This is a genomic window from Olivibacter ginsenosidimutans, assembly GCF_039542865.1.
GTDB classification, from domain to species: Bacteria; Bacteroidota; Bacteroidia; order Sphingobacteriales; family Sphingobacteriaceae; genus Olivibacter; species Olivibacter ginsenosidimutans.
Genome location: NZ_BAABIQ010000029.1, coordinates 1 through 41,967, shown reverse-complemented (window position 1 = coordinate 41,967; position 41,967 = coordinate 1). Strand labels below are relative to the sequence as shown.

General features: G+C 41.2%; 29 protein-coding genes. 6 read left to right on the top strand and 23 right to left on the bottom strand.

What is annotated here, in order from left to right; translation table 11 throughout:
* The first annotated feature begins 382 nt into the window (after positions 1-382).
* On the top strand, positions 383-1,540 hold the full coding sequence (locus ABD930_RS09725) for a hypothetical protein (RefSeq protein WP_345231517.1): 1,158 nt from the start codon (positions 383-385) through the stop codon (positions 1,538-1,540).
* 6 nt (positions 1,541-1,546) lie between these two features.
* Here ABD930_RS09725 and ABD930_RS09720 read toward each other — a convergent pair whose 3' ends face one another.
* Together ABD930_RS09720 and ABD930_RS09715 are read right to left on the bottom strand one after the other, a co-directional pair.
* Positions 1,547-1,744 (bottom strand): YwbE family protein, encoded by a 198-nt coding sequence (locus ABD930_RS09720; protein WP_345231516.1) that lies wholly within the window; start codon positions 1,742-1,744, stop codon positions 1,547-1,549.
* Between the two features lie 81 nt (positions 1,745-1,825).
* A complete protein-coding gene (locus tag ABD930_RS09715; protein WP_345231515.1) occupies positions 1,826-2,203 on the bottom strand; it encodes a response regulator transcription factor in 378 nt (125 codons plus the stop codon).
* A gap of 342 nt (positions 2,204-2,545) precedes the next feature.
* Here ABD930_RS09715 and ABD930_RS09710 point away from each other — a divergent pair, with 342 nt between their 5' ends.
* Together ABD930_RS09710 and ABD930_RS09705 are read left to right on the top strand one after the other, a co-directional pair.
* Positions 2,546-4,108: a sensor histidine kinase gene (locus tag ABD930_RS09710; RefSeq protein ID WP_345231514.1), complete on the top strand. Its 1,563-nt coding sequence runs from the start codon at positions 2,546-2,548 to the stop codon at positions 4,106-4,108.
* The gene (locus tag ABD930_RS09705; RefSeq protein ID WP_345231513.1) at positions 4,083-4,439 is read left to right on the top strand and encodes a response regulator; all 357 of its coding nucleotides are present in this window, start codon (positions 4,083-4,085) and stop codon (positions 4,437-4,439) included. The genes ABD930_RS09710 and ABD930_RS09705 overlap by 26 nt, the downstream gene beginning before the upstream one ends.
* Positions 4,440-4,496: 57 nt before the next feature.
* On the opposite strand, the gene ABD930_RS09700 is transcribed toward ABD930_RS09705, so the two are convergent.
* The 9 genes from ABD930_RS09700 to ABD930_RS09660 form a co-directional block, all read right to left on the bottom strand.
* Complete coding sequence (locus tag ABD930_RS09700; protein ID WP_345231518.1) at positions 4,497-5,480, bottom strand: glycosyltransferase family 2 protein; 984 nt, start codon at positions 5,478-5,480, stop codon at positions 4,497-4,499.
* Positions 5,481-5,490: 10 nt separating this feature from the next.
* Entirely contained in the window at positions 5,491-6,438 is a 948-nt protein-coding gene (locus ABD930_RS09695; protein ID WP_345231512.1) for a glycosyltransferase family 2 protein, read from the bottom strand.
* Positions 6,439-6,475: 37 nt separating this feature from the next.
* Positions 6,476-7,060: a DUF4199 domain-containing protein gene (locus ABD930_RS09690; protein ID WP_345231511.1), complete on the bottom strand. Its 585-nt coding sequence runs from the start codon at positions 7,058-7,060 to the stop codon at positions 6,476-6,478.
* Positions 7,057-7,731 (bottom strand): hypothetical protein, encoded by a 675-nt coding sequence (locus ABD930_RS09685; protein WP_345231510.1) that lies wholly within the window; start codon positions 7,729-7,731, stop codon positions 7,057-7,059. The genes ABD930_RS09690 and ABD930_RS09685 overlap by 4 nt, the downstream gene beginning before the upstream one ends.
* A gap of 10 nt (positions 7,732-7,741) precedes the next feature.
* On the bottom strand, positions 7,742-9,007 hold the full coding sequence (locus ABD930_RS09680) for a dihydroorotase (RefSeq protein ID WP_345231509.1): 1,266 nt from the start codon (positions 9,005-9,007) through the stop codon (positions 7,742-7,744).
* Between the two features lie 322 nt (positions 9,008-9,329).
* Positions 9,330-10,631, bottom strand: coding sequence for a glucose-1-phosphate adenylyltransferase (locus ABD930_RS09675; protein WP_345231508.1), 1,302 nt, complete (start codon positions 10,629-10,631; stop codon positions 9,330-9,332).
* Between the two features lie 5 nt (positions 10,632-10,636).
* A complete protein-coding gene (locus ABD930_RS09670) occupies positions 10,637-12,061 on the bottom strand; it encodes a glycogen synthase (RefSeq protein ID WP_345231507.1) in 1,425 nt (474 codons plus the stop codon).
* 332 nt (positions 12,062-12,393) lie between these two features.
* Positions 12,394-14,331 (bottom strand): 1,4-alpha-glucan branching protein GlgB, encoded by a 1,938-nt coding sequence (glgB, locus tag ABD930_RS09665; protein ID WP_345231506.1) that lies wholly within the window; start codon positions 14,329-14,331, stop codon positions 12,394-12,396.
* A gap of 90 nt (positions 14,332-14,421) precedes the next feature.
* Positions 14,422-16,869 carry a glycoside hydrolase family 31 protein gene (locus ABD930_RS09660; RefSeq protein WP_345231505.1) on the bottom strand — a complete coding sequence of 816 codons (2,448 nt, stop codon included), beginning with the start codon at positions 16,867-16,869 and terminating at the stop codon, positions 14,422-14,424.
* A gap of 161 nt (positions 16,870-17,030) precedes the next feature.
* Here ABD930_RS09660 and ABD930_RS09655 point away from each other — a divergent pair, with 161 nt between their 5' ends.
* A complete protein-coding gene (locus ABD930_RS09655) occupies positions 17,031-17,684 on the top strand; it encodes an ABC transporter ATP-binding protein (RefSeq protein WP_345231504.1) in 654 nt (217 codons plus the stop codon).
* The gene (locus tag ABD930_RS09650; protein WP_345231503.1) at positions 17,671-18,807 is read left to right on the top strand and encodes a hypothetical protein; all 1,137 of its coding nucleotides are present in this window, start codon (positions 17,671-17,673) and stop codon (positions 18,805-18,807) included. Before ABD930_RS09655 ends, ABD930_RS09650 begins: the two co-directional genes overlap by 14 nt.
* 122 nt (positions 18,808-18,929) lie before the next feature.
* Here ABD930_RS09650 and ABD930_RS09645 read toward each other — a convergent pair whose 3' ends face one another.
* From ABD930_RS09645 to ABD930_RS09600, 10 genes are all read right to left on the bottom strand, one after another.
* Positions 18,930-19,460 carry a DUF1735 domain-containing protein gene (locus tag ABD930_RS09645; protein WP_345231502.1) on the bottom strand — a complete coding sequence of 177 codons (531 nt, stop codon included), beginning with the start codon at positions 19,458-19,460 and terminating at the stop codon, positions 18,930-18,932.
* 18 nt (positions 19,461-19,478) lie between these two features.
* On the bottom strand, positions 19,479-21,275 hold the full coding sequence (locus ABD930_RS09640; RefSeq protein WP_345231501.1) for a RagB/SusD family nutrient uptake outer membrane protein: 1,797 nt from the start codon (positions 21,273-21,275) through the stop codon (positions 19,479-19,481).
* Positions 21,276-21,290: 15 nt separating this feature from the next.
* Positions 21,291-24,422 (bottom strand): SusC/RagA family TonB-linked outer membrane protein, encoded by a 3,132-nt coding sequence (locus ABD930_RS09635; RefSeq protein WP_345231500.1) that lies wholly within the window; start codon positions 24,420-24,422, stop codon positions 21,291-21,293.
* 179 nt (positions 24,423-24,601) lie between these two features.
* Positions 24,602-26,287, bottom strand: coding sequence for a hypothetical protein (locus ABD930_RS09630; RefSeq protein ID WP_345231499.1), 1,686 nt, complete (start codon positions 26,285-26,287; stop codon positions 24,602-24,604).
* 77 nt (positions 26,288-26,364) lie between these two features.
* Entirely contained in the window at positions 26,365-28,077 is a 1,713-nt protein-coding gene (locus ABD930_RS09625) for a RagB/SusD family nutrient uptake outer membrane protein (RefSeq protein WP_345231498.1), read from the bottom strand.
* A 6-nt stretch (positions 28,078-28,083) separates the two neighbouring features.
* Positions 28,084-31,455 (bottom strand): TonB-dependent receptor, encoded by a 3,372-nt coding sequence (locus ABD930_RS09620; RefSeq protein ID WP_345231497.1) that lies wholly within the window; start codon positions 31,453-31,455, stop codon positions 28,084-28,086.
* Between the two features lie 241 nt (positions 31,456-31,696).
* Complete coding sequence (locus tag ABD930_RS09615) at positions 31,697-32,878, bottom strand: FecR family protein (RefSeq protein WP_345231496.1); 1,182 nt, start codon at positions 32,876-32,878, stop codon at positions 31,697-31,699.
* Positions 32,879-33,029: 151 nt separating this feature from the next.
* Positions 33,030-33,608: an RNA polymerase sigma factor gene (locus ABD930_RS09610; protein WP_345231495.1), complete on the bottom strand. Its 579-nt coding sequence runs from the start codon at positions 33,606-33,608 to the stop codon at positions 33,030-33,032.
* A 153-nt stretch (positions 33,609-33,761) separates the two neighbouring features.
* Complete coding sequence (locus ABD930_RS09605) at positions 33,762-36,260, bottom strand: alpha-L-rhamnosidase-related protein (RefSeq protein ID WP_345231494.1); 2,499 nt, start codon at positions 36,258-36,260, stop codon at positions 33,762-33,764.
* A gap of 174 nt (positions 36,261-36,434) precedes the next feature.
* A complete protein-coding gene (locus ABD930_RS09600) occupies positions 36,435-37,442 on the bottom strand; it encodes a DUF6624 domain-containing protein (RefSeq protein WP_345231493.1) in 1,008 nt (335 codons plus the stop codon).
* Between the two features lie 299 nt (positions 37,443-37,741).
* Between ABD930_RS09600 and ABD930_RS09595 the strand changes: the two genes are divergently transcribed.
* The gene (locus ABD930_RS09595; protein ID WP_345231492.1) at positions 37,742-39,256 is read left to right on the top strand and encodes a TlpA family protein disulfide reductase; all 1,515 of its coding nucleotides are present in this window, start codon (positions 37,742-37,744) and stop codon (positions 39,254-39,256) included.
* 7 nt (positions 39,257-39,263) lie between these two features.
* On the opposite strand, the gene ABD930_RS09590 is transcribed toward ABD930_RS09595, so the two are convergent.
* Both ABD930_RS09590 and ABD930_RS09585 read right to left on the bottom strand, forming a co-directional pair.
* Positions 39,264-40,607: a DUF3863 domain-containing protein gene (locus tag ABD930_RS09590; protein WP_345231491.1), complete on the bottom strand. Its 1,344-nt coding sequence runs from the start codon at positions 40,605-40,607 to the stop codon at positions 39,264-39,266.
* A gap of 243 nt (positions 40,608-40,850) precedes the next feature.
* Positions 40,851-41,774 (bottom strand): AraC family transcriptional regulator, encoded by a 924-nt coding sequence (locus tag ABD930_RS09585; RefSeq protein WP_345231490.1) that lies wholly within the window; start codon positions 41,772-41,774, stop codon positions 40,851-40,853.
* Positions 41,775-41,967: the final 193 nt, after the last annotated feature.

Sequence of the window (41,967 nt, the reverse complement as noted above, 5' to 3'; positions counted from 1 at the left end):
ATTCTGCTCTGGGCTATAAGACACCCAAACAGATTGAAGAGATGCTGCTAGAAAAAGATAGATTGGCAGCATAAAAAAGTCTCCTACTTTAAGTTGCAATTCCACATTTTCTCCTCTCCATTTACCATATGCTTATAAACGATACTTTCAAATAACACACAAGCATCTTGGCAACTATAGCGCTGCAGCTATTGGTAATACGTGTTTCCAAAAAAAGGTTTGTCTTATTTCATCAACTAAGTTGGTGCAAGGATAAAAAAGAAAATTTAAAGAAACGAAATTTTTACACCAAATGGCCTCTAGCTTACACGAAATTATAAAAAGGGGCTGTTACACTAGGAGATATTCCTTACTTTTGACCCTTATCTTTATGGATTTAATTATGAAAAAATTATTTTTATTACCAATCTTTTCTATACTACTGTTAACGTTGAATGCCCAATCTCAAAATAGGAATAGGCCCACTAACTGGCCCGATTCTATTTATTCTGGAAAACAAGGTGGATTTCATGTACAAGGTGTTGCTGTAGATCAAAAAAACGGATATGTTTATTTTTCGTTTACGGATAAGCTGATCAAAATGGATCTTTCGGGGAAATTGATCGGAAGCGTAACCGGCTTTGTAGGGCATCTGGGCGACTTAGATTTTAATACCGATGATGGTAAAATATATGGTTCACTGGAATATAAAAATGATGCCATAGGCAACGGTATCAAAAAAGCATTAGGGATGCAGGATACCCATGAAACAGGTTTTTACATTGCTATATTCGATGGTTCCCGAATTACGCGTCCCGACATGAATGCGGAGACAGAAGACTTGTTACGTACCGTTTATTTACCCGAAGTCGTAAGCGATTACGAAGCAGAGGTGCAGGTAGGTGATACTGTAAGGCCACATCGATTTGCGTGTTCCGGAATAGATGGCGTTGCTTTTGCTCCTGCGATAGGAAGTTCAGCTATGCATAAAAAATATTTATATGTAGCCTATGGTATATATGGCGATACCGACAGGAATGACAATGACTATCAAATTTTATTAACCTATGACATTAGCCATTGGAATAACTATGCAAAGCCTTTATCCCAAGACCAGCTGCATCATTCAGGACCTAAAAAACCTTTAGAAAAGTATTTTATAAAAACGGGCAGTACGAATTATGGTATTCAAAACTTGGCCTATGACCCTAATTCCGGAAATTTGTTTGCCGCCGTATATCGTGGTACTAAAGCATCATTTCCCAATTATGACTTATTTGTCATTGATGGACATCAAAAACCCATTGAAAGCCAAATAACGTTAGGTAACGATAAAATAAAAGCCAAAACCCTATCTTTATTGCAAGCTGGACCCCAAGATACGAAAACCGGCATAAGGGGATGGCATTTTCCATGGGGTGCTACAGGACTGTGCCCTTTAGGGGATGGATTGTTTTACATTTCGCATAATGAAAAGACCAAAGATGGGCAACAGCAAAGTACCCTATATTTATATAAATGGGTAGGGAGTACGGAGCAGGCCTTTATTCGGGATAAATAGTATGGATTACTCTTCAGCAATTTCCGCGACCCTTCCAATCTGCCCATCGGTTAAGCGTACCTTAATTCCACGGGAATGAAAGCTGGCTGAAGTCAAAATATCTTTTACATAACCATAGGTAATATGGCCGGAACGTTGATCTTTTTTTAAAATAATACCTACCTCTAATCCGGGATGGATATCTTTTCGATACTGTCCATTCATCTAACGTAAAAATTCAAAAGTAAAAAGTAAAAAAGTTATACGGTTTAAGTACCTATATAGTTTACAACTCGCAACTGATAACTAACAACTCACATCTTCATTACTATAAAGGTAAAGTTGATTCACCAAAGAAAGGAAAGAACCCAATTCAAAGGGTTTTTTAAGATAGGCTTCTGCGCCACAGCGTTCTTTGATTTTTGCCAAATCATCAGCTGCAGAAACCAAGGCAACCGGAATGTGTTTCGTACTTGGATCTTGCTTCAATTCTAAACACAGATCGCTTCCCCACATCCACATCAGTCTTTCGTCTAAAAGTACTAAGCCATAATGATCTGTTTTCAAAATATTGTGCATGTTTTTACCGGTGTCTATTTTAACATGGTAACCTTCTGATTGGAGAACATCTGCTATCATTGTAGCAAAATCGGCATCGTCATCAATACAAAGAATATTTTTCATTATTAGTTGTTTCTCGTTTTACCTAGCTCATTTATGTATGTATAACGGTACTATTTTTATATACGTATCTCTTCTTAACAAATGTACGACCATTTTTGCTTAAGGATGACAAATGCATCATCGTCCACTTTTTAAATAACTGATTTCTAAGGAAAAATTTATCCCACTTTTTTTTATTTTCTTAAACTCCTTTTATTTTTTGTTGTTTGTTAACCTAATGTTACATTTTGGTTTGAAGTTTGTATAGATATAAATAGATAAAAATGGCTGGTGAATGACCATTTTATTAGACAAGGTACTCACCTTTTCTCGCAGGACATAGATAGACAATAAAACGGTTATATGAGGCAAATTGACGACAATAAGTTTTCTTTCTCGACGCGTACTCATAATGACGAGTTAACGGCACTACTCACAGCATTAAATGCAACTAAAGCTGGCGTAGTCATCACCGATTGTTTACAACCTGATTATCCTATTGTGTATTGCAATAAAGCTTTTGAAACATTATCCGGCTATTCACGTAATGAAGTTATCGGTCATAACTGCCGTTTTTTACAAGGCAACGACGATAACCAAGACCAACGCACTCGTATTAGGGAGGCGCTATCGGCTGGAAGGAATTGCACACTGGAAATACGCAATTACAAAAAAGATGGCACCTTATTTTGGAACGAACTGCATCTAAGTCCAATAAAAGATAAAAAAGGAAAAGTAGTTCATTATGTAGGCGTACAAAATGATGTTACCCGGCAGAAACTGGCCGACCAGCAATTACGTATTGAAAAACTTAAAGTGGAGAAGCAGTTGGCTGAGCAACAAAGCTCACTGACGGAGGATGAGAATTTTCTCACCAAGTTAATGGAAACGCTCAACGATAGTGTATTGATCTTAGCCGAAAACTTGACGGTTACCAAAGTTAATACAGCATTTTTGAACACCTTTCATATTGCAGAAGATGAAATTTTACACCGTAACTTCTTTGAGGTCGACAACGGACGTTGGGACGTTATGGGGCTTCGGAGTTTAATGGATCATCTGACAACCAAAAAGAAAAATATACAGAACTACCTTATAGAAGATGTTCCTACGCGTATTGGCAATAAAATACTTCGTTTTAGCGCAAATTTCTACAAACATCAAGGCAGGTACAGCTTAATATTAACCATTAACGATATTACAGAGCTTCGCGAAGTAGAGCGACGAAAAGATGATTTTTTAAGCGTAGCCAGTCATGAGCTAAAAACACCATTAACTACTATTACGGCTAGCCTGCAATTGGTACAACGCATGTTGCATCCTGAAACAGACATCCGTTTAAAGGAGACCTTAAATAAAACAAAAACCTATGTAGATAGGCTGGAAAATCTCATAACAGACTTATTAGATGCATCGCGAATAAAAACAGGAGAAATTGAGTTGACCAGACAAGCCTTTGATCTAGACGCGATGATTAAACATGTTGCAGATACGTTAAAGAAAACCTATCCGGAATACACCTTGAGCATTAATGGCTTTGCTAGTAACTATTACCTTGGCGATCAGCTTCGTCTAGAACAGGTACTTTTACATCTGCTCAAAAATGCAATCAAATTTTCACCTAAAGGGAGTACAATTCATATTTACCTTTCTAGATTAAGCGATTTTATTAAAGTAGCGATTACTGATTATGGATTGGGGGTCGATTTTCAGTATCAAAAGAAAATATTCGAAACTTTTTATCGCGTAGATGACATACAAAAGCAGTATCCGGGAATAGGAATCGGTTTATATGTAAGTAACCAGATTATTAAGAAGCACGGAGGGACACTTTGGGTGGAAAGCAGTATCGGAGAAGGCGCAACCTTTAGTTTCACTCTACCACTAAAACGCAACAACCATGATAAAGAAAATTATGATATGTGATGATGATGAAGGTATTTTGGATATTACCGGTCTATTGCTGGAGAGTTACGGCTATCAAGTGTTGTTGGAACCAAATAGTACTTTATTGCTGCCAAGGATAGCACTTGAAAAGCCAGATTTGCTGTTAATTGATATTTGGATGCCTCAAATGATGGGAGACGAAATTGTACGCATCTTGCGAAGAAATCAAGAAACCTCCCACCTACCTGTCATTATGTTCTCAGCCAGTAGGGAAAGTAAACGCATCGCTTCCGAAGCGGGCGCAAACGATTATATTGCAAAACCTTTTAGTATTGAAGACTTAAACGATAAGATTATGGCTTTGGGATAGTTAGCAGTTGTTGGTGATTCGTTGTTGGTTGCTGCAACTGCCACTGCAACTGCTACTTTAATTTCGCTTTATACTCTTTATCCCGTCCTGCATGAAACCTAAACCATAAGCAATAAGTTGTATAAATGCAGCGACAAGACCCAGTAAAGCTACCTTTATGGATCGGGTTTGCAGCCAGCCATGAAAAAACAGCAACAGCATGTAGGTTCCCAACAAGAGGTTACATCCACCGGTGATAAACGGCATGAACTTCAAACCGAATAAACCCAAGAGATTAAGCAACACGGTCAAACCAACGAATAAAGTAAACGCTGCAGGGAAAAAGTGGACAAGCTTCAATTCGGACGGAAAATGTTTATAAATATTAATTCTAGCCCGTCCAAAAAAATGCAATTGTTTATAGAACTGTATGAAATCGGTTCTCCGTTTATGGTATACCAATGCTTCCGGAATCAAGCCGATTTTGAAACCGGCATGGTGAATGCGGATGCTATATTCGATATCTTCACCTAGACGAGTTAGTTTATACCCACCCACCGTTTCCCAAGCTTTTCTGGAAACACCCATATTAAAACTGCGGGGATGAAATTGGCCCATATGTTTTTTATTTCCCCTGATCCCCCCCGTCGTAAAGGGTGATGTCATGGCATAACTGATGGCCTTCTGTACAGGGGTAAAAGACGCATGTGCCGCATCTGGACCGCCATACGCATCTAACCAATGCGTGCTGAGGGATGCATTTACCGTATGCAAGTAATTTGCCGGAATTAAACAATCAGAATCGAAAACAATAAAATAATCACCTTTAGCGCGTTCAAAACCGAAATTTCGACTAAACCCTTGCCCTTCATTGGGTTTAAAAAAATAATGCAGATCCAATCGGTCGCGGTAACGATCAACGATCGCTTTCGCATCATTAATTGAACCATCTTCAATAATCAACACCTCAAAAGGCGAATAATCTTGTTGAACGAGGGTAAATAAGAGTTCATCGATCTCCTGTGGTCGGTTATACAGCGGAATGATGATCGAAAAAAACAAAGGAGGCATGTTAAATCACCTTTTCGATTTGATAGTTATTTTTATCGTGTGCACTTCGGGATACCAGCTCGGCAATAAAACCAGTTAAAAACAGCTGCGTACCTACGATGATCGCTACTAAGGCGATATAGAACAAGGGCTGATCGGTTACGTTGCGGTAGTGTGTGCCTTTGGCAATGCTGACAAGCTTGTCGGCGATCAACCAGATGGTCAAAACGAAACCGGTAAAAAAACTCAACACGCCCATAGTACCAAAGAAATGCATCGGCCGTTTACTGAATTTACCTACAAAGAAGATGGATAGCAAATCTAAAAAGCCATTGACAAAGCGACTGAAACCGAATTTGGTATGCCCGTATTTCCTTGGATAATGTTTAACCACTTGCTCTCCGATCTTAGTGAAACCGGCCCATTTGGCCAGTACGGGGATATAGCGATGCATCTCGCCATAAACTTCAATCGTCTTGACCACCTCTTTTCGGTACGCTTTTAATCCACAATTAAAATCGTGCAAAGGTATATGAGACATCTTACGGGTTACCGCATTGAACAATTTGGTGGGTAGTGTTTTACTGAGTGGATCGTGGCGTTTCTGCTTATACCCAGAGATCAGATCAAGTTTTTCTTCCTTTATTCGTCTATAGAGCTCAGGAATCTCATCCGGACTGTCTTGCAAATCGGCGTCCATGGTAATCACGACGTCACCTGAGGATGCGGCAAAGCCCACATTTAATGCTGCAGATTTGCCATAATTTCGACGAAATTTGATCGCATATATCTCTGGGTAACTTGCCTTTAGTGTTTCCAGCAGCTCCCAAGAGCCGTCTGTGCTTCCATCATCTACCATAACCACTTCATAACTCAGGCGATGTTCTTGTGCTACCCGCCTAATCCATGCTAGGAGTTCGGGTAACGATTCAACTTCATTATATAAAGGTACAATAATAGAGATATCCATTTCTCGTTTAACGATTAGATAAAGCTTTCATCCCACACTAAACCGTCGGATCACTGTCGATTACATTAAAAATAGGTTTTTCCTTTTTGAAAAGAGCCCCAAAAATTAAGGCGATAACAAAAACAACGAGGACGGAAATGAGTAACCCACGAAATGTATCAACAATACCGGCATCGCCTGCTTTTTCGATCTCCTGATCAATCTTTTCTACCTGAGCATCAATCTGTTCAGCATCTACTCCGGCATTTTCCAAGTAGGTAATGGTATTGTTTTCAATATTTCGCATATAGTGCTCGCGCATATCTGGAGCTACATATTTTTCATAGACAAAGCCAGCAATGGAAGACAGCACTACGGCGACTAAAAACATAGCAAAAATACCGCTGACGGCCTGCCGGAAAGTCCAGAATCCACCAATGCGCTTGCGTAAATTAAACGTAAATATGACGGAAATGATTAGCGGAATCAAGAAACCGGTAATCATCGGACCAATGATTACCATCCAAAAAGAGGAACTGGAGGCATAGTAATACATCGGTAGGATTGTCAATACAATCATTAAAATGCCTAAAGAGACTCCTAGCTTAGCCCCTTCTCTAAGTAATTTTTTATCTTCCATCATTTATCTTCATTATAAGTAACAAGCATCGCATAAATCGCTGCATCAAAGGCCTTATTTTGGCTAGCCTCTATATATGCCTCAAATTGTGCTGAAGAAGGCTGCATCTCGGAAAAAAAACTCATTGTCGGATAAAAAAGCTCGGTCAATTCCTGGTTTTGATCCAATTTTCCGGCTACCTGTTGAATTTCCCGATAACCGCTATCAATCAACAGCTGATTGGCTAGCATGGGTTCATAGATACGATATTCATCCTGAAATTCATCATCATCCACCAATAAGAATTCTTTGAGGAAATCTTCCAAGCTGGGAGAAATCTTTTCGTCGATACATTCCCGAAGGTAAAGCAACAGGTTAAGTAGTTCGGTACCCCGATCAATGGTTTGCTCTTCAATGGATTCCCATTCTTCGGATTCGAGGTAATCTTCTTCCAAACGTTCTACATCCGCGGCGAAGAAATTCATCAATAAAAGATCAAACAGCACCTCCCGCAAATCTTCATATACTGGATAGTTATCAAGCACCTCATCCAGTTGATCAACTTTCTGCAAGAAACCTTCTTCGCTATTAAAAACGGATTTCAGCTGCGCTGAAAAACTATCATCGGTTTTTTTCAGTGCTTTTTCATAGGCTGCTAATGCAGCAGCTAATGCCTTTTCAATACGTATATCCATAGGATTTGAATTAGCCTTTATACTGTTTGTGCTTATTGATTACCAGTGTTACCTTTCCCGTTAATTCGCTTTGGTAAAAAGGGCTATTGCCCGATTTTGATTTATTTGTTTGTGCATCAAAAATCCACTTTTCCTCCGGATTAAACAACACTAAATTTGCCATTTCGCCTACATCTAGCCGAGGAAGCGGAATATTTAAGATTTTTCTTGGGTTGATTGCCAATTTTTCTATCAGGGTAACCAAAGGTAAACCGGCCCTTAGCACTAGCGGTAAAACGGTTTGCAGGGCAATGATTCCGTTTTTAGCGATTTCAAATTCGACACGTTTATATTCTACTTCTTGAGGTGTGTGCTGTGACACAATAGCGTCTATAGTACCATCCAAAAGTCCCGTTTTCAACGCTTCAATATCGGCTTGGGTTCTTAAGGGAGGATTAACCTTATAATGACTATCAAAGCTCTTAACCAGATCATCCGTCAAAACCAAATGATGTGCGCTCACATCACAGGTTACACGTATTCCTTTTTGTTTCGCTTCGCGAATTAAGGCTACACTTCCGGATGTACTAATCGTACTGAAATGGATTGGTGCACCATGGTACACGGCCAAAGCCAAGTCTCGTGCAATCATGATTTCCTCAGCAAGATTAGGATTTCCTTTTATTCCTAAATAGGTACTTACCTCGCCTTCATTCATCGGTGCCTGATTAGAAATAGAATAGTCCTCAGCAAAGGCCATCACCAAACCATCAAAACCTTTACAATAAAGTAGCGCCCGACTCATTAATCCCGCTTGTTGAATACTTTTATTGCCATTAGAAAAAGCAGCAGCCCCGGCTAACTTCATATCATAAAGCTCTGCAAGGTCATTTCCGCTACGATCTTTACTAATAGCGCCTATGGGGTAAATCGATACCAGCTCTTCTTTCGCCCCATTGATAAGGGTGCTCACCTCACTCCTGCTGTGCAAAGGTGGTTGTGTGTTAGGTTGTATGGCTACACCGGTAAAGCCACCGGCCATTGCCGCAGCACAGCCACTGCGAATGGTTTCTTTGGTTTCTAGACCTGGTTCACCAAAATTAGCATTTAGATCGAAGAAACCAGGTGCCAAAAATTGATTGCTTCCATCGATAACCGCTACCCCATCATCAGAAATACTATCGTGTTCACCGTAAGCCTTAATAACGCCATCTTCAAGAAGGATGTCGAATGTTTGGCCATTTTTTTCATGACCTGGATACACTAATGTTGCTGATTTTATCAATATTTTATCCATACAAATGGTAGGCGTTTGAAATGGGTGGAATGACTGGTAAATTGAAAATTTGAAAAAATTGAGCTGCAATAACCGGAAAGGTTATGCTTATTTGGGTGTATTGAAGTACGAATACCTGAACTTCCATTAAAAAACAAAAGTACAAAAATAGTCGTTAATGACAACGACTATTTTTGGATTGGTATGTTTACGTTATAGGCTATAAGCAGTAAGCTATAGGCTATAAGCAGTAAGTTATACGTTATACGTTGTAACCGCTATATAAGACTTAAAACTTAGTACTTAGAACTTATAACTCTTCCGCTTTGTGCTTTCCGTTTTTTTAATTTTTACTTGTTACAGGCTCTTCTTCCTTACCAATGACCGTACCATCCGGAATAATTGCTCCCTTTTTAACGACAATAATGCCGTCTTTAATGGTGTGCGTTTCAAAATCACCATCGGGCAAGTGTACCCCTCCGCGAATTTGTACACGATTGCCTATAGCACAATTTTTATCCAATATTGCGGTATCAATATAACAATTTTCGCCTACGCCAACGATAGGATCGGCGTGCTGCTGTGCTTCCACCAATTCCTCCAAATTTTGGTAATAATCAATCCCCATCATATAGGTGTTTTTCACTACCGTTCCTTTGCCAATCCGAGAGCGGATACCAATAACAGAACGTTCAATTGCTTCTGCTGCTATGATACAACCATCGGCTATAATAGCGTTTGTTAGTGTAGTGGCAGCAATTTTTGATGGAGGCAGCATACGCGGACGCGTAAAAATAGTTTGCTTATCAAACAAATTAAATGCCGGTAATTCATCGGTTAAGCCGATATTCGCTTCGAAAAAGGAATCGATGTTTCCAATATCCGTCCAATAACCTTCGTATTGATAACTGATTACTTTTGCTTGATCGGCAATGGCGTCAGGTATCAGTTCCTTTCCAAAATCCAAGCCGGGATTCTGTGTCAACAAATCGTTGAGCACACCTTTGCTAAATACATAGATGCCCATAGAGGCCAAGTATTCCCGTCCTGCGGCTTTCATATCATCGGCAACTTCCGATTTCCAATCAACCAACAATTCCGTTTTAGGCTTTTCAATAAAAGACGTAATGTTACTTTCTTCATCCGATTTCAAAATACCGAACGATGTCGCATCCTTTGCATTCACCGGTATAGTGGCGATGGTAATTTCTGCTTTTTTGCTGATATGGAATTCGATCATCTCCTGAAAATCGATCTGGTATAATTGATCGCCAGACAGGATCAATATAAAATCATAATCATGATTGACCATATACCGGAGCGAATGCCTAACGGCATCCGCAGTACCTTGAAACCATTTATCCCCTTCTATGGTTTGTTCGGCGGCCAAAATATCCACAAATCCTTTACTGAATACACTAAAGTTATAGGTATTCTTGATATGGGTATTCAAGGACGCGGAGTTATATTGCGTCAATACAAAAATCCGGTTAAAGCCAGAATTCAAACAATTGGATATGGGAATATCCACTAAACGGTATTTACCGGCAATGGGTACTGCTGGTTTAGAGCGTTTATCTGTTAATGGTGCCAATCGCGATCCCCGTCCGCCCCCTAGCACAATGGAAATTACTTTAGGAGTCATAAGCATTAATTCGTTAGTTGTTTATATAATGTATTGTATTTTGTTGTTGATTTTTCCCAGGAAAAATCAAGTTTCATTAATTGCTTACGTAATTGTGTTTTCATTTTGGCTGTTGTTTCCTGCCAATGTATCCACGCACGTTCCAACGCTTCAATGGTAGCATCCACTGTTGCGTCAGTAAATAGCATTCCATAACCGTCAGCGGTAGCTAAATCTTTTACCGTGTCTTTTAATCCGCCAGTAGCATGAACCACGGGTATCGTACCATATCGCATGGCATATAATTGATTTAAACCACAGGGTTCAACTCTTGAAGGCATTAACAGATAGTCGGCTGCCGCATAGATTTGATGAGCTAACGTTTCATTATAACCAATATATAGGCCAAAATGTTGTGGGAAATCTATAGAAATCGCCTGTAATGACTGTTCTACTATTGCATCGCCAGACCCCAGCACCACAAAATTAACCTGTCCAGGGTGTTGTTGCAGCATATGTCGAATGGCGTCAGGTAATAAATCAGCGCCTTTCTCTAACGCAAACCTACCAATGAAGACGAATAGAGGTAAGTTGTCAGGAAGTTGGAACTGCTGGCATAAAGCAGTTTTATTAGCTTGTTTGCCCTTGTTGACATTAACCAAATTAAAGGAACTACTCAACATAGGATCCGTAGTCGGATTCCATACGTCTTTGTCAATGCCATTCACAATGCCATATGATTTTGCCTGCTCGGCATAAAAAAGGCTTTCTAAGCCATTGGCTTTGCTATATAATTCGTGCAAATACCCTTCTGATACTGCCGTATATGCCCAACAGCATTTAATTAATGCGGCTAAGGGGTTAATCAAGCCGTCCCAATCTAATAAGCCCCAACGCCAAGTATCAAATGAAGGCATGAAGGAAGCCATATGCCAATGCATCCATCCTTGATATTGTCCATTATGTACCGTTGCAACCGTAGGGATACCTTTTAGAAATTGGAATTGCGGTACATACTCCATGTAAAACGGAATCAACCCGGCATGATGGTCGTGGCAATGGATAATGTCTGGACGAATCTGGCAGGCACATAACCAGTCTAGAGCAGCATGCTGATAGGCCAGAAACTGTTCGCTTTCATCGGCATAGCCATATATTTCCGCGCGATCTAACAGTTGAGGGATCTGGACCAATAACAGTTCAAAGCCCAAACTATCCCCATCTTCTTTTAGTATGGTGTAAGGATAGGTTTTATCCCCTTGTTGAATCATACCTTCATATAGTGGTACGAAACGATGTTCCTGCACGAATGGTTTGTTATAAAACGGTAGCACAACGGATGTTCGCTGACCAGCTTTTTGCTGATATTTAGGTAAAGCTCCCAATACGTCAGCTAAGCCTCCTACTTTAGCGACTGGATAACATTCTGCGGCAAAATGGATAACATGCATATTTTACTTTTTTCCGGTGAAAAAAGTAACAAAAAACTCACAGCTTCAACGTTTTTTTCAAAGGTGCTACCTTTACTTAGCCTGTACCAACCAAAAACTTTGGAGGCTGCATTTTAGCCCTATGAACGAATTACCCTGAAGCCTAGCTAGCGTAATATATTCAATCAGCTAATCGATTTTTGTCTTTTCTCTCTTTAAAATTTATAATATATTATTTCAAAAACCAACAACGAACAGCAAATAAGCAATAATATCTCCCTGCGCTTTGGAATTTATGCTTCCCGCTTTTAAGTCTTGATACTTATGTCTTATGTCCTTTTACTTTCCGCTTTTTAATTTTTACTTTTTACTTTAAGCTTTAAGCTTTTCGCTTTCAACACCATCCCACTCAAAGGAGGTAAGGTCAGGGCGGCCGAGTAGGATTTATTCATCCATTCACGTTGCTCTGCCACAACAGCACCTGGCGTAACACCAGTGCCATGGTAACCTACATCGTCCGTATTCATTAGCAACTCATAACTTCCATCGGCGGGCAGACCAATCCGATAATCATTTCGCACTAGAGGGGTTAAATTCAAGACAATAATCAAATCATCTTCCCGATGATGCCCCTTGCGATAATACACCAAAACCGAATTTTCCTGATCACCCAACTCTACCCATTCAAAGCCTTCGGGAGAAAAACTCTTTTCGTATAAGGCTCGCTCTTGCTTATATAACGTATTAAGTGCACCGATTAATTTCAGTAAGCCAAAATGGGGAGCATAATTTAATAAATGCCAATCCAAGGATTGATTACAATTCCATTCGGCCGTTTGCCCAAATTCACCCCCCATGAATAAAAGCTTCGTTCCAGGGTGAGTGAACATATAAAGATATAACGCCCGAAGATTGGCAAAACGTTGCCAGTCGTCACCAGACATTTTATAGATGAGCGATTTTTTACCATGTACGACTTCATCATGCGATAAGGGCAGCATAAAGTTTTCGTGAAAAGCGTAGACGGTACTAAAGGTTAATTGTTGGTGATTAAATTTTCGGTAAACGGGATCCAACTCAAAATAATTTAGCGTATCGTGCATCCAACCCATCATCCACTTCATACCAAAACCGAGGCCTCCTGCAAACGTTGGCCTACTCACTCCAGGCCAAGCGGTCGACTCTTCAGCGATGGTTTGCACATCAGGAAAATGCGCGTATACCGCCTCATTTAATTCTTTCAAGAAACTAACCGCTTCTAGGTTTTCCCTTCCTCCATGTTCATTTGGAATCCATTCGCCCGCTTTACGCGAATAGTCCAGGTAAAGCATGGAAGCAACTGCATCCACCCGCAGACCATCGGCATGGTAGCGTTCTAACCAGAATAAGGCATTGCTGATCAAAAAGGCACGTACCTCATTACGCCCGTAATTAAAAATGTACGAGCTCCAATCAGGGTGATAGCCTTTGCGCGGATCAGCATGTTCATATAAATGCGAACCGTCAAAGCGGTATAAACCATGGGCATCGCCAGGAAAATGTGAAGGCACCCAGTCTAAAATAACACCTATTCCATGAATATGCAATTGTTCAATAAGGTACATTAACTCCTGCGCGGCACCATACCTTGAGCTGGCTGCAAAATAACCCGTAACCTGATATCCCCATGACGGGTAAAATGGATGTTCCATAATCGGCATAAACTCGACATGGGTAAAACCCGTTTCCTTTATATAGGGGATCAGCTTATCGGCCACTTGGCCATAAGTTTGGAGCTTTTCAGGCTGTTCTGGGTCACGTATCCAAGAACCCAGGTGCATTTCATAAACCGAAATAGGTTGATTTAGTCCATTATGTAGATGGCGATTAGCCATCCAATCGGTATCCTTCCATTCGTACCAGGTAGTGCTTACCGTGGATGCGGTTTTTGGAGGTACTTCCCATGCAAGGGCGAAGGGGTCTCCTTTTTCCAATATTTCACCTGTATTCGAGGTAATGACGTATTTATAACGTTCGCCTAAAGGAACACCAGCGATGAACCCTTCCCAAATACCTGAACCATCCCATCGAACGTATAATGCATGCGCATGAGGGTTCCAACCATTAAAGTCGCCTACTACATGTACCGCTACCGCATTGGGGGCCCATACGGCAAAATAAGTTCCTCTTTTACCGTCCCACTCCAAGTGATGTGCACCAAATTTCTCATACAATTTATAATGCTTTCCAGCACGAAACAGATCGACATCAAATGGCGTAAATAGAGAAAATACCTCAACAGGTTTATGCATAATTTAGTTTTTTTATAACAGTGATCAGTAAACAGTGATCAGTTTTCTCCATAATTTATATGCGTTACTCACAACTCATAACTCACCTTCCTACTCCACCACTAGGTTTTTAAAGTCTTTCGAGACTTCAACCACTGGAATACCATCTTCCGACTTCCATTCCACGAGTTTATTATCTATCCTGATGCGGTTAATGTTAAAGGGTAGTCCAATGAAGTAAAGCTGATACGTTTCATATCTCTCTGTAAACAATCCGTCGATACTTTGGTTTAAGGTTAAGCTATTTTTATCCCCTATAAGCACCATTTTTTTCTCGAGATAAATTTCTTGTTCGTAGGCAAACGTATCGCCATGATCCTCATAAATAAAGGAGTTAACTTGACTATCGGCATAGTAAACAGACAGCTTTAAAGTATTGACCAAGCGTAAATCAACAGACTGCATGACGGGAAATTCAGGAATCACTGCACCGGCTTTAATAAAAATAGGCATCCGATCTAGCGGGGTAGCCACCTCTACCTCCTCACCTCCAAGATGGAAACATTGATCCCAATAGTCGTACCAATAACCTTTAGGTAAGTACACTCGTTTACTTGTTTGGCCTGGGTTAACTACTGGAGAGACTAGTATCTTATCGCCAAAGGAAAACTCTTCTTCCCGTGGAATATTGCTTTCCAGTTCTTGCTCCAACATGGTTACCGGTCTTAAGATAGGAAAGCCATAGCGTGCCTGCTCCCAGAATACCGAGTAAATATAGGGTAAGAGTTTATAGCGAAGTTCAATAAATTTTTTGTTGATTGCTTCAAATTCGGGACCGAAACTCCACGGTTCTCTTTCGCGGGTATCGCCTGCGGAGTGCGCACGCATAAAAGGAGAAAAAACACCGAATTGGATCCATCGGGTAAATAATTCGCCATCAGGTTCGCCACTAAATCCGCCGATATCTGTCCCACAAAACGACATTCCAGATACCGAAAGTCGCTGCAATTGGAGCACGCCCAAGCGTAGGTGTTCCCAAGTAGCCACATTATCGCCGGTCCATACTGAGCTATAGCGTTGGGTGCCGGCATAAGCCGCACGGGTAATTGTAAAAGGTCGTTTTCCATGATTCAGTTTCTTCAAGCCATCGTAAGTAGCGCGAACCATTTGCATACCATAAACATTATGTGCTTTACGATGAGACCCACGATAACCATCGTAATTATGCCTAACGTCATTTGGAAAGGTACCCCGACCAAATACCGCAGGTTCATTCATATCGTTCCATACCCCCGCTACTCCAGCATCCACTAAACCTTTAAACAAGCCACTCCACCATTTCCGGGCTTCTGGATTTGTAAAATCAGGGAATTGGCAACGGCCCGGCCAAACATGTCCCTCCATAAAATAATCATCGCCACGCCGACAGAAATACTTATTTTCTTTGCCTTCTTTGAATACCCAATAATTATCATCCACCTTGATTCCGGGATCGATAATAACCACCGTTTTAAACCCATCATCCGCCAAGGTTTTGATCATTTTTTTGGGATCGGGGAAATAGTGCTTATTCCAGGTAAAACAACGGTATCCATCCATATAATCGATATCCAAGTAAATCGCATCACAGGGTATTTGTCGCGATCGAAAACCTTTAGCCAGTTCGTACACCTTACTTTCTGGATAATAACTCCAACGGCACTGATGATATCCCAGTGCCCATAAGGGGGGCAAGTAATGCGTTCCAGTAATGCTATGGTAACGTTTAACCACATCCATCATATGCGGACCGTGAATATAATAATATTGTAGTTCACCACCTTCCGACCAGAAACTGGTACGATCATGCACCTCGGCTCCAAAGTCGAAATACGTCTTAAACGTATTATCGAAAAAAATTCCATACGCCTCTCCACTACTCAGCCCAATATAAAACGGAATACTCCGATAAAGCGGATCTTGATCAAATGCAAAAGAATAGGTATCCGAATTCCAATTCGTTAATCGTTTTCCACGCAAATTCAAGTGTGTTGGTTTATCACCCAATCCGTAAAAGGCTTCCTGATCTTCTGCCACTTTGGTACAATATACGTAATAGCCGCCAAAATCAGGATTTTCTTCCCAGTGCATGGGTGAATGGTCTTGGTTGATCACTTTTCCATCGCGATCGCGAAAAGCAATAAGAAAGGTTTCTTTATGAATAACACAGGTTACCGTATTGGTACTCACGGTATAACAGTCCTCTTCCTCTTGAAAGGCATAGACAGCCACATGTTGGTCCGGATTTGATACGGCATAAGAAAAATCATCTAAAAACTGACTATGTGGTGCCAAACGTATCCGTATAATTTCATCGCTTACCACCTTTACCTCTACAGTGGCCGAACCATCCGTAAACAAGTAACTATTTTCCTTTTGTTGATAGCCAATAACTTTCTGCAGGTATTTCTTAACGATTTGCGGTAAATCCAACACCGGATTGTTCACATGTTGTACACCAGACTCTAAGGTTTGTTCGGTCACTGATTCCGTAACCTCATAATTGCTTGCTTCAGCCATATTCCTCCAGATTTGTTATTTATATGGCCAAAATACATTATTTACCTAATGAAAACAACAAGGAGCTTCGTTCTAAATGTACTTTTTTTAATGATTGACAATCGAACAGCGTAATTCCTCGTAACAATTCTTCCAATCCTCCATCAAAGATCAAAAAACCAATGATGCTGCAATTCCATAATTTTGCCAAGGCATATGGCGTACAGCCCGTACTGCAAATCGAAAAGCTCGCCTTACCTTCCGGAATACATTGGATTCAAGGCGATAATGGAACAGGAAAAAGTACCTTATTAAAAGCGTTAGCAGGCTTAATCCATTTTAAAGGAACTGTGCTTCTGGATGGTGATATTGATCTAAAAAAACAGCCTTTAGCCTATCGAAAACGGGTTAATTTTGCAGAAAGTGAGGCAGCTTTTCCTCTTTTCCTTAACGGACAGGATATGATTAAGCTTTTTATGAAAGCCAAAAATGCCACACAGGAACAGCTATGGGCTTTGATCAATGGCTTCGGTATGTCCGATTACCTGACGCAACCTTTAAGCAGCTATTCGGCAGGAATGTTGAAAAAGTTATCACTGGTGCTGGCATTTTTAGGAAAGCCAAGCCTGCTTTTATTGGATGAACCCTTTATTACCTTAGATCAACAAGCGATCGAGCAATTGGCCCACTGGATAAAAGAGCGGCATGAGCAACAACAAATCAATTTTATTCTAACATCCCATCAAGCTATTCCATCGAACGTACCGATAGACTACACTTTTAAACTGATCAACCAAGGTTTAACGCCGCTAAATTCTGCATATGGTATTCGCTAAGGTGTTGATTAAATGTTTTGGTCGGGAATTTTACCGCATAAATGCCGGTTTCCTCAGTGCATCAATTATACTGATTATAGGATATGGATTGTTTATCAAGTCTGCCGGACATGTTCCGGAGGGACAGTCGCTTACCATTAACCTGATCTTACTCATTCATTTTCTCCAAACACCGGCAATTACGCTAGTAGTCTGTTTATTATGGTTGTTGTACACCATAAAATGCTGGCGATATATGTGGAAAACAAGCAAACGGCATGATCAGTTATTCTGGCGCTATAGCGCTACTTCCATCGCCTATACTCGACAACTCATTGCCTGGACCCTCTTTCAGACCTACTTGTTTATCCCTTTGCTTTTCTATTGGATGGTCGTATTGTTGTATGGTCTTTATACCCAACACTATGAAGCACCGTTCTATTCAGGAATTTATCTCCTGCTATTGACATGGGGCAGCGCGCTATTGTACCTTTATCGCTTTAATTCCTTAACTTTTGATCAAGCGCGTTTTATGCTACAGTGGACAAGGGTCTTTAAGCAATGGCCAAAACCACCATGGAGTTTATTTCTATTAGAACTGCTGTGTCATGGTAAATTAAACCTAATGGTCACCAAAGGTATCTCCCTAGCACTCATTATTGCATTTTATACATTATTTTATGATGTTGACCAGCCCACCCGTACTGCAGCATTGATTGTACTGAGTATAAGCATAGCCCATGCTGTGCTTGTTTATCGAGATCAGTTATTTACCGAACACCACCTCTATTTTTTCCATCAATTCCCCTACCGGCCGATATTTATGTATCTTCAGCGGTGGATAACCTACACCATACTGCTTTTACCCGAACTCATATGGTGCATTTTCCATTTTCAATTTGGCACCACTACCCTATTGATCGCACTAAGTATCAGCAGCTTACTATTGATTCGATCATTAGCAGATATCATTGGCCAACACATGCGCCGTTATCTTCAATGGGTATTTATTGTTTTTTTTCTGTCTATATTTTTTCTTTTATATGATGCCTCTTGGTTACTCATTGGAATCAATATGGTTATCGCAGTGCTTACGTATCTTGGCAACTATTATAACAGAGAGACCTTGTCTATCGTAAAATAGAGCAACCTTAACAACGGCCTATGCCGCAACAGAAAAGATGTCGGTAACCATTGGAAACCAACACCTTGTTAAATTAAGGAAACTAAACGATATGCATTATTTGCTGTGATTAGCGCTAACTGTCAATCGGATTGTACCCGCAAAATAAAATACGTTGTTCGTAATTTCTCGTTCACCTGGAACGAACTTTCCGTGATACTAATCGGCAACAAATACGTCGTAGCCGGATCCATAGCATTTGGCTCACCAGTAAAAATAGCAATCGTTAGTGGATCTGTCGCCAATTTTCCGCTAGGAATAACAGCTGTTTCGGCACTCAACTTGTATTTCGAGGCAGGTAATAACACATAATTGGTATTATTCGCTACATTAAAACTATCCACACTTGCCTGACTTACGGAGAAGGTGACGGAAATATCTGTTGTGGGATAATCTTGGCCACCAAAATCTGCACCATAGATGAGCAGTTGAGGCTCGTCTATTCGTGTTAACGTTTTATTCACCGGACCGTTAACGGCCTGTGGCATATAAATTTGTGCATAATCGGCTAATGGTTGATCGGGCAAATTCACCTCATCCTTACAAGCAAAAAGTGCCACAACACATATCAAGCAGGCAGCTATTATCCGATATATTAATAATTGTTTCATCATGATTTACGATTAATAGATTTACCAACCTGGATTTTGTACAATAGCTCTATCTCTATCCAATTCATACTGGCTAATTGGCCACCAGTAGTAAGATGAGCGGAACAAATGAGGCGTAACTGTTGCTGTTCTTTTATAAAAATCATCACCGTCTTTATTCACATCCATACCATGCAATACACCCATCACTTGAGGAGCAATTTTCCAACGGCGAATATCAAACCAACGGTGCCCTTCGTAAGCGAGCTCAATCCGCCTTTCTGCCCAGATGATTTGGCGTACTTCATCCTGTCCCGTAGGTGCTGGCAAAGCATTAGCCCCTACTCCATACTGGGGGATACCTGCCCGCTCGCGGATCTTGTTCAAATACACTAAAATTTCCGGATCGCCAGGGCTATATTCGTTAAGTGCCTCTGCATAGTTGAGATAGATTTCTCCTAGGCGAAAAAGAATAATAGGCCGATCTTGTCGCTGTCCGTTGCCTCCAGAACCAATATTGGTATTCGGCCCCACGTTCTTCCGAACCAGGTAACCGGTTTTGGTATAATCGTTTGGCGCACCTTTTCTGCCACTAGGCCCAGAGGCAAAAAAATTAATAGCTGCTGGCGCACTCATGTTACCTCCTTGCCAAATGCTGTTATTGTAGGTTACCCCATGGTAAAAACGGGGTTCTCTATGGAGGTACATGTTGAAAATACGCTGTCCATTGACTTCTGTAAATCCAGACTCTGAATACAATGCAGAAACAGCTGGTAATTTACCGTCAGACATAAAATACGCATCCACCATTTCTTGAGTCGGACCAATACCACACCACCCTCCCGCTTGTCTAGGCGTACAGTGAACATCCCATTGGGTAACGTTATTTGCCTTACGTACAAAAATCTGTTCTTTGTTCCACGCTTGGAAATAAATACCATCCAACGATTTCAGTACGTCTCCAGATGGATCTGTATATAGCTCATATAAACCCAGATCAATGACCGCCTTTGCAGCTTCTGCCGCTCGTTGCCATTTTTCAGGATCTTTGGTCTGCGCAATGAACGGGATCCCATCTGCGGTTTGAAAAGATGCCATATCGGTGTTACCGTTATATAAAGGACTTGCAGCATACAACAGTAGACGCGCTTTAACAGCCAAGGCCATGCCTTTCGTCGCCCTCCCATATTCCGCATCACTCGCCTGTCCGTTTCGTTGCGGCACAAGTGGTAAAATTTGTGCGGCCTGATCCAACTCACTTACAACATAATGCACACATTCGTCATAGGGGCTACGGGCTAACTGCAATTCTTCGGCAACAGCATCCGGCGCTATTACGTCCTCTCCCATGAGTACTACCGGACCATACTGCCGCATCAAACAGAAATAATAGAATGCCCGCAAGAACCGAGCTTCAGCTTTATATTGATCAATCAGTTGTTGCCCGTTCAATTCGCGTATTTCCTCATTTTCATCAATATGATTAATAAAATACGTAGCCGTACGAATAGCTTGGTAATATCCCGTCCATTTATCGAAGGGAATATTTGTCGGATTTAAATTACCCGTATTAACCGCATAATTAGGAGAGCCCGGCCACGTTAAATCAGCTTCGTCACTCGTACCCACCCAGGGAAAATCATGAATAGCTTCCCATTCGTCTGGAACAAGACTATAAATGTTTGCCAGAAACTGCTCCGAACTGGCCTTTTTTCGGAATACTTCCTCGATCGTTATCCGATCGTTCGGTACTTGGTCTAAATATTTTTTACAGGAAGCCAAGCTCATGGCGCATCCCAGAAAAATAATAAAGTGATATCTAAATTGTCGTATCATCATCGTTTTCTTTATTGGTTAAAACATCGCCCTTACACCCAAATTGTATGTTTTCAATAAGGGGTATTGTGCTCCTCTGCCATCGCCTAATTCCACATCCCACATCTTAAAATCGCTGATCGTAACTAAATTATACCCCATAAGAAAGATATTCAGATGAGGCACACCAATTTTAGTTAACCAAGGTCTATCCTTGAGGTCATAATTAATTTCGAGCGTTTGCAAGCGCAAAAAGGCCCCGTTTTTAACCCACCATGAACTTCCTTCATAGTTCATATTTTCATTACCATAAGTAACGCGGGGATAAAATGCTTCGGAATTAGGATTATCGGGTGACCAACGATCCGTAATTTGGGCCATGAGGTTCCCACGTCCGGCAAAGGTAAAGGGCCTGAAACCGTCGCCACTCAGCGAGATATCCACATTACTGATGCCTTTAAACCAGGCCGCTATCGACCAATTTTTCCAGGTTAAGGTGGGGCCAAAGCCATATACAATCTCGGGAATACTACCATAACCAATAGGTCCTTGATCATAGGAATCAATTTTACCATCACCATTTAGATCTTTATATTTAATATCTCCTGGTTTAGTCGTACCTACTTGATACGGGCTATTGGCTACTTCCTCTTCCGTTTGAAATAAACCCAATGCAGTATAACCAAATCGTTGTCCGTACTTACGACCAATACGCTGTTGCCATGGATAAGGCCAAGGCGCATTTGCATCATCAATTACCGTTGCTCGATTCCAGTTGATATTCCCTCTGAAACCAAAGCGAAAATCACTACCCAGCTGTTTATTAATCTCTAAGGTAGCATCAATACCCTTATTATTTACTGCTCCGAGATTGGCATAAGGCAAATTTGCTATTCCAATTATATTAGGTACATCGCCTCGCTGACGAAAAATACCAGTCCTTTTTTCTTGAAAGACATCGGCAGTAAGTGATATGGCATCATTCCACGTGCGCAACTCAATCCCTAGATTATACTTCGCAGCCTTCTCCCAGCTAACAGACACTGCATAATCACCAAAATTCAATCCATCGATATTATTGTTTATATCGTTCCTGCCATAACTATATCCGCCTTGGCCGGTTACTGTAGAAATGTAAGCAAAACGGCGCCCACCAATAGCACTGTTTCCCACCTCTCCATAAGAAAAGCGCAATTTCAGAAACGACAACGCGTTGCTCAGTGGTTCAAAGAATTTTTCCTGTGAAGCAATCCAGCCTAAACCAAAAGAAGGAAAAAATCCAAATTGATGACTGGGAGCAAAGGTTTCTGATCCGTTATAACCAAAATTCGCTTCTGCCAGGTACTTATTATCATAGGCATAAGTAGCCCTTCCGGCCAGCCCTAAGTAACGGTAAGGTATGGAACTGATAAAGTCATCAGCAAAAGCATCCACCCGATCCGACTGGTTATATAGCAACATTCCGGTGATATCATGTTTTCCAAAACTACGATTATAATTAATGGCTGCCTCCGTATAAAATTGCCTGGAGCCACCGTTTGACCGGCTATAACCCAGGTAGTTGGTACCAATTTGCATCTGTTCCAACACCAGGTTCCCCGCTTCGTCTCTACCGGTTGCCAAATAACTATCTACTGTCTTTGAACGCGCTATATTATGTTGGTTATTGTTATCGAAGGAAAACATGCCCGTTATAGAAAGTCCCTTGGCTAAAAAGTCTAGGTTTTGCGTTAGCCGGATATTACTCCATAGCTGACTTCTAAATTCCGTGGCATAACCCGATTGGGTGAGCATACTATAGGGGTTACCGATATCGCCTGTACGCATAAGTGAATGAGCCCCATTTGAATATTTTACCGGTATAGCGATTGGAGGGAGTGCATACGCTGCGTTAAAAATAGAGCCCGTTGAACTCCCTGGATAATTACCATTGCTGATCCACCCAGACGCTCCAAAATCTACTTTGGTTGTTTTAGTAACGTTTAAATTCAGGTTTGCCGTGAAGTTGTAACGCGTGAACTTCATCGATGAGTTATAATCAGCCAGTTCATCGGTTTTGAACATCCCCGTTTCATCGTAGTAGCCAACCGACAAATAGTACTGCGCTTTATCGGAACCTCCATTAGCATTGACGCGTGCCCGCCGGTTATGTCCGTATTTATTAAAGATAACATCAAACCAATCAACATTAGGGTATAGATCCGGATCTGAGCCGCTTGCTGTCTGTTCAATATACTCATCCGAGTAAAGGGGCATGCTATCCCCCGGATTACTGTTCCGGTAGGCTTCATTAGCCACTTTGAGATACGTAACACCATCAGCAAATGCAGGAAGCTTGGTAAATTGAGTCAATCCTTGATCGTATTGTACATTGATTGCCGTTTTTCCACTTCTTCCTTTTTTTGTTTCGATCAGAATCACACCATTCGCTCCGCGCACACCATAAACTGCCGTTGCTGATGCGTCTTTTAGGATGCTAAAATTAGCAATATCTTCCGGGTCAATATTATTGAATGTCCGTTCCACTCCATCGACCAATATTAAAGGAGAACTACTCGTGAAGGTAGAAATACCCCGGATATAAATTTCGGAGTTGTCATATCCGGCTTCACCACTGCGCTGTACTCCCACCACCCCAGCTATTCTACCGGCAATGAGATTGCTCAAATTAGCAACGGGCTGCTTCAGTTCTTCAGCGTTCACTGAGCTCTGCGCACCGATGGTTGTTAGCTTCTTTTGTTTTCCGTAACCCACCACCACTACTTCATTCATTTCGGATAATTGTGGCTTCAAAGTCGCATCAACTATTTTTCGATTATTGACCAGAATTTCCTGCTCTTCATAACCTACATAGCTAAAAACAAGAGTAGCCGTTGGGGCTGGTAAAGCGAGCTGATATACGCCTACAGAATCAGTGGTTGTACCAATTGTTGTTCCTTTAACCTGCACACTAACGCCGGGTAATGCTTCACCCTTCGTGTCGGTAACTTTACCACTGACCAAGTTCTGCTGTAAATTGAGTAGGCGATTTTCGTTAACCAACACGCTGATCGCCGAATGGGCGGCTGTGTGTTGGCCAAGCAATAGCATGGCTACAAAAAGCCACACTAGCCATTTAAATTTTCCATGGAAATGCTGCCCATGAAAAATTGTATATAGAAATATATACATTTGTCAAGGTTTAAAATTTATGGTTTATATTAGGGATTGTTCGATCGCTTAGTGCCTCTCTTTAAGCCTTTCATCCGGAAGTGTTCGTAGCACTTCCGGTATTCTTATCGTAGAGACCTATCTATAGTTTCTGTTAACACATAGAAACCAACCTCCTTTCTCTTGGTGTATTAGCTTTTTTATTTCGCCTTCATCTGTAAAACAAGCACTTGATTTTCCGGAACAACACGAAAAAACTTGGCTTCGTTTGTCGCCGTAAAAGAACCCTTTTCAGCTTTTAGCGCATAGTTCATTCCTTCAAACTGATACTCCAATCGTTGCGCGTGTATGGCTGTTAATGGGATTTTTTCCGGTATTGCTGCCTCCATATCAAGAAACCATTCCATAGGCTCGGTATTTCCGGCTAGTTTAATGGTAAATTGTTGTTCATTGATATCCATTTCCAATGTTCCTGTAGCGGAAGTTAATGGCCAAGAGATATGTAACAGTCCTTGCTTAGGGTTGGTAACTGTTGGTTTCCCTCCTTGTAATAAAATCTCTTTCCCGTTCACTTTGGCCTTAAATTTTAGTCCGGCAAACTGTTCCGCCTTGCTCCAAAGGTAGCCATCCACTACGGGAAGGGTGAAGAAAGCGCATTCATTAGACGTTGCTTTTTGTGTCGTATAGACGGATGGGAAATTTTCATCAAATAAGTGGATATCCCGAATACGGAGGGCACCATTCTCCCATAACAGGTTAAGCCGGTAAAAACGACTGTTAAACCACACGGTTTGCTGATTCTGCCCGTCGATATCTTCATTAACCGTAAAAGAGGTAGACGGTGTAACCTTAAAATGTTCTTTAAACCAGCGGCCCGAAGCCTCCATTGTTTCTACCTGCACCTTCCCTTCGTCGCGCAATTGTGCAATTCGGGGCATCTGGATTTCCAAGCCCTTGGCCATAGCATCCCAAGTGAAGGAATTCTCCTGACCCGCTTGCGTATAATTGAAGGCCATTGATTCACCGTTGACAAACGCTTTCAAATACCAATCTACCCAAGTAGCATCGCCCCCTGCTTTTGGGTAAACCGGTTCAAGCGTAATAACCCCCTGCCTGTCCGATTCTAATCCGGTATCGTATTGGCGAATGGGATCACTCCCCAGCATCCGGAAAATGGGTACTGGTAATTGATTTTTTGCGTGCTGAGCAGGCATATAGCTGTTGGTTCTACTGGGATAATACGCTTGGTTCCAATAGCCTCCCCAGAGCGTGTAACCATCGGTGCCGTATTGATCTTTGCAATTGCTGGAAGCCACGATATGGTATTTATCGTACATATAGTTTAGCGAATGTGCATCAATAAACCAAGAGCCGACCGATTTGGGGTAATACCCAAAGATCGCCTTAAAATCAGCCATATATACGTCAATGATCTTTTCCCGTTCTTCAGGTGTATAGCCGGTAGAAAATCCTACATCGGCATGCCAATCCCATGGATAACGTCCGCGCCATTTTAAGCCGGCCTTCTCAATCAACGGCTGTGGCAATTCCCACCAGGCACCTATTTCAAAACTATCTTGAGGTAAACTTTTCAGCAGTTTTTGGTAGCGGGAATCCATTAATGCATCGTATTGCAATAAGAATGTCCCTCCTAACCTATATTTTTTCATCAGCTCGACCTGCCGCACCACGGTCTGGTAGAGTACATCCTCCGTAATTTTCGGATCCCGTGGTTCGAGCAAGCGGATAAAATTGACGATATTAACGATCTTTGGTTTATCATCTGCATTCTCTGGTTTAGCTGTCATCGGATGTGCCTGTGAAAATAAACCCAGCGCGCTTAACATCATTATTCCCACAAGCTCCATCCAGCTACTTCTTTTCATTTTTTTTCTGTTCATTAAAAAAGGATTTCGATTCATATTTAATTCTTCCATACGATATGTTAGTATTTTAAAGCTACTTACCAACCGGGATTCTGCGTTAACGTATAACCATTCGTTGTGTAGAACGCCACTTCCTTCGTTGGCAAGGGTTGCCAATAATGTTTTGCCGGATCAAAAAGTCGTTTCGTTTCTACAATTAAAAATCCGTTAGCATCTACCCGATTTTGAAAATTCGGATCGCTATAGGGTGCACGTTTTTGCCAATCGGTTCCTTTAACTTTTATACCTTTTACATCCATTTTCATTTCCGTTTCCGCCGTTTTCCATCGGCGCAAGTCATCATAACGAAATCCCTCCAAAGCCAGTTCCACCGTTCTTTCCCTTCTAATTTCAGTACGCATATTTAGTCCATTTACCTGTACGAAAGCATTGGTCAGTACCGGCATATGCGCACGTTTTCGGATTAAATTAATCGACTGATCAAGCTCACCATCACTAATCTGTCCGTTCCGTTCAAATACTGCTTCTGCGTAACTTAATAAAATTTCTGCATATCGGATTAAATGCCGGTCATAATCAAAAAGACTTCCATCCCCTAAGCGGCCCGAGTTATTTGCCGTGGCATCTTCAGACATATATTTGTACAGAATATACCCCGTATTAAAATTCCGCTGTGGTTTGTCTGGCCAATTTTCGACTTTATTCACGGGATAAAATACTCTATTGGTAGCCGTCCCCGGGATAATCATAGTCATCGTCATCCGAGGATCCCGATCCTGAAACTCGGATGTGTACGTGTCATAGCCATGAAAAACAGAAGCACTATTCGTGATAGGAAGACCATTCTTATCTAAATATAGATCTACCAATTTACGTGTTGGATTATAGCCAGACTGGTCGTAGGCATAAGGTGCATCATGTCCCAGAATGTTCCGTTGGTATCTTCTATCCAAAATACACTCCGGCGAATCATCCCCCGCCTCCAGAAACAGGTAACGATAGCTTTGCTCTCCCTTACCGGTATAGAGTGCATATTGGCCACTTTCCATGATGTCCTTTGCGGCAGCAATGGCTTGATCGAGGTAGGTATTCGCATTGCCTTCAGACCAGAATTTTTGCCAGGTACCCTCCAATAAAGCTACCCGAACGATTAGCGCTAAAGCCGTACCTTGGGTAATCCGTCCGGCATCCACGTCAGCCAGCTCTTTCTGCTTAGGCAAATCCGCTTGCGCTTCATGCAGATCATTTAAAATAAAGTCGACCGTTTCCGTCCTGGTCGACCGTGGGGTAAAGGCTGCAGGATCATCCGTTGTCAGCACATGATCAATTAAGGGTACTCCGCCATAAATACGGAGCAGGCGGTAATAATACCAAGCCCTAAAAAATTTTGCTTCGGCCAGGTACCGTCTGATTTCCGCATCTTCTTTATCTGCACCTTTTTCGAGCATGTTATTCGCAGCCCGGATATATTGGTAACTGGTTGTCCATTGTCCCGAATTTTCCGTAGGCTGATAACTACCATTGCTAACGGCGTTCGGATCATTATAGGCAATATCCGATTCCGTATCTTCAAAACCAAAACGGTCTAAACCATTGTACAGGTTATTGGCGCCCAATTTAAAGTCATTGGCTGTCTTCCAGAAGGTTTCATCGGTAATCGTATCTTGCGATACCAAGTTAAGTTCCTTTTTACAAGCTGCGAGCAGAAATACGAGCAAGACAACCAGCATTGATTTTTTATGGTGTTGCATACCCCTCGTATATAGTTCTTTTTTATTAATCAATTTCATCGCTTCTTAAAATTTAACATTTAGACCGATTGAATACACTTTATTGAATGGGTAGGTACCTTCATTCCGCTTTCCATCTTCCGGATCAAAATTGCCCCCCAACGTTCCCTTAGAAAGGGTAAAAAGATCTTGCCCACTTACATAAATTCTTGCGCCTTTCATTTTGATTTTTTCGGCCAGTGCTGTTGGTAAATTATAACCCAGGGTGATCACTTTAAAGCGTAGATACGCGACGTTGTGCATAACCAGGGATGAGGTATGGTAATCGTAATTCCGGATCTCGTCATAGCCTAAATTGCCAGGTAAATAGCGTGGGTACGGTGCATCTGGTCGGTCGGAGCTCCAAGTTTGCTGGTAATAGTAGGCTAACGATGGCCAAAAGAATGTATTTGGCGTGCTGATATTGCTCTCGTACTGCACCGTCCGCTTACCTACACCTTGCAAGAAAACCGATAGGTCAAATTGTTTATACGCTGCGCTAATATTAGCCGAATAGGTATACCGGGGAGATAAATTACCTAAATAAAGCATATCACCCGCGAGGCCCTTTGTCTTATCGCCAAAAGCCGTCAGTTTACCATCGCCATCGCGGTCTTTATACATGGCGTCACCGATACCGATATTGGTTGGGATACCCGTCAACTGCTTATAGGCCTCCAACTGTTCCTGCGTTTTGATAATGCCCAGGTATTCATATCCAAAATAGGAGTTAATGGGATAACCCTGCCTGAACTGATTTAGTCCTTCCCCATAATTATCACTGTTCTTCAGCTCCACCAATTTATTGGTATTATCGCTCAGCATCAAGGAGATACTATAGCGAAAATCATCGCGTTGATCTTTCCAGGTTATGGCTGTCTCAAATCCTTTGGTCACCAATTTCCCTTGATTGGATGAAGGTGGTACACCACCATAGGTGGCTGGTACCGCAATATCCACCAACATATCGTCGTTTATTTTCTGGTAATAATCAAAGGAAAACGTCAGTTTTGTCCCAAGGACACCAAGGTCAATACCGGCATTTTTATTAATGATCGTTTCCCAAGTACGATCCTGCGAAGCTGTATTAGAACTTGCACCGGTTAGACCAGCATTCGGATTACCTAAGGGATAATTTCCTTCTACAGATACCAAAGGTATGTAATCATAAAGCCCCAATTCACCTATTTCCTGATTACCCATCTTTCCCCAGGATGCCCTGAGTTTTAACAAATCAATTACCCCCAGCGATTGGATAAATGATTCTTGAGAAAGGTTGTATGCTACGGCGACCGAGGGGAAAACAGCGCTCCAACGCTTGCTGGATGCAAATTTAGAACTTCCATCGGCACGGGCGGTTACATCCACAATTAATTTATCCCGAAAGGAGTAACTTAATCGACCAAAATAAGATGCTAAGGCCGAACTGCTTAAGCTTCCTGTAAAATTGGTATAGGCCGTCTTCGTTTTATCAGCGAGATTGAGGGTAAAGATATCATTGCTCAAAAAATGGTATCCCCAAGTAGTTTGCCCGTCGCCACTGTACTGTTCCAGCGAAGCACCCCCTGTTACATTAATGCGATGATCTGCGTTAAAGGCTTTATTATAATCGAAATATAGCTGATACAATTTATTCAATTTCTTTTCATTGGTGTAATAGGCCGAGTTGGGATCTTGTCGGACATCCTGTACTTCCCCGGCATAATTCCAGCGGGTAAAAGTCCGATAGTTCGCATTATCCTTATAGTAATCCATCATAAAGGCGACCTGTCCGGTAAGCTTCAACCCCTCCAAAACGTCGTAGTCAAGTTTAAAGTTTGTATTAAACCGAGAATAATCAATGTGCCGTTTACCTGTTTCAGCCAAGGTTTGGGCAGGATTTTCATACCCTTGATAACCATAGAATTGGCCTTGGGTATTGAACACCGGCTGGTAAGGAAATTGACGTGGTACATTGGTCAAGGCATTCTCTAAGTTACTCGGTTCTCGTGTTATTTGGCTTTCAAAGCTGGTACGGGTTTGCAAGCTTAATTTCTTCAACAGCTTGATATCATAATTGATACGGAAGTTATACCGATCTAGGTTATTTTCGCCAAATTTCAAATTTCCATTATCCCGGTTATACCCTAAGGAAACTAAATAACCGTTATTCTCACCACCTCCTGCGATAGCGAGGTTATGTAATTGTTGATCGGAAGTTTTATAAATCGCATTATTCCAATCGGTATAACCATAAAAAGCAGGAAAATTGGTTACCCCGTAATTCCACCCTTTATCCAATTCGGGCGCCGCGTTGGCTTTAATTTTTTCAAACACGGAGGCATCAAATCCGGGTTGACCAACAGCTCTCAATCCTTCGTCCATCATTTCCGCAAATTGTAGGGTGTTGGTGACCTTACGCAAGTAGGTTGGCGTCTTTCGTCCATAATTCAAGCTATACGTAATCTGTGGCGGTGCGTTCGTACCTTTTTTGGTGGTTACCAAAATTACACCATCGGCTGCACGGGCACCATAGATGGAGGCTGCTGCATCTTTTAATACGGTAATCTCTGCGATATCATTCGGGTTAATTACATTGAGATCACCCGGTATACCATCAATCATGACTAAAGGGGCATTGCCATTGATCGATGAATATCCACGTGTTTGTAGGTTATAGCCCTGACCACCTGGTTGCCCGCTTCCTCGGGTAATGGTAACCCCAGGTAAAGCACCCTGCAAGGCATCATAACTGTTGTTTAATGGTCGGTTTTCGAATACATCCGACTTCACCGATGAAATAGCGCCTGTGACTGTCCCCTTAGCCCGTGTACCGTATCCCACGACTACTACGTCTTCCAAGGTTGTTGTAAGTGGGGTCATTTTAACGTCTAAGCGGTTTCTTCCGTTAAGCGCAACGCGTTTTACTTGATAACCAATATAGGAAAACACCAATACTGGATTAGCTGATGAAACCGGCAGACGGTACCGGCCCTGCTCATCTGTCTTTGTACCGTTAGCTGTATTAATCACTGTGATATTTACATCAGGTAGCGATTCTCCACTAACACTATCCGTCACTAATCCGCTGACTATGTTTTGAGCGCTTTCTTTTACCTGTTTTTGCTCCTTTTTCGTGATCAAAACGGTATGTTTATTAATGCGGTAGGTAAGCGGTTGGTTTCTAAAACATAAGTCTAATACGGTCTCCAGACGTTCATTTTTGACGTCTAAGGTAACTGGAATAAAATCCTCGGTAGTGCTGTTATTATACAGGAAATCTAAATCCGTCTGCGTCTTTATTCGAGCAACAACTTCCGCTAGGGATGCATTTTGAAGCTTCAAGGATATCTGTTGAGCCAATGCTTCTGCGCTGAGTTGCACAATGGAAATAAACAATAAAAGTAATGTTAACTTCATTTTTAACAGACAATTGGACAGTGCACAATACTCCCTGTTGAATATAAATTCATTATTTTTTTTGTACATTTGATTATCGGGTTAATTAATTTGGTACACAATGGTTACTCGGTAGATCACTGATCGACTAAGGGCGGTTCCGACGCCCTTTGTTTTCGCAATCATCTTCTTGGTTAGTATTTGCCTTAAACACCTCCTTTCTTTTGTATCAAAATTGGTCAATCTATATAGTGATATGAATTCAGCGTGCCAATAAACGATTAGATACAACTACTTCCCTACCTTGCACACTAAAGCGGGCTGACCCAATCTGTTCTAGATTTTCCAGTATATGCTGCAAGTGCGCGTAACGCGAAAATGTACCACCAAACCGCTCTTTTTTATCCACTTGACTATAAACGACATCTACATTGTACCAACGGCTGATCACCTTCATAATACTATAGATATCTTGATTATCGAATACCATATATCCATTTTTCCACGAAACTACATCCTGTGCATTTACGGCCGTTATAGACATTTTTTTAGACATCAACCGTGTATTTGCTTGTTGCCCAGGTGTCAGAATGACAGACTCATCCGTGTTAAGGTCATGTACACGAACACTTCCGCTAATTAACGTCGTGCTGGTAAGCTGCTCATCCTTGTAACTTTTAACATTAACATGTGTACCCAGCACATTAATCTCCTGTTTACCGGTAACGACAATAAATGGTTGAGATTTATTCGCAGCTACTTCAAAATAGGCCTCTCCCGATAATTCAACCTTACGTTCATTGGTGGAATACTTCACGGGATAACGCAAAATGGTTGCCGCGTTCAACCAGACCTTTGTCCCATCGGGCAACATAACCTGATATTGCCCTCCCCTTGGCGTTTCGATAGTGTTATAAGCCAATTCTTCTGCATGCTGTGGAGCCCTCCCATTAGCTATACTATAGGTCAATAGGCTACTGTCAACTCGTGTCAACTTCATTCCATATTGATCCGGGATCCCGTGAGTTGTTGCATCGTCTAAGACAACTTGTTCACCATCAGCAAGTGTTAGGATCGCTTTATTACTACCCGGAAGAATTTGCGTTTTGTTAGATGCGACGGATGGTTTTTTGACATCGGTTTTAGGATAGACAAAAAATAACACAGCACCTGCAACGAATAACAAAACCGCAGCTGCAGCTAAGGGATACCAACGATTAATGGTTGGCAACGGCTCCTTCTCGTTGGCAAGTCTTTTCTGGAATCCTTCAAACAAGATATCGGATAGTTGTTCTTTTTCTTCCCGGCTCTTTATTTCCTGCTCAAATGCATGGTCACCATAATTTAATGAGCGATACCAGTCATCTAGTTCTTTTAATTCTTCTGCACTACATACCGATTTTTGATACCGTTCCAACAAATATTGAAGCCTATTTCTGTTCATATAGCCCGTGCCTTTTAGGATAAGACGAATAGGATATGGCTTACCGTTACTGGGTTATCATTTTTTTACACCAAGTAGCAAAAGCTTCTCTACTAGTTTTTTGAGAAATCAGAAGGAGGTAAATAACTGTTACTAAAAAAGCTAAAATGTTTTAACAAAACAAAAACAAAAAAATAAGCATCCACGTTTTTCTATAAAAGGGAATGGTTGTTTTTAAACGTCTTAACGCTTTTCGAATATGTTGTTCTACCGTATTTTCTGAAATTTTAAGCAAGTTTGCAATTTGTTTATTGGTCAGGTAATCTTGACGGCTTAGTTTAAATACATCTCTGCATTGAGGGGGTAGCTTCTCAATTTGTTCGAATACTAATTGAATGGATTCTTTCGCCTCTAGGTTTACCGAAGTTGAATAATCTTCATCACGGAATAGGTGTGTTAATTGGTCTTCATATTTATGTTGAACGAGTAGTCGGCGCGTGTCATCGAGGATTTTGTTTTTTAGGATAGTACGTAAGTACGCCGATAGGCAAGAAATCTTATCCGCGGTAGACCGATGCTTAAACAATACAACAAAAACATCTTGAACGAGATCTTCTGCTTTTTGACGATTGCCTGTCTTTTTAACGGCTAAGGCTAACAACCGCAAAGCATACCGTTTATAGATGATCTCAAAAGCGTGGTCATTGCCCTGCTGCCATGATAAAATAAGCTTTGAATCGCTAACTTCCACTCGTTTTAATTTGATTTAGAAAATAAGCGCCATTAGTATTATCAGCTGTTCTTTATTATCTTAAGCTAGGTAACGGAATCGTGTTATAATGGCTAATAGCGAAGCTAAATATTTCATAGCGACCAACTGTCCTGCGCTATCATGCTTGACGTATTATGCTATAGGTTTCAAAAGAAACTTAGTAGCTCGTTTCACTTGGTGAGTAAGCGTAAGTACGCCTTCATCAACAGTTACGGTATTGATCCGTTTACCATTAATCCATAACTGATAACGCGCGCCCTTCGGTAAATCATTCCAGGTAAATTGATAATTCCCTGGTGCTAAAGCTTCCCAGGATATGGCCTCTTCCTTCCAAGGCGCGACTACTAAATCAACGGTTTTACCTGTTTTTTCTCGAACCGTTAGCCTACGCTCGGTCTGATTTTGCGGATAAAAAACAATCCCTTCTTTGGTCTTTGCAATACCAAAATGCTCTTGACTTTTTACAGCGAAACCATCCCCTTTTACCGAATAACTATTGGTATGAAGCGTCAGTTGGTAGGTAGTACCTCGTAGCTTATAGTTAAAGGTAGTACCATCGAGTTCGGGTGTAAGATGTGGTTCGATCCCTAATCTATCCCATGAGGGCCTAACACCATAAATATCGCGATATAAGCCCGTGATAGTCGTGCAAATTCCCGATAAGATATCACTTCCTTCACCCTTTTGGCTTACCCGATTATATCGTTGAGAAGATAAGCCATCCTTATTATATTGTGCTAATAGTTTATGAATATAGTTTAAGGCGATTGTTTTATCATAGGCAGCATATGCCCGAATTCCTAAATATCCCCAAGTCGGAAAAATATCTCCATTTTCGTACATGGGAAAAGGCCAGTTGCCGCCGCTCACTTCCGCGCGCTGAAAAGAATCGAAACATAAAGGCCAATGAAACAACCGCTCTGCCTGAGTTCTTTTTTCTACCTGATCTAAAATCAAGGCGATACGTTTTGGATCATCACAGATACCGAACGCTATCGCTGCAAAATTCACCGGTGTAACCAGATTATCACCATGAATGGAGCCATCCTTGTCTCGCCAGTATACATATTGTTGTTTTGTTTCCGACCAAAATCCTCCCTTCTCTACGGGCTTGTTGAAGGCTTCTTTTAAGCGTGCAGCAACCGTCGCATAATAGGTCGCCTTTTGTGGGTTGTTCAAAACCTGCTCGCATGTCGACCAAAGTGTTAAGGCTTCGTATAGTTGCGCGTTGACAAATGCATTCTCATAGCTCGCCCAAACGATATCCAACCAATCACTCGCTTTTTCTTCCGCGATCGTATTATTCATCATTTCGAAAATCCCGTTATGATCGCTATCTCTTTTGATCAACCAATCTAGGGCTTTTTCACAGCTCGCTTGGTGCGAACGGAGCCAATCCCGATCACCATTCAAGGCAAATAATTCACTGGTATTGATAATATATCCTGTTTGCGAATCGATGGTGTAACCCCATTTAGCCTCATAATAGCCGGTTTTCGTGTTATACGTCCCGGGTATTTCATCGCCAGGAACATCATGCCAGCGTGATAAAACTCGACCATCAGTCGATACGGCTTCATCTCGTTCCTGATCTAGGGTAGCTGCTAAATTTTTAGTATAGTTATCGTCATTAAGCGCCAGCGCGATCTGAGCAAAAAAAGGTTCATGCAGGCATTTCCAATTGGTTAGCCAACCATTGGCCCCAACAATGGCATTATCCACGACGCCGTATCGTGCCGTCGTATTCATTAATTCCCTTACGGCTACCGCATCTATGCCTGCTAGCTTACCGCGGGAGTAAACTTCGTCATAATCAACATAGCTTAAGTTTAAACTTAACTTTACTGTCCCTTTACTGACCGGAAAAGGGGCAAAAACGTTCGATTTTTGGGAAACAAAACGGCTCAGGTGATAACGTTGCTGCAACGGTTGATCGGTGACCGATTGCGTGCAGGTAAATGCCCCTTGAGTATTATGAGAATAAGCAGCGGCAACAGCTTTCCCATCGCTTGCATTTGCGTCTATTTTAAAACCATCGCCCGTGTCTGGATTCCAAAAGGTTACACCTCCGGTATGTACTCCATAGGTATCGTTTACTTGGTTCAGGTATTTACACCAGACCATACCGCCATTATCCATAATGCCGCCTTTCCAAATGGAAAGATCGGTAAAATTCCACGTAGGAAAAGCTGTTTCTTCCAACGTTGCCTCGTTTTGATAGGTACGGATAATATCCCAACGTATAGCTCCATTCTGAACGATGAAATGCCATTCCTCATTCACGTTGATGTCGTCATTGCCGTAAACAATACCACGTAAGATGAGGCTGTTTTCCCGTTCTGAGAGCTGAACAGGGGAAGCATCATGCGATGAAAAAGAATCTCCATTTGCTGTTGTAACACCTGTATACGCACCAGCATTTGATAATACCGGTTTGCCCTTGATATACACTTGTTTCAGAACACAACCTTGGGCATAATCGATGTCGAGTGACAATTGTTGATCAGGCACCGTCATATGAACGATTTTAGTCGCACGATCATGTTTAACATAGGGAGATTGCTGGGCACGGCAAAAATTAGTATAAAATAGCAGAAAAGAAAAAATAATAACGTTAACAGTAGCAGACATTTATAATGGTGTTTGATTTAGTCGCCAAAGATAACGGTCATTGGTTAAGTATCTTTATCAGAATAGGCATTTTGTTTGTACTTTTTGATATTTTTCTTAGAACCTATTTGAATTTAATCAAAAATCATGAATAAGACGTTAGATTGCTTCATCGTATCTACTCGTAATGCCTTACTAAGGAGTGTTACGCTTCTCTTTTTGTACCATTTCTTCGTGAATGCGTTCATAATGAGGTAGGTTTTTCTTATAGGCTTCCAAATCCCATGTAAAATCAAAAAATTGAACGTATTCGGCCATTGGCTGCAATCCCACTTCCTTCCGCCGTTCATCCACATGATCTGGATCAATCAAGGGAGCAACAAATTGTTCTTTTGTCTGTGGATCGCGAAAAATTTGACTACCATAGGTTTGCTTTCTTCCCTCCCGCAGATCAATGCGATCCTTTAGCAGCGCAAAATTCGCCGGGTCCAGTTCTTTTTTGACAACCGCCTCCTGCAAAAGTGGTAAATATTTTTGCTGCGTCTTCAAATCGGCATGCTGAATCACTAAAAATAAGGTTTGGGTTCCTTTTTCTCCCACAACAGTTGGCCCCAGCCAACCCTTTGTATCCAATATTTCCCGCACGGCTACTAAATTAAGTGAATCAACCGTCTTAAATTTTTCGGCCAATGCCTTAAATTCCGGAGCATCCGAACCAAACTGTTTATACACAGAATCGGCTTGCCAACGGATACGCTGGTCTTGCTCAAAAATACTATCCAGCTTAGCAACTAGCGGCTTATCGTAATCCTTTTCCTTTTCATCTTTATACTTCTTTACCAGAGCCAACACTTCCGGCCAACGTTTATCTTGATAGAGAGATTGTAAATCCGTATCCTGACGAAGATGATCAAGATTCGTAAAATGGCCTGAGGCAGCAATTCGATTCAAGTGATAAAAAGCAGAATCAGGTTCATTTGCCATAGCCCAGGAACAAGCGGCATTATATCGGTCGTCTATGGTTCCCTTGTCTCCAATAGATGCGAAAGCTTCGCTATATTTAAGAGCAGAGGATCGGTATTCCTTTTGTTGATAAAGCGTTTCGGCCTGCTTCTTGAAACCATCATAGTCCTGTTGAGCTTGTTGTGCTCCTACAAGTAAAAAACTAACCTGAAATAGTAATGCTAACCAATAGTTTTTCATTAGCTCAAATTTACGTTTTGAAAAAAGCAAATTACAAAAACAAGCTGCAAATACAAAATGGCGTGCATCGGATAAATTACTATAAATCAGGGAGACCTGAGCTTTTTATATGAAAAGGAAATCGGACAAAAAATAACATTTATTGAAAAAAGGCCTCCATCTGGTAAATAATTGTGTATATTGAGCATCATAAAAGACTACCATTTTTAAACGCACTATACACAAACATTCCTTATAACAAAAAGATCAATACCTTAAAGAAGTATAATCAAAAAAGAAATTAATTTATAAACTAAGTTATGAAAGCGCTTTCCATGATCTGGCCAATGGCCACTTTAATTTTTGTATCTTGTTTTTCACGAGAGGCATCGGATGACAAAACTACAGATAAGGCACAACAAGCGCGTCCGGTGGTTATTTCAGTGTCCTTAAAACCTGGTGAAGAACTTAAATTGATGGTTCCCGCTAAATATAACGGAAAATTTCATTTTAAAAACAGTTCCCGGAAAGATACGGTTATCACCGAAAGAGTAGTGCTAGATAAGCCCTTATTTTTGGATTACAACAACATTTATGTGCTCCAGCAAGGTACGCTATCGCGTACCTATTCCTTATTATTAAGCCCTGGAGATAGTATAATATTAAAGAAAGAAGAAGGTGCTCTTTCGTTGTCGTACGCGTCTGGATTTCCGAATTTCATCGACAGCTTGATTACGCTATCACAAGATCAGAATTTGAAAGCGATGGACTTAAGTGAAACAATACAACAGATCGAAGCTTCTTTTAAACAAAATGAAGTTGCCATTCGCAACCTCCATCTACCCGAAACACGAAAGGATTTGTTGACTAAGCTGAACAGCAAAAACAAATATGCATTAACTGCCCATTTATTGGCAGATTCTGCGATGACGGTTACCAAAACAACTGACAGCCTTTATGACGACCTGTATGAGCATGCAGACGATATCCGCTCTATTGATGCATTGCATAATCAGTGGATTTTTGGAACACTCATTGCATACAACGCAAAAAAGCAAAACAAGAACATTGATAAACGCGATGTTTGGGCTTGTATTGTCGGAGCAGACCAACAACTAAAACAAAGGGATTTTTATAAGGAATATGTAGCCAACTGTGTTGCATGGAGCTTTATGAGTACGCCAAAGGACATCGAAGCAATCAAACGGAAACTGCAAAGCGTACATACACAGGATCCTTATCTCGATACGATCTATCAGCTTACAAGCATCTTATCGGGAACCTTCACCGATTTCAAACAGGCAAAAAAAAAGCTGACAACATTTGCCGGAGGTCGTTACCGATATTTGATCGAAAGTGATGAAGCGTCTGCAAACCACGAAATGAAAAGCATCGCTAATTTGCCGCCGGTTGATCTGTATGATTTCACTGGAAAACAAACGGATTTCAAACGCACTGTTACCGATAAAAATCAGCCGCTGACCGTAATTGATTTCTGGGCAAGCTGGTGTATTCCCTGTATTGCAGAGATCCCTCATCTAAAAAAGATAGAACGTGCATTTAAAAATAAGCCCATTCAATTTGTAACGATCAGCATCGATAAAGAAGCGGATATAGCTAAATGGATTGCTGTAGCCAAAAAGAACGGCATTTATAATAGTCCCCACCAATATCGATTGGCTAACTTTAAGGAATCTGCTTTAACCAAGTTGCTTAACATCAGAAACATCCCCCGGTATATCGTCATGAATAACAAGGGAGATATTTTGGACGATGATTTCTATAGACCCAGCAATGGCAATTTTGAGTTAGAATTGTTGAAATATATGGAATAGGAAGTACCTACTTATTGTCCAAGTTCGGATAGTGATGAAAGATTAGTGCCCGAGCGTCTTTCGACAACGAATCAAGCGGTATCGGTTTGTCTTGTGCGCGTGTTTGTTTTTGATTGATTTCTCCTAACAGGCTCCATTTGCGGGTCATTTCTGCTGGTTCCTTTGCAGGGAGCGTATAATTTGTAAAGTCAATCACCTTTTCTGATTCCGGATCTCCAACTGTTCGAAGTAGAGCTAAACGAAAATCTTTATTCATAAACCACCTGATTTCCTTATCAGCGTCAGAACCGCCAATGCCAGAGCCATTTTCGATAAAGACATAATTAAAGTGGTTATTCTTATAGTGTTTTCGCCAGATCAGACCAAACTCTCCCTGAGTGATCATTTTGGTGTCAGGCCAGCGTTTTTTAATCTGACTCAGCCACATTCTCAGATATTCAGCATCATAAGGAAGACTTAATTCCCAACAATTTGTTACCCATGCGAACTTATTCAGTTCGAATCCTTGATCAAAATGAATCGCTGTAGCATGCATCATCTGTTTCAGCCCAATTTCAGGTCCGTATTTACCGATGGTCTCTATAGGCCCCACGCTTAACCTACTGTTGAAGCCGTCAGCAAACCCAGCTCTTCGCGCAGCGAGAAAATCAACAGACCAACCATCTAGGTTCACACAGTCTATGAAGTCAGCGCTATTTTGAGCAGGTTTACAAAAATGCTCTTTAGAGGGATAGAAAGGATAGGATACTGAACCGTCGCCATCCTGATTGTCTATACTAAATTGGCTCCATATATTACCTTGACAGACGTGAATGTGCTCCTTTTCTGCCAGATACTGTTGATTTTCGGACGACAGGAAACCCGCTACGATACTTTTGGGTCTATAGCCGTTACCCACCATCTTCGTTATCAGATTCAAAGCATTATGGATGTCTTTATTGACCTGCTCTGTTGTGTTATAGGCATTTGCAAAGTAAGCACCAGGAATAAAAGTGATCTCATCGCCATACTTTTTCAGGTAGCTAACCACCAACTTCCTAATCTCCCTGTAATTTGCAGTAGTATCGTTCAGTGCCAGCCAGCTAAATGCCCAAGTCATTTTTCCGCCCGGAAAACCTTCAGCTACAGCACGACGGAAAGCCTCCACTTTAGCTGGTGTATGCAAGGCCCGTTCATCTTCACCGACGTTCCTAGTTCTTGAGACTTCGATTTGATTAACCCTAATCACCGTATTAAATGTTAGGTATCGATGTCCCATTAGCCCAGTATTTGTTTTTTTAACGGTTTGTCCAACAGCTGATGATGCCAAGATGAACAGGGAGAGTATGGTATGAAATACTTTTTTATACATACGAGCGTGTTTTTTGAACATTTGATATACGATTACCACCAATGGTCTCACATTAAATGGTATAACTTTATTTAAAATAGTTGCGTTTAATACCTCCAGTTGTTCTGAATGAGCCAACTATCGCAACATGAATTAATTGCGGTAAATGTAGCGTTATAAAAACCTAAAGAAAATGTTTCTTTTTACGAATATGATGGATTTTAATACGATGCATATAGCATAAAAGATACGTTATTAAATTAATCAAACTTTATGTTTGAGAACATATGGCTTACTTTCTGACCTGATTTTCCGGCGGTATTCACTAGGCGAATTACCGATCAACCTTGTAAATACTCGTGTAAAATAATATTGGTCGTCAATACCTAAATTTTTTGCAATCGCCTTGATCGACTGATCTGTAAATGACAGATACTGGCATGCCTTTTGGATTTTTAATTGATTAAAATACTCTACGGGGGAATAACCCGTCTTAATCTTGAAAATCGCTGAAAAATGCGACCGAGATAATTTTGCATAGTCAGCGAATTCGCTTAGTCGAAACTTTTTTTCAACATGACTATTCATAAATTTGATCGTATGAGCGATTGGATCCTTTTCGACATCGGTGACTGTTTTATAAAGTTTGTCTTCATAAATTAAGGAGGTCAAGAAATGAGAAAAGATCATATTCACATATCGTAGGTTATCTTCGCCGTAGCCGTATTCCATACTATCGCAAATATGTTGAAACAGCTTGATACGACTTTCACTGAAAGATAGGTATGGTTTCTCATTTTTCGAATTTCTCAATATCAGATCCACTATGAAGGAGGCGATCTCTCCTTTAAAATGTACCCAGTATATCGTCCATGGTCGATCTGGGTGGGCAGCATATTGGTGAGGCATATTTGCAGGAATAGTAATAAGTTGCGACGGAGATATTTCTATTCTTTTTCGATCAATTTCAAACCATCCGTATCCGTCGGTACAATAAATTATGATATGCTGATCGATACCATGGGGGCGTGCTACATAATGGTGTCTAGCTTTTGGATAATACCCAATATCAGTGATAAATATCTGTTTGGTAACCGGATCCGTTTTTAAAAAATTCGAGGTTACTTTTTTGGGAACCACGAGGAGCCGTTGCCCCTCAAAGCCTTCCCGGCGTTTTATCCTAGCCATTTGCAAAGTCAATAATAGTTTAAATGATTAGCTGACCATCCTCGACAATATTATAAAAAAAGAATTTTGTACACGAAAAACTATAAAAAAATTCACTAGTGTCCGGAAAAAAATAAAAAGGAGCAGTAGAAATTAATCAGACTGCTCCAGGATTTATACTTTTGAGTTGCGACAAAAAAGTATGAACAAAAGT

Bases quoted from the DNA above. Each gene is read 5' to 3' on its own strand.
- ABD930_RS09630 (WP_345231499.1), bottom strand. From the start codon at position 26,287: ATGAAAAGAAGTAGCTGGATGGAGCTTGTGGGAATAATGATGTTAAGC.
- ABD930_RS09625 (WP_345231498.1), bottom strand. From the start codon at position 28,077: ATGAAATTGATTAATAAAAAAGAACTATATACGAGGGGTATGCAACAC.
- ABD930_RS09695 (WP_345231512.1), bottom strand. From the start codon at position 6,438: ATGGATATCTCTATTATTGTACCTTTATATAATGAAGTTGAATCGTTA.
- ABD930_RS09720 (WP_345231516.1), bottom strand. From the start codon at position 1,744: ATGAATGGACAGTATCGAAAAGATATCCATCCCGGATTAGAGGTAGGT.
- ABD930_RS09680 (WP_345231509.1), bottom strand. From the start codon at position 9,007: ATGGATAAAATATTGATAAAATCAGCAACATTAGTGTATCCAGGTCAT.
- ABD930_RS09660 (WP_345231505.1), bottom strand. From the start codon at position 16,869: ATGGCTGAAGCAAGCAATTATGAGGTTACGGAATCAGTGACCGAACAA.
- ABD930_RS09675 (WP_345231508.1), bottom strand. From the start codon at position 10,631: ATGACTCCTAAAGTAATTTCCATTGTGCTAGGGGGCGGACGGGGATCG.
- ABD930_RS09725 (WP_345231517.1), top strand. From the start codon at position 383: ATGAAAAAATTATTTTTATTACCAATCTTTTCTATACTACTGTTAACG.
- ABD930_RS09690 (WP_345231511.1), bottom strand. From the start codon at position 7,060: ATGATGGAAGATAAAAAATTACTTAGAGAAGGGGCTAAGCTAGGAGTC.
- ABD930_RS09705 (WP_345231513.1), top strand. From the start codon at position 4,083: ATGATAAAGAAAATTATGATATGTGATGATGATGAAGGTATTTTGGAT.
- ABD930_RS09600 (WP_345231493.1), bottom strand. From the start codon at position 37,442: ATGAAAAACTATTGGTTAGCATTACTATTTCAGGTTAGTTTTTTACTT.
- ABD930_RS09605 (WP_345231494.1), bottom strand. From the start codon at position 36,260: ATGTCTGCTACTGTTAACGTTATTATTTTTTCTTTTCTGCTATTTTAT.
- ABD930_RS09640 (WP_345231501.1), bottom strand. From the start codon at position 21,275: ATGATGATACGACAATTTAGATATCACTTTATTATTTTTCTGGGATGC.
- ABD930_RS09585 (WP_345231490.1), bottom strand. From the start codon at position 41,774: ATGGCTAGGATAAAACGCCGGGAAGGCTTTGAGGGGCAACGGCTCCTC.
- ABD930_RS09620 (WP_345231497.1), bottom strand. From the start codon at position 31,455: ATGAAGTTAACATTACTTTTATTGTTTATTTCCATTGTGCAACTCAGC.
- ABD930_RS09615 (WP_345231496.1), bottom strand. From the start codon at position 32,878: ATGAACAGAAATAGGCTTCAATATTTGTTGGAACGGTATCAAAAATCG.
- ABD930_RS09590 (WP_345231491.1), bottom strand. From the start codon at position 40,607: ATGTATAAAAAAGTATTTCATACCATACTCTCCCTGTTCATCTTGGCA.
- ABD930_RS09635 (WP_345231500.1), bottom strand. From the start codon at position 24,422: ATGTATATATTTCTATATACAATTTTTCATGGGCAGCATTTCCATGGA.
- ABD930_RS09650 (WP_345231503.1), top strand. From the start codon at position 17,671: ATGGTATTCGCTAAGGTGTTGATTAAATGTTTTGGTCGGGAATTTTAC.
- ABD930_RS09715 (WP_345231515.1), bottom strand. From the start codon at position 2,203: ATGAAAAATATTCTTTGTATTGATGACGATGCCGATTTTGCTACAATG.
- ABD930_RS09670 (WP_345231507.1), bottom strand. From the start codon at position 12,061: ATGCATGTTATCCATTTTGCCGCAGAATGTTATCCAGTCGCTAAAGTA.
- ABD930_RS09655 (WP_345231504.1), top strand. From the start codon at position 17,031: ATGATGCTGCAATTCCATAATTTTGCCAAGGCATATGGCGTACAGCCC.
- ABD930_RS09595 (WP_345231492.1), top strand. From the start codon at position 37,742: ATGAAAGCGCTTTCCATGATCTGGCCAATGGCCACTTTAATTTTTGTA.
- glgB (WP_345231506.1), bottom strand. From the start codon at position 14,331: ATGCATAAACCTGTTGAGGTATTTTCTCTATTTACGCCATTTGATGTC.
- ABD930_RS09685 (WP_345231510.1), bottom strand. From the start codon at position 7,731: ATGGATATACGTATTGAAAAGGCATTAGCTGCTGCATTAGCAGCCTAT.
- ABD930_RS09645 (WP_345231502.1), bottom strand. From the start codon at position 19,460: ATGATGAAACAATTATTAATATATCGGATAATAGCTGCCTGCTTGATA.
- ABD930_RS09710 (WP_345231514.1), top strand. From the start codon at position 2,546: ATGAGGCAAATTGACGACAATAAGTTTTCTTTCTCGACGCGTACTCAT.